Source organism: Nocardioides sp. YIM 152588, from assembly GCF_040191335.1.
GTDB lineage: Bacteria > Actinomycetota > Actinomycetes > Propionibacteriales > Nocardioidaceae > Nocardioides.
This window is the reverse complement of the sequence record NZ_JBEGDJ010000007.1, coordinates 55,644-113,314: the sequence shown is the minus strand read 5'-3', so window position 1 is coordinate 113,314 and position 57,671 is coordinate 55,644. Positions and strand designations below refer to the sequence as shown.

General features: G+C 72.5%; 47 protein-coding genes (2 of these 47 cut by a window edge). 11 read left to right on the top strand and 36 right to left on the bottom strand.

Annotated elements, in window-relative coordinates; all coding sequences use genetic code 11:
• The 4 genes in view from ABLM29_RS06045 to ABLM29_RS06030 are tightly spaced (each overlapping or abutting the next) and all read right to left on the bottom strand, a layout consistent with a single transcriptional unit that may run on beyond the window.
• Nucleotides 1-1,387, bottom strand: the 5' portion of a protein-coding gene (locus tag ABLM29_RS06045; protein WP_349713070.1) for a cytochrome P450. Its footprint begins 14 nt before the window's first position; 1,387 of the gene's 1,401 nt are visible here — the first part of the coding sequence; its start codon is at nt 1,385-1,387; the stop codon falls past the left edge of the window.
• The gene (locus tag ABLM29_RS06040; protein WP_349713069.1) at nt 1,387-2,184 is read right to left on the bottom strand and encodes an SDR family oxidoreductase; all 798 of its coding nucleotides are present in this window, start codon (nt 2,182-2,184) and stop codon (nt 1,387-1,389) included. The genes ABLM29_RS06045 and ABLM29_RS06040 overlap by 1 nt, the downstream gene beginning before the upstream one ends.
• On the bottom strand, nt 2,184-3,443 hold the full coding sequence (locus tag ABLM29_RS06035) for a cytochrome P450 (protein ID WP_349713068.1): 1,260 nt from the start codon (nt 3,441-3,443) through the stop codon (nt 2,184-2,186). Before ABLM29_RS06035 ends, ABLM29_RS06040 begins: the two co-directional genes overlap by 1 nt.
• Nucleotides 3,440-4,054, bottom strand: coding sequence for a TetR/AcrR family transcriptional regulator (locus ABLM29_RS06030; RefSeq protein WP_349713067.1), 615 nt, complete (start codon nt 4,052-4,054; stop codon nt 3,440-3,442). The genes ABLM29_RS06035 and ABLM29_RS06030 overlap by 4 nt, the downstream gene beginning before the upstream one ends.
• Nucleotides 4,055-4,109: 55 nt before the next feature.
• Here ABLM29_RS06030 and ABLM29_RS06025 point away from each other — a divergent pair, with 55 nt between their 5' ends.
• Entirely contained in the window at nt 4,110-5,414 is a 1,305-nt protein-coding gene (locus tag ABLM29_RS06025) for a hypothetical protein (protein WP_349713065.1), read from the top strand.
• A gap of 77 nt (nt 5,415-5,491) precedes the next feature.
• A complete protein-coding gene (locus ABLM29_RS06020) occupies nt 5,492-6,688 on the top strand; it encodes an alginate O-acetyltransferase AlgX-related protein (RefSeq protein WP_349713063.1) in 1,197 nt (398 codons plus the stop codon).
• 157 nt (nt 6,689-6,845) lie between these two features.
• Here ABLM29_RS06020 and ABLM29_RS06015 read toward each other — a convergent pair whose 3' ends face one another.
• Nucleotides 6,846-8,066, bottom strand: coding sequence for a saccharopine dehydrogenase family protein (locus ABLM29_RS06015; RefSeq protein WP_349713062.1), 1,221 nt, complete (start codon nt 8,064-8,066; stop codon nt 6,846-6,848).
• A 125-nt stretch (nt 8,067-8,191) separates the two neighbouring features.
• Here ABLM29_RS06015 and ABLM29_RS06010 point away from each other — a divergent pair, with 125 nt between their 5' ends.
• The 4 genes from ABLM29_RS06010 to ABLM29_RS05995 all read left to right on the top strand — a co-directional run bounded on the left by ABLM29_RS06010 (nt 8,192) and on the right by ABLM29_RS05995 (nt 11,887).
• On the top strand, nt 8,192-10,090 hold the full coding sequence (locus ABLM29_RS06010) for a beta-propeller domain-containing protein (protein ID WP_349713061.1): 1,899 nt from the start codon (nt 8,192-8,194) through the stop codon (nt 10,088-10,090).
• Nucleotides 10,091-10,152: 62 nt separating this feature from the next.
• Nucleotides 10,153-10,419: a DUF2277 domain-containing protein gene (locus ABLM29_RS06005; protein WP_349713060.1), complete on the top strand. Its 267-nt coding sequence runs from the start codon at nt 10,153-10,155 to the stop codon at nt 10,417-10,419.
• A 6-nt stretch (nt 10,420-10,425) separates the two neighbouring features.
• A complete protein-coding gene (locus ABLM29_RS06000) occupies nt 10,426-11,004 on the top strand; it encodes a protein-L-isoaspartate O-methyltransferase family protein (protein WP_349713059.1) in 579 nt (192 codons plus the stop codon).
• Between the two features lie 40 nt (nt 11,005-11,044).
• Entirely contained in the window at nt 11,045-11,887 is an 843-nt protein-coding gene (locus ABLM29_RS05995; RefSeq protein ID WP_349713058.1) for a Sir2 family NAD-dependent protein deacetylase, read from the top strand.
• Nucleotides 11,888-11,961: 74 nt separating this feature from the next.
• Here ABLM29_RS05995 and ABLM29_RS05990 read toward each other — a convergent pair whose 3' ends face one another.
• Complete coding sequence (locus ABLM29_RS05990) at nt 11,962-12,648, bottom strand: iron-dependent transcriptional repressor DtxR (RefSeq protein WP_349713056.1); 687 nt, start codon at nt 12,646-12,648, stop codon at nt 11,962-11,964.
• A 78-nt stretch (nt 12,649-12,726) separates the two neighbouring features.
• Between ABLM29_RS05990 and ABLM29_RS05985 the strand changes: the two genes are divergently transcribed.
• Nucleotides 12,727-13,443 carry a hypothetical protein gene (locus ABLM29_RS05985; protein ID WP_349713055.1) on the top strand — a complete coding sequence of 239 codons (717 nt, stop codon included), beginning with the start codon at nt 12,727-12,729 and terminating at the stop codon, nt 13,441-13,443.
• Nucleotides 13,440-15,125 (top strand): glycoside hydrolase family 13 protein, encoded by a 1,686-nt coding sequence (locus ABLM29_RS05980; RefSeq protein ID WP_349713054.1) that lies wholly within the window; start codon nt 13,440-13,442, stop codon nt 15,123-15,125. Before ABLM29_RS05985 ends, ABLM29_RS05980 begins: the two co-directional genes overlap by 4 nt.
• A gap of 58 nt (nt 15,126-15,183) precedes the next feature.
• On the opposite strand, the gene ABLM29_RS05975 is transcribed toward ABLM29_RS05980, so the two are convergent.
• The 6 genes from ABLM29_RS05975 to pdxH all read right to left on the bottom strand — a co-directional run bounded on the left by ABLM29_RS05975 (nt 15,184) and on the right by pdxH (nt 22,886).
• Complete coding sequence (locus ABLM29_RS05975; protein ID WP_349713053.1) at nt 15,184-15,642, bottom strand: MarR family winged helix-turn-helix transcriptional regulator; 459 nt, start codon at nt 15,640-15,642, stop codon at nt 15,184-15,186.
• Nucleotides 15,635-17,329, bottom strand: coding sequence for an MDR family MFS transporter (locus ABLM29_RS05970; RefSeq protein ID WP_349713052.1), 1,695 nt, complete (start codon nt 17,327-17,329; stop codon nt 15,635-15,637). The genes ABLM29_RS05975 and ABLM29_RS05970 overlap by 8 nt, the downstream gene beginning before the upstream one ends.
• A gap of 454 nt (nt 17,330-17,783) precedes the next feature.
• A complete protein-coding gene (locus ABLM29_RS05965; protein WP_349713051.1) occupies nt 17,784-19,769 on the bottom strand; it encodes an ABC transporter ATP-binding protein in 1,986 nt (661 codons plus the stop codon).
• Entirely contained in the window at nt 19,766-21,502 is a 1,737-nt protein-coding gene (locus ABLM29_RS05960) for an ABC transporter ATP-binding protein (RefSeq protein WP_349713050.1), read from the bottom strand. Before ABLM29_RS05960 ends, ABLM29_RS05965 begins: the two co-directional genes overlap by 4 nt.
• A complete protein-coding gene (locus ABLM29_RS05955) occupies nt 21,502-22,104 on the bottom strand; it encodes a TetR/AcrR family transcriptional regulator (protein ID WP_349713049.1) in 603 nt (200 codons plus the stop codon). Before ABLM29_RS05955 ends, ABLM29_RS05960 begins: the two co-directional genes overlap by 1 nt.
• 65 nt (nt 22,105-22,169) lie before the next feature.
• The gene (gene pdxH, locus ABLM29_RS05950; protein WP_349713048.1) at nt 22,170-22,886 is read right to left on the bottom strand and encodes a pyridoxamine 5'-phosphate oxidase; all 717 of its coding nucleotides are present in this window, start codon (nt 22,884-22,886) and stop codon (nt 22,170-22,172) included.
• Between the two features lie 155 nt (nt 22,887-23,041).
• Between pdxH and ABLM29_RS05945 the strand changes: the two genes are divergently transcribed.
• A complete protein-coding gene (locus ABLM29_RS05945; RefSeq protein WP_349713047.1) occupies nt 23,042-24,145 on the top strand; it encodes a citrate synthase 2 in 1,104 nt (367 codons plus the stop codon).
• A 61-nt stretch (nt 24,146-24,206) separates the two neighbouring features.
• Here the strand turns inward: ABLM29_RS05945 and ABLM29_RS05940 are convergent, their stop codons facing one another.
• The gene (locus tag ABLM29_RS05940; protein WP_349713046.1) at nt 24,207-24,692 is read right to left on the bottom strand and encodes a GNAT family N-acetyltransferase; all 486 of its coding nucleotides are present in this window, start codon (nt 24,690-24,692) and stop codon (nt 24,207-24,209) included.
• A 182-nt stretch (nt 24,693-24,874) separates the two neighbouring features.
• Between ABLM29_RS05940 and serC the strand changes: the two genes are divergently transcribed.
• Nucleotides 24,875-25,996, top strand: a complete 1,122-nt coding sequence (serC, locus tag ABLM29_RS05935; RefSeq protein ID WP_349713045.1) for a phosphoserine transaminase — start codon at nt 24,875-24,877, stop codon at nt 25,994-25,996.
• Nucleotides 25,997-26,075: 79 nt separating this feature from the next.
• Here serC and ABLM29_RS05930 read toward each other — a convergent pair whose 3' ends face one another.
• From ABLM29_RS05930 to rplJ, 23 genes are all read right to left on the bottom strand, one after another.
• A complete protein-coding gene (locus ABLM29_RS05930) occupies nt 26,076-26,597 on the bottom strand; it encodes an O-acetyl-ADP-ribose deacetylase (protein WP_349713044.1) in 522 nt (173 codons plus the stop codon).
• An 88-nt stretch (nt 26,598-26,685) separates the two neighbouring features.
• Nucleotides 26,686-27,717 carry a hypothetical protein gene (locus tag ABLM29_RS05925; protein WP_349713043.1) on the bottom strand — a complete coding sequence of 344 codons (1,032 nt, stop codon included), beginning with the start codon at nt 27,715-27,717 and terminating at the stop codon, nt 26,686-26,688.
• Nucleotides 27,718-27,724: 7 nt separating this feature from the next.
• Nucleotides 27,725-28,954, bottom strand: coding sequence for a class I SAM-dependent methyltransferase (locus ABLM29_RS05920; protein ID WP_349713041.1), 1,230 nt, complete (start codon nt 28,952-28,954; stop codon nt 27,725-27,727).
• Between the two features lie 147 nt (nt 28,955-29,101).
• Nucleotides 29,102-31,930, bottom strand: a complete 2,829-nt coding sequence (locus tag ABLM29_RS05915) for an FAD-binding and (Fe-S)-binding domain-containing protein (protein ID WP_349713040.1) — start codon at nt 31,928-31,930, stop codon at nt 29,102-29,104.
• A complete protein-coding gene (locus tag ABLM29_RS05910; RefSeq protein ID WP_349713038.1) occupies nt 31,923-32,453 on the bottom strand; it encodes a DUF1648 domain-containing protein in 531 nt (176 codons plus the stop codon). Before ABLM29_RS05910 ends, ABLM29_RS05915 begins: the two co-directional genes overlap by 8 nt.
• Complete coding sequence (locus ABLM29_RS05905) at nt 32,450-33,745, bottom strand: hydroxyacid-oxoacid transhydrogenase (RefSeq protein ID WP_349713037.1); 1,296 nt, start codon at nt 33,743-33,745, stop codon at nt 32,450-32,452. Before ABLM29_RS05905 ends, ABLM29_RS05910 begins: the two co-directional genes overlap by 4 nt.
• Complete coding sequence (locus tag ABLM29_RS05900; protein ID WP_349713036.1) at nt 33,742-34,626, bottom strand: NUDIX hydrolase; 885 nt, start codon at nt 34,624-34,626, stop codon at nt 33,742-33,744. Before ABLM29_RS05900 ends, ABLM29_RS05905 begins: the two co-directional genes overlap by 4 nt.
• Before the next feature lie 129 nt (nt 34,627-34,755).
• Nucleotides 34,756-36,018 carry a geranylgeranyl reductase family protein gene (locus ABLM29_RS05895; RefSeq protein WP_349713035.1) on the bottom strand — a complete coding sequence of 421 codons (1,263 nt, stop codon included), beginning with the start codon at nt 36,016-36,018 and terminating at the stop codon, nt 34,756-34,758.
• 141 nt (nt 36,019-36,159) lie between these two features.
• Nucleotides 36,160-40,020, bottom strand: coding sequence for a DNA-directed RNA polymerase subunit beta' (locus tag ABLM29_RS05890; protein WP_349713034.1), 3,861 nt, complete (start codon nt 40,018-40,020; stop codon nt 36,160-36,162).
• A gap of 124 nt (nt 40,021-40,144) precedes the next feature.
• A complete protein-coding gene (gene rpoB / locus ABLM29_RS05885) occupies nt 40,145-43,666 on the bottom strand; it encodes a DNA-directed RNA polymerase subunit beta (RefSeq protein WP_349713033.1) in 3,522 nt (1,173 codons plus the stop codon).
• Between the two features lie 264 nt (nt 43,667-43,930).
• Nucleotides 43,931-44,773 carry a J domain-containing protein gene (locus tag ABLM29_RS05880; RefSeq protein WP_349713031.1) on the bottom strand — a complete coding sequence of 281 codons (843 nt, stop codon included), beginning with the start codon at nt 44,771-44,773 and terminating at the stop codon, nt 43,931-43,933.
• Nucleotides 44,770-45,498: a hypothetical protein gene (locus ABLM29_RS05875; RefSeq protein ID WP_349713029.1), complete on the bottom strand. Its 729-nt coding sequence runs from the start codon at nt 45,496-45,498 to the stop codon at nt 44,770-44,772. The genes ABLM29_RS05880 and ABLM29_RS05875 overlap by 4 nt, the downstream gene beginning before the upstream one ends.
• 10 nt (nt 45,499-45,508) lie before the next feature.
• Complete coding sequence (locus tag ABLM29_RS05870) at nt 45,509-46,822, bottom strand: MlaD family protein (RefSeq protein ID WP_349713028.1); 1,314 nt, start codon at nt 46,820-46,822, stop codon at nt 45,509-45,511.
• The gene (locus ABLM29_RS05865; RefSeq protein ID WP_349713026.1) at nt 46,819-48,321 is read right to left on the bottom strand and encodes an MCE family protein; all 1,503 of its coding nucleotides are present in this window, start codon (nt 48,319-48,321) and stop codon (nt 46,819-46,821) included. The genes ABLM29_RS05870 and ABLM29_RS05865 overlap by 4 nt, the downstream gene beginning before the upstream one ends.
• A 1-nt stretch (nt 48,322) precedes the next feature.
• The gene (locus ABLM29_RS05860; RefSeq protein WP_349713025.1) at nt 48,323-49,468 is read right to left on the bottom strand and encodes an MCE family protein; all 1,146 of its coding nucleotides are present in this window, start codon (nt 49,466-49,468) and stop codon (nt 48,323-48,325) included.
• Nucleotides 49,465-50,439 carry an MCE family protein gene (locus ABLM29_RS05855; protein WP_349713024.1) on the bottom strand — a complete coding sequence of 325 codons (975 nt, stop codon included), beginning with the start codon at nt 50,437-50,439 and terminating at the stop codon, nt 49,465-49,467. Before ABLM29_RS05855 ends, ABLM29_RS05860 begins: the two co-directional genes overlap by 4 nt.
• Nucleotides 50,440-50,446: 7 nt before the next feature.
• Nucleotides 50,447-51,481 (bottom strand): MCE family protein, encoded by a 1,035-nt coding sequence (locus ABLM29_RS05850; protein WP_349713023.1) that lies wholly within the window; start codon nt 51,479-51,481, stop codon nt 50,447-50,449.
• Entirely contained in the window at nt 51,481-52,791 is a 1,311-nt protein-coding gene (locus ABLM29_RS05845; RefSeq protein WP_349713022.1) for an MCE family protein, read from the bottom strand. Before ABLM29_RS05845 ends, ABLM29_RS05850 begins: the two co-directional genes overlap by 1 nt.
• A gap of 4 nt (nt 52,792-52,795) precedes the next feature.
• Complete coding sequence (locus ABLM29_RS05840) at nt 52,796-53,623, bottom strand: MlaE family ABC transporter permease (RefSeq protein WP_349713021.1); 828 nt, start codon at nt 53,621-53,623, stop codon at nt 52,796-52,798.
• Nucleotides 53,624-53,627: 4 nt separating this feature from the next.
• Nucleotides 53,628-54,389, bottom strand: a complete 762-nt coding sequence (locus ABLM29_RS05835; RefSeq protein WP_502889176.1) for an MlaE family ABC transporter permease — start codon at nt 54,387-54,389, stop codon at nt 53,628-53,630.
• Between the two features lie 28 nt (nt 54,390-54,417).
• Entirely contained in the window at nt 54,418-55,362 is a 945-nt protein-coding gene (locus ABLM29_RS05830) for an ABC transporter ATP-binding protein (RefSeq protein WP_349713018.1), read from the bottom strand.
• Nucleotides 55,363-55,620: 258 nt separating this feature from the next.
• Nucleotides 55,621-56,010 carry a 50S ribosomal protein L7/L12 gene (rplL, locus tag ABLM29_RS05825; protein WP_349713017.1) on the bottom strand — a complete coding sequence of 130 codons (390 nt, stop codon included), beginning with the start codon at nt 56,008-56,010 and terminating at the stop codon, nt 55,621-55,623.
• Between the two features lie 84 nt (nt 56,011-56,094).
• Nucleotides 56,095-56,700, bottom strand: coding sequence for a 50S ribosomal protein L10 (gene rplJ, locus ABLM29_RS05820; protein ID WP_349713015.1), 606 nt, complete (start codon nt 56,698-56,700; stop codon nt 56,095-56,097).
• A 324-nt stretch (nt 56,701-57,024) separates the two neighbouring features.
• On the opposite strand from rplJ, the gene ABLM29_RS05815 reads away from it, so the two are divergent.
• On the top strand, nt 57,025-57,671 hold the 5' portion of the coding sequence (locus ABLM29_RS05815; protein ID WP_349713014.1) for an aspartate aminotransferase type Ic. The gene runs 643 nt beyond the window's last position; 647 of the gene's 1,290 nt are visible here — the first part of the coding sequence; it begins with the start codon at nt 57,025-57,027; its stop codon lies beyond the right edge, outside the window.

Below are 57,671 nucleotides of genomic sequence, written 5' to 3'. Positions count from 1 at the left end.
GGCGGTAGCGGACCTTGGCGGGGCGGGCGAGCTGGATGACCATCTTCGAGGTGTCGTCGTCGTACGACTCCAGCGGCTGGGAGGCCTCGAAGGTGAAGTCGCGCAGGACGACGGAGAAGATGGCCTTCATCTGCATCATGGCGAAGGCGTTGCCGACGCAGCGGTGCTTGCCCGCACCGAACGGGATCCAGGTCCACCGGTTCTGGAGGTCCTCCTGGCGCGGGTCGATGTAGCGGCCCGGGTCGAACTCCTCGGCCTTCGGGAAGTCCTCCTCGATCCGGTTCGAGACCTTCGGCGAGGCCGCGATCAGCGTGCCGGCGGGGATGGTGTGGCCGAGCAGCTCGAAGTCCTCCCGGACCAGGCGCATCAGGATGATCAGCGGCGGGTGCAGCCGCAGCGTCTCCTTCAGCGCCGCCTCCAGCACCGGGATCGAGCGCAGGGCCTGGAAGGAGACCTCCGGAGCGGTGCCGTCGGCGTCCGGGGCGTACAGCCCGTCGAGCTCGGCGACCACGTCGGCCATCACGTCGGGGTGGCGCAGCAGCTCGATCATCGCCCAGGAGGCCGTGCCGGAGGAGGTGTGGTGCCCGGCGAACATCATCGAGATGAAGATCCCGGTGATGTAGTCGGCCGACATGTCGATCGAGATCAGCACGTCGAGCAGGTCCCGCTCCTCCTTGGGGACGGTGCCGCGCGCCTTGCGCTTGTCCACGATCGCCTGGACCAGCGAGACGAGCTTCTCCCGGGCCTCGTCGCGATCGCGGAAGGAGTCGATGTCGGCGTACGCGTCGACGTAGGCGATGGCGTCGGTCCCGCGCTCGAGCTGGTGGTAGGTCTCGGCGAACCGGACGTCCAGCTCCTCGCGGAACGGCTTGCCGATCAGGCACGCCGAGGTGGTGTAGATGGTGAGCTCGGCGAAGAAGTCGAGCAGGTCGATCTCGCCCTCGTCGCCCCAGTCCGCCACCATCCGGCGGATCTCGGCCTCGATGGTCTGCGCGTGGCCGCGCATCATGTCCCCGCGCAGCGCCTGGTTCTTCAGCATCTGCTGGCGCTCCTCCGGGGTGGCGTCGAAGACGACGCCCTTGCCGAAGATCGGGGTCATGAACGGGTACGCCGCGGCCTGGTCCAGCACCTCGTCGGGCGAGCGGAAGAAGGCCTCGTTGGCCTCCGCGCCGGTGACCAGCACGACGTCCTTGTCGGCCAGCCGGAACCGGCCGATGTCGCCGCACTCGTCACGCACCCGCTGGAACAGCGCGATCGGGTCGACGCGCATCTCGGGCAGGTGGCCGGTGCCCTGGATGATGTCGGGGACCGAGGGGTCGTGGTCGTCCAGGACGGTGGAGACCTCGGGGATCGCGGCGAGCAGCTCGCCCGCGCTGGTGGCGGTCATCAGCGACCCTCCTCCTTCTTCTCTGACTTCTCGATGGGGGCTTCGGGGTTGACGTCGACGGGGCTCAGGTGGACCCCGCGGGGTGCGCTCACCACGGCGGTGATCGCGTTCGCGATGGCGCTGGCCTTGAGGAAGTGGGAGTGGCGCGCGTGGCCCCACTTGACCCACTCGGTGAGCACGAACGCGGCCGCGTCCGGGTCCCAGTCCATGCCCATCTCGCTCCAGGTCGGACCGGGCCGCACCACGGAGGCGCGGACGCCGGTGCCCTCCAGCTCCATCTGGAGGGAGGCGACCAGGCCCTCGAGGCCGGACTTGGTGGCGCTGTAGCCACCCATGAACGGGCGGGCCCGCACGGCCGTGTCGGAGGAGACGAAGACGATGTCGCCGCGGCCGCGCTCGACCATGCCGGGCACGAAGGCGCGGACCAGCCGGTGCGGGCCGAGCACATTGACCTCGAACTCGGCCGCGAGCCGGTCGGTGGCGACCTCGAGGAGCGCGCCGGGTCCGAGCAGGCCGGCGTTGGAGACCACGACCTCCACCTCGCCCAGGTCGGCGGCGACCTTGGCGGCGAAGTCGGCGACGCTGTCGGAATCGGCGACGTCGAGCGGGTGGGCCACGGCCTCGTGGCCGTCGGCGCGGATCGCCGCGGCGAGCTCCTCGAGCCGGTCCACCCGGCGGGCGCCGAGCGCGACCGGGTGGCCGGCGGCGGCGAGGGACCGGGCGGTCTCGGCGCCGATGCCGGAGGAGGCACCGGCGACGACCGCGGGGCGGCGCTCGGGGTGGTCGTAGCGACCCATCAGGCCGTCCTCTCCGTGAAGGTGACGGGCAGCGAGGCGAAGCCGCGCACGCTGGTGGAGTGCACCCGGACCGCTCGGTCGGCGTGCACCTCGAAGTGCCCGACCCGGCGCACCAGCTCCTCGAGCACGACGCGGGCCTCCAAGCGGGCCAGGTTGGCGCCCAGGCAGAAGTGGCGGCCGGTGCCGAAGCTGAGGATCTCGCTGAGCTCGGCCTTCGGCCGGTGGATGTCGAAGACAGTCGGGTCGGTGAAGACGCGCTCGTCGCGGTTCGCGCTGCCCAGCAGTACGAGGGCCTTCGCGCCGGCCGGGATCGCCACGCCGGCGACCTCGGTGTCGGTGACGACGTAGCGGGCCAGCATCTGGCTGGAGGTGTCGTGGCGCAGCGTCTCCTCGATCCACGGCACCACCAGGGTGGACGGGGCCTCCGGCGCCGCCAGCACCTGCGCCCGCTGCTCGGGGCTGGCCGAGAGGTGGAACAGCGCGTTGCCGAGCAGCTTGGTGGTGGTCTCGTTGCCCGCGACGATCATGAGCAGCAGGAAGGCGATCACCTCGTGGTCCTTGAGGTGGTCGCCGTCGACCTCGGCCCGCACGAGCGCGGAGGTCAGGTCGTCGCCGGCGGTCCTGCGGCGCCGGGAGACCATCTCGCTCAGGTACGTGAAGAGGGCGACCGCCGCCTCCATGCCGGCGGGCGGGACGTCGCGGACGCCGGCCTCGCGGTGCACCAGCAGGTCGGCCAGTCGGCGTACCTCGTCGCGGTCGGCCTCCGGCACGCCCATCATCTCGGAGATCACGTCCATCGGGAGCTTGCCGGCGAACTCGGCGATCCAGTCGGCCTCGCCGTCGCGGTCGTTCGCCGCGAGGGTGGCAGCCAGGTACGTGTCGGTGAGCGCCTGGATCTGCGGGGTCAGCTCGCGGACCCGGCGCGGGGTGAAGGCGGCGGAGACGAGCTTGCGGATCCGCGTCTGCTCGGCGCCGTCGAGGGCGAGGAACGACATCACCCGGTGGGCCTCCGGGCTCCACGCGCTGGCGTCCAGCGAGACGCCCATCCGGTTGGAGAAGGTCACGTCGTCGCGGAGCACCGCGAAGACGTCGGCGTGCCGGGCGATCACCCACAGGTCGTCGGCCGGCGCGTGGTGCACCGGCTCCTCCTCGCGCAGGCGCCGGTAGAGCGGGTACGGGTCCTCGTGGAAGTCGTAGTCGTACGGGTCGAAGCGCAGCGCGTCGGCGACACCGGTCGTCGTCGGGCTCATCGGGCTCATCGGGTCGTTCCTTCCAGGATCGCGGCGACCACCGAGTCCAGGCGGTCGCCGAGGTCGGCGTAGGTGATCAGGCCCATGCCGGCCTGGAGGAGGGCGCCGGAGAACGCCAGCACCAAGGCCTCGACGCGCCCCGGCGTGAGGTCGTCGCCGAGCGCCTCCTCGAAGAGCTCCACGAAGAGCGCCCCGATCCGCAGCCGGAGCCGGTCCACGTCCGGGTCGCCGCCCAGCAGCGCCACGGTGGCGCCGGCCGCCAGGGCCGGCGCGCCCTCGAGCATCTGGGTCAGGGACCGCGTCACCGCCTGCACGCGGGCCACCGCGTCGCCGTCGGCGTGCTGCTCGTCATCGACGTGCGCGACGAGGCGCTGCCAGAAGATCTCGGCGACCAGGTGGCCCTTGGAGGAGAAGTAGGTGTAGGCGGTCGCCGGGGAGACCCCCGCCCGCACGGCCACCTGCCGGACGGTCAGCGCCTCGGCCCCGACCTCGGCGAGCTGTGCCATCCCGGCCTCGAGCAGCCGCTGGACGGTCTCCGCCTGGCGCGGCTTGAGCTGCTGCCGGGGCGCGGTCTGCCGGGCCGAAGCGGCGGGATCGGGGCTGGTCACCTGACTGGACACGTGTCTAAACTAGAACTCGTTCCAGCGATCTGGCAAGCGTTGACGAGGAGATTCGATGACCGAGACGACATCGGCGACGGAGCCGGCGACGGCCTCACCGGGCGAGGCGCACACGCGGAGCCGGTACGCCGACCTCACCCGCGACGAGCTGGCCGCCGTCGTACCGGAGCTGCTGCTGATCGGGCAGCTGATCGACCGCTCCGGGATGGCCTGGTGCATCTCCGCCTTCGGCCGCGACGAGATGGCGCAGATCGCCATCGAGGAGTGGGCCGCGTCGTCCCCGATCTACACCCGGCGGATGCAGCGGGCGCTGGGCTACGAGCCCGCCGAGCCCGGCCGGGGCGACGTCGTCACGATCTTCAAGGGCCTCCAGCTCGACATCGGGGCGCCGCCGCAGTTCATGGACTTCCGCTACACCGTCCACGACCCGCACCACGGCGAGTTCCACCTCGACCACTGCGGCGCGCTGCTCGACGTGGAGCCGATGGGCGAGGACTACGTCCGCTCGATGTGCCACGACATCGAGGACCCGACGTTCGACGCCACGGCCGTGGCCTCCAACCCGCGCGCCCAGATCCGCCCGATCCACCGCCCGCCGCGGACCCCCGCCGACCGGCACCCCCACTGCGCGTGGACCGTGATCATCGACGACTCCTACCCGGCCGCCGAGGACCACCCCGCGCTCGCCACCATCGGGGCCAGCCGCGCCGCGACCCTCGACCTCGCGCCGATCGACCCGGCCGACGAGGGCGCCTCCGACTACGCCGGCCCGCTCGTCTCCGACCTCGACTTCGCCTCGTTCTCCGCGTCCGCGCTGACCCGGATGGCCGACGAGGTGTGCCTCCAGATGCACCTGCTCGACCAGTCCTACGCGCTGGCGGTGGGCAAGCGGGCGGCCGCCGAGGAGCAGACCCTCGGGATCCGCCGCAAGCAGCTGACCGGCCTCGCCGGGATCGCCGCGGAGCGCCTGGCCCGCGTCCTGCGCATCCCGCGCACCGAGGAGGGCGCCGTGCGCCTGCTGTCGCTGCACCCGCTGCTCAACCCCGCCGCGTACGTCGCCGCCGCCCCGGACGGCACCGGCGTGGAGGTGCGGCGCGGCCCCGCCGACGAGGACCGCGCCTGGATCTGGCTGGTCGACCCCGCGCACACCGGACCGCTGCAGGCGATCGTGCGCGGCCTCGACCCCCACCTCGACGTCGAGGTGGCGCCGCTGACCGACGGCACGGACGGGTGGCGGCTCGAGGTCGTACGACGCGAGGAGGCCGCCCCCGAGGACGGCTCGGTCGCGGTCACCCGGTTCAGCGCGGGCGCCGGGTTCGCGTTCGTGGAGCGCCGCTCGCTGCCGATCTTCCCGGTCTGAACGCACCCCGTCGGGGACCTTTCGGCCCTCCTCGTCCTGGGGTCGGGCCGAAGGTCCCGGGATTGTAGGATCGCGCCATGCAGTTGGAGCAGCCGGACCTGGAGCACACCGACGCCGCGTCGGACGGATCGCCGATCTGGCTCCACATCGGTGCGATGAAGACCGGCACCACCTTCATCCAGGGCATGCTCATCGCCAACAAGGACCGCCTCGCCGAGGCGGGCCTGCTGTTCCCGGGCGCGAAGTGGGTCGAGCAGGTCACCGGCCTGCGGCAGTTCGTGAGCCGGACCGAGGGCAAGGCCGCCAGGCCCCGCGACACCGCCGTCTGGGAGTCGCTGCGTGCGGAGATGCTGCAGCACCAGGGCGCCGGATCGCTGTACTCGATGGAGTTCATCAGCTTCCTCGACGCCGAGCAGGTCCGGGAGATGGCCAAGGACCTCGACGGCCGGGTGCGCGCCGTGATCACGCTCCGCGACACCTCCAGCACCCTGCCGGCCTTCTGGCAGACCCGGTGCCGCGCCGGCGGCACCGTGCCGTGGCCGCGGTTCGTGCGCCGGATCGCCGAGTCCCTCGAGACCGGCGAGGCCGACAGCAAGCCGGCGCGCAGCTTCCGGCGCACCCAGGACATCCCGCGGATGCTCGACGCGTGGTGCGGGGCGCTCGGCGCCGACCGCGTCACGGTCGTCACCGTCCCCCGCGAGCGCACCGACCCGCTGGCGCTGTGGCGCCGCTTCTCCGAGGCCGTGGGCATGGACCCCGCCCTCGGTGTCGACCGCGGCGACAAGAGCAACCCGTCGGTCGGCTACCCGTCGGCCGAGCTCACCCGCCGGGTCACCGCCCACGTCGGTCCGAAGCTCAGCGGCGGCCGGATCGGCGGCCGGCTGAACATGCCGCCGCGGATGATCGCCGCCCTCGCCGAGCTCGACGAGCGCCGCATCCCGCTGCTCCCCGCCGCCGCCCAGCTCGCGGCCGACTGGAACGGCGTCGTGCGCGACGCCGTCGAGCGGAGCGGCGTCCGGGTGATCGGCTCCCTCGAGGACCTGCCGACCACCCCCAAGGCCTCCTCGACCGACGAGCAGCCGACCGACGCCGAGCTGCTCAGCGCCGCCGAGACCGCCTACGACTCCCTGGCCGAGGAGCTGGCGGAGCGTGGGGTCACGGACGTCCCCGCACGCGACTCCGCCGCCTGGGCGCGCGCCGACGACCCGGTCGAGACGGCCGTGCTGGAGATCGCGCAGCTGGTCGACCGCCGCCAGGCCGTCCTGAAGTCCTGAGGTCCTGACCTTTCGACCTCCTGACCCGCGCCCGTGAGGGCGGGTAGTCCCTGACGAAAAGCACCCCACGACGCCGATCTCGGGTGCTTTTCGTCAGGGACTACCCCCGTCAGGGACTACCCCCCTCGGCCGCGGAAGAGGCCAGGAGGACCCGGGCTCAGCGCTCCTCGAACACCATTCCCGCCGCCTGCAGCCGGGCCAGCAGCGCGTCGCCCATGGCGGTCGCGGTGGTGACCTGGCCGGCGGTCTCCGGGAGCTCGTCCAGGGCCAGGCAGAGCGCCGACTCGGCGAGCATCTTCGCGGTCTCGGTGTAGCCGGGGTCGCCGCCGGAGACCCGGGTGTGCACCCGGACCGGCGTCCCGACCGACGGCACCGTCTCGGCCACGAAGTCGACGGTGAACCAGGACCGCTCCCGCCGCGACTCGCTCGGCCCCTCCCCCTGCGGGATCCGGTCCAGCAGGAACGCCCGCACCGGCGGGACCTGCGCACCGAGGGCGAGCAGCCCGACCCCGGCGGCCCCGCCGACGGCGTACCGGAGGGTCTTGGTGCCGGCGTAGTGGGAGTAGCGGAAGTCGGGGCCGTAGGCGTCCAGCGCCGCGCCGCTGCGGGCGACCACGAACGGGTCGATGGTCGGCATCGGCAGCAGCCAGTAGCCGAGGTCGGAGTCCCGGTGCGGCTTGCCGCCGACCGCCTTGCTCCGGCGGCCCTCGGGCCGCGGCTCGGCCCGGCGCCGGGCGGCGTGCGCCTCCTTCATCTGCCGCGCCCGGGAGAAGGCCCCGATCGCGGAGTGGAAGGTGCCGCCGGAGAACGCGGCACCGGCCCGGACCACGCCCTCCATCCGGACGGGTTCGGTGATCTTGCCGCCGCACGCGTCGGCCAGCGCCCGCACGGTGAAGTAGGCGCCGAGGTCGTGCGGGATCGAGTCGAAGCCGCAGGCGTGCACGATCCGCGCTCCGCTGGCCACGGCCGTCTCGTGGTGCTCCACGTACATCCGGTCGACGAACTCCGGCTCGCCGGTCAGGTCGACGTAGTCGGTGCCCGCCACCGCGCAGGCCTCGACCAGCGGCGCGCCGTGCTGCTGGTAGGGGCCGACCGTCGTCGCGACGACCCGCGTGGCGGCGGCCAGGTCCGCGAGCCCGGCCGGGTCCGCGGAGTCGACCAGGACCAGCGGCAGGTCGGCCAGGCCCCGGTCGGGGGCGTGCGCGTCCAGGCGCTCGCGGACCCGCTCGAGCTTGTCCCGGTTCCGCCCGGCCAGCGCCCAGCGCAGCCCGTCGGGGGCGTGGGCGGCCAGGTACTCGGCGACGAGGCCGCCGGTGAACCCGGTGGCGCCGAGGAGGACGACGTCGTACGTGCGGTCGGAGCGGGGCACGGAAGGCATGGCGTGCATCGTGGCAGGCCCGCGGCGGTGAGGGAACCTCGGTGTCCATCCCCGCGTCCCAGGGGCGGCCGGAACGACCGGCCCCGGGGCCACCGGCCGCGGAGGGGAACCGAGGAGCCACCACCATGGCCCGCCACGACGGACCCGTACGGCGCCTGCTGCTCACCCTGGCCGTGCCGGCCGTCGTGGGGACGACCTTCCTCGCCGGCTGGTGGGCGGGCGGCGGCGGGGGTGACGGCGCCGCGACCGGGCACGGGGACGTCCGCGCGGAGCCGTCGCCGTCGCCCGTGGCCTTCGCGGCCGACCTCGCGGCCGCCGGCTCCTGCGACGAGCTGCTCGCCGACTACGTCGCCCGCGGGCTGGAGCGGGTCACGGCGTGGGGCTGGCAGGGCTGGCCGCTGTACGCCGTGCCCCTCGAGCTCGGCGACGCCGGCTTCCGTGCTGCCGGCGTGGCCGGCGACGTGGCCACGAAGCGCCAGGTCAGCAGCGAGACCGGGACGAACGTGCAGGAGGCCGGCGTCGACGAGCCGGACACGGTGAAGACCGACGGGGAGGTGCTGGTCCGGGTGCGCGGCGGCGAGCTGGTCGTCCACGACGTCGGCGGGTCGGGCGACCCGAGCGGCGCCGCGCCGGAGATCGGTGCGCTGCGGCTGACCGGCTTCGCCGAGCCCGAGCTGCTGCTGGCCGGGGACACCGTGGTCGTGGTGGGCCGCGACCGGGTCGCCGCGCGGCCCGGGGTCGGCACCCGGGTGGCCACGGTCGACCTCGCCGACCCCGCCCACCCGGAGACCACCGCGGTGACCACCTACGACGCCGAGGTGCTCTCCGCGCGCCAGCACGGCGACGCGATCCGGCTGGTGCTCTCCGCCGGGCTCCCCGACCTGGCCTTCCGGCACCCGCGCCCCGGGTTCGGCCGGCGGGCGGCCCTGGCGGCCAACCGACGCCTGGTCGAGCGGAGCACGCTGGACGACTGGCTCCCGCAGGACACGACCACGGGCTCGGCGCTGCTGGACTGTGCCGACGTCGCGCTCGCCCCGGCCGAGGTCGGCCTCGGCACGGTCGCGGTGGTGGGCTTCGACGCGGCCGAGCCGACCGGCGTCGAGGCGATCGGCGTGGCCGGCGCGTTCGACACGGCGTACGAGTCGGCCGACCACCTCTACCTCGCCGCGACCCCCGGCTGGGGCGGGTGGGACCCCTGCCCCGTCTGCGGCCGGGCGTCGCGACCGGCCGTCACCGACGGCACCAGCCGGCTCCTCGCGTTCGACCTCGACGGCACCCGCGCGACCCACGTCGCCTCCGGGGAGGTCGAGGGCGAGATCCGCGACCGGTGGTCGTTGGACGAGGCCGGCGGCGTGCTGCGGGTGGCCGTCGGTGCCACCGCCGACACGGGCGACTTCAGCTCGATCGTCACCCTCCGCCCCTCGGGCGGGCGCCTGGTCGAGGTCGGCCGGCTGAAACGGCTCGGCGTCGGCGAGGAGATCACGGCGGTGCGCTGGTCCGACGACCTCGCCCTCCTGGTCACGTTCCGACGGATCGACCCCCTCTACGCCATCGACCTCTCCGACGTCGCCGCGCCGCGGCTGCTGGGGGCGCTGAAGATCCCCGGCTTCTCCTCCTACCTGCACCCGCTCGGACCCGACCGGATGATCGGCGTCGGCGAGGGTCCGGGGCCGGACCGCGGCTGGGGCGCGCAGGTCGGCCTGTTCGACGTCGACGACCTGACCCGGCCGCAGCGCGTGGACGTCGCCCACCTCGGTCGGTCCACCAACGCCCTCGCCGGGACGGACCCGCGGGCCTTCACGTGGGTCCCCGAGCACCGCACGGCGATCACCGTCGTCGAGCGCTACCGGCGCACGCGGGTCGGGCTGCTGGTGGTGATGCGGCTGGCCGAGGGCGGCCTGCACCCCGAGACCACGCTGGTCGAGCGCGGCGCCGACGTGCGCCTGGTGCGCGCCGTGCCGGTGGGCGGCGGCCGGGTCGTGCTGGTGACCGGCGAGGACGTCCGGTTCCTCGACCTCGCCTGACACGCGAGTCGGCAGAAAGTTTCTGCCGACTCGCGGGTGCGGTGCCGACGTAGGCTCGCACCATGTGCCGGAACATCAGGACGCTCCACAACTTCGAGCCGCCGGCCACCTCGACCGAGGTCCAGGCAGCGGCCCTGCAGTTCGTGCGCAAGGTCAGCGGGACCACGAAGCCGTCCCAGGCGAACCAGGAGGCCTTCGACCGGGCCGTGGCCGAGATCGCCCACGCCACCCAGCACCTGCTCGACGACCTGGTGACGACGGCTCCTCCGAAGGACCGCGAGGTCGAGGCGGCGAAGGCCCGCGAGCGGGCCCGCCTGCGCTACGGCTGAGGCGGCGTGCGGCGGCCGGGGCGCACCCAGCGGGTCGCGGAGGCGTTCCTCGCGGTCGCCCGCCGCGACTTCCTGCCCGCGCGCCAGCAGCCGTACGCCGACGACGACCGACCGCTGGAGATCGGCCACCACGTCACCAACTCCCAGCCCAGCACCGTGCGGGACATGCTGGAGCTCCTCGACGCACGGCCCGGCCACCGGGTGCTCGACGTCGGCTCCGGCTCCGGCTGGACCACCGGCCTGCTGGCGCACCTGGTCGGCCCGGACGGCGAGGTGCGGGGCGTGGAGCGGATCCCGGCCCTGGTCGTCGCGGCGCGGGCGAGCCTCGGCGACCGCTACCCGCAGGCGAGCGTGCACGAGGCGCGCCGCGGCGTGCTCGGGATCCCCGAGGGCGCACCGTACGACCGGGTCCTCGTCTCCGCCGCCGCGACCGAGCTGCCGACGGCGCTGGTCGACCAGCTGGCGGTCGGCGGCGTGCTGGTGGCGCCGGTGGCCGGCGAGATGCTGCGGGTCACCCGCACCGAGGACGAGCCGCGGATCGAGCGGTTCGGCCACTACGTCTTCGTCCCGCTGATCCGGGACTGAGCCCGCGGGCCGGCCGCCGGGGCCTGCGTACCCTGGGGGCGTGACCTCCGCGCCCACGCTCGACGGCGCGCTGGACCTGCTCGCCGGCCGGCCGCTGGTGGTGCTGACCGGCGCCGGGCTCTCGACCGACTCCGGCATCCCCGACTACCGCGGCCCCGGCGCCCCGGTGCGGATGCCGATGACCTACGGGGAGTTCGTCTCCGGCCCGGCCGCCCGGCAGCGGTACTGGGCCCGCAGCCACCTCGGCTGGTCCCGCATGCGGCGGGCCGACCCGAACCCCGGCCACCGCGCCGTCGCCGCGATCGGCGCCGACCTGGTGATCACCCAGAACGTCGACGGCCTGCACGAGGCCGCCGGCACCCCGCGGCTGGTCGCGCTGCACGGCCGGATCGCGGAGGTCGTCTGCCTCGACTGCCGCGGTACGACGTCGCGCCGGTCCCTGCAGGAGCGGCTGGAGGACGCGAACCCGGGCTGGGCCGAGCGGCACGCCGCGGTCGCGGTGCGACCCGACGGCGACGTGGACCTGGAGGAGACCGCGACCTTCGTGGTGCCGGACTGCACGGACTGCGCCGGCCCGCTGAAGCCGGACGTCGTCTTCTTCGGCGAGAACGTGCCCAAGGACCGGGTCGCCCGCTGCTACGCGGCGGTCGACGCGCTGGCCGGCTCCGGCGGCGCGCTGCTGGTCGCGGGGTCGAGCCTGACCGTGATGAGCGGGCTGCGGTTCGTGCGCCGCGCGGCCCGGCTCGGCGTGCCGGTGGTGATCGTCAACCGCGGCGTGACCCGGGGCGACGACCTGGCGACGTACAAGGTCGAGGCGGGGACCAGCGAGTGGCTCACGGCGCTCGCCGCCCGCCGTCGATCCGCGCGAGCCGGCACCAACTGACCGAAAATGCGCCGAGCCGGCAGAAAGTTTCTGCCGACTCGCGCGCCTGACCTGTCAGTTTGTGCCGACTCGGCCTACAAACGCTTGACGAAGATGTGGTCCGCGGCCTCGTGGAAGATCTCGGCGGTCTCGCCGCCCGCGCCGACCAGCACGCCGTCGGAGGTCGCCTGGATGGTGACGGTCTGGTCCGGCAGCGCGCCGACCCGCCGCATCGCGCTCATCAGGACCTCGTCCTTCTGCATCTCCTCGGAGATGCGGCGCACCAGTGCGCGGGCGGAGTCGGGGCCGGCGGCCTTGGAGAGCGGCTCGACGTCGCTCATGAAGTCCTCGGCGACCTTCTCCTGGCCGAGCTCGGCGAGGCCGGGGATCGGGTTGCCGTAGGGGGACTCGGTGGGCTGGCCGAGCAGCTCGATCAGCCGGCGCTCGACGGTCTCGGAGATGACGTGCTCCCAGCGGCACGCCTCCTCGTGGACCAGCTCCCAGTCGAGGCCGATCACGTCGGTGAGCAGGCGCTCGGCGAGGCGGTGCTTGCGCATCACGCGGGTCGCCAGGCGGTGGCCCTCCTCGGTCAGCTCGAGGTGACGGTCGCCCTCGACGGTGAGCAGGCCGTCGCGCTCCATCCGGGCCACCGTCTGGGAGACGGTGGGTCCGCTCTGGTGCAGGCGCTCGGCGATCCGGGCGCGCAGCGGGACGATGCCCTCCTCGATCAGCTCGTAGATCGTGCGGAGGTACATCTCAGTGGTGTCGATCAGGTCGCTCACGGGGGACATTCTGTCATTGGAATGGGTCAAAAAACGATCCGACGGCGCAGACTTTCCCGCGATGAGAGAGTGGTCCGCGTGACGAACCTGGTCATCCCCCGACGCTTCCACGGTCCCCCACGCTCCGGGAACGGCGGCTGGACCGCCGGATCGGTCGCGGAGGCCCTGCCCGGGGTCGCCGACGACCTCCCGGTGACGGTGCGCCTGAAGCTGCCGCCGCCCCTCGACCGTCCGCTCGCGCTGCAGTCCGGCGACGGCGCCGGCCCGCGGATGGTCCTCTCCGACCAGGGCCGCACGGTCGCCGAGGCCGTCGTCACCGAGCGCGACCTGACCCCGGTGGCGCCGGTCGACCTGCTGGCCGCCGCGGACGCCGAGGCCCGCTACCTGGGCTTCCGGTCGCACCCGTTCCCCACGTGCTTCGTGTGCGGGCCGCAGCGCCGCCCGGACGACGGGCTGCGGATCTTCCCGGGGGCGGCCACCAGCGCCGCGGGCACCCCGGTGGTGGCGGCCACCTGGACGCCGTACCAGTCCACGCTGCCGATCGCCTGGGCCGCGCTGGACTGCCCCGGCGGCTGGTCCACCGACCTCCTCGAGCGGCCGGCGGTGCTGGGCACGATGACGGCGGTCGTCCACCGGCTCCCCTCCACCCGCGAGCGGTACGTCGTGGTGGGCGAGCAGCGCGAGGTCGACGGCCGGAAGTTGCACACGGCTGCCACCCTGTACGGGCCGGGCGACGAGGTGGTCGCCACCGCGGAGCACGTGTGGATCACGATCGACCCCCAGGAGTTCAGATGACCACCTCCAGCCCCCGCGCGCCCTGGTGGCGCGACGCGGTCGTCTACCAGGTCTACGTCCGGAGCTTCGCCGACTGCCACCCCGCGCCGGCAGAGGCGGGCGGCGAGGGCGGCGACGGCGTCGGGGACCTGCCGGGCATCACCCACCGCCTGCCGCACCTGGCCGACCTCGGCGTGGACGCGCTGTGGATCACGCCGTTCTACACCTCACCCCAGGCCGACCACGGGTACGACGTCGCCGACTACACCGACGTCGACCCGCTCTTCGGCGACCTCGCCGACTTCGACGCGATGCTGGCCCGCGCCCACGAGCTCGGGCTGCGGGTGATCGTCGACCTGGTGCCCAACCACACCTCGTCGGCGCACGCGTGGTTCCAGGCGGCGCTGGCCGCTCCCCCGGGCTCGCCGGAGCGGGCGCGTTACCTGTTCCGCGACGGCAAGGGGCCGGACGGCGACGAGCCGCCGAACAACTGGGAGTCGATCTTCGGCGGCCCGGCGTGGACGCGCGTGGCGGAGGCCGACGGCTCCCCCGGCCAGTGGTACCTGCACCTGTTCGACTCCTCCCAGCCCGACCTCGACTGGCGCAACCCCGAGGTCGGCGACATGTTCGAGGACGTGCTGCGCTGCTGGCTGGACCGCGGCGTGGACGGGTTCCGCGTCGACGTCGCGCACGGCATGTACAAGGAGGAGTCGCTGCGCGACCAGGAGCGGCCCGAGCCGCCGCCGACCCCGACGCCGGTCGCCACCGTGGACGACGCTCCGGCCGCACCGCAGCCACCGGAGGACGAGGCGCCCGCGGAGAAGAAGTCGATGGTCGAGCGCACCCTGCGCGACGAGCCGATGTGGGACCAGCCCGAGGTGCACGAGGTCTACCGCCGCTGGCGGCGGGTGCTCGACTCCTACCCGGGCGAGCGGATGGCCGTGGCCGAGGCCTGGACGCAGACCGCGGAGTCGATGGCGCTCTTCATCCGCCCCGACGAGCTGCACCAGGCGTTCAACTTCGGCTGGCTCGGCACCCCGTGGTCGGCCGAGGAGTTCGCGCAGGTGGTGAACGGCTCGCTGGAGGCCGTCGCCGCGGCCGACGCCGCGCCCACCTGGGTGCTGTCCAACCACGACGTGGAGCGCCACCCGACCCGGTACGGCGGCGGCGAGGTCGGCCTCGCCCGCGGCCGCGCCGCGACGCTGACCATGCTCGCCCTGCCCGGCTCGGCGTACCTCTACCAGGGCGAGGAGCTCGGCCTGGAGCAGGTCGACGTGCCGCCCGAGGCGCGGCAGGACCCGTCCTGGTTCCGGACCGGCGAGCCCGGCCGGGACGGCTGCCGGGTGCCGATGCCCTGGTCCGGCGCCGCGCCGCCGTACGGCTTCGGGGGCAGCGGTCAGCCGTGGATCCCGCAGCCCGACGACTGGGCCGACCTCACCGTGACCGCCCAGTCGGCCGACCCGGACTCGACGCTGTCGTTCTACCGGCGGGCGCTGGCGGCGCGGCGCGAGCACCTGACCGGGGCGACCGACGACGCCGTCGCGACCACCCGCGGGAACGTGCTGGAGGTGCGCCGCGGCGACCTGCGGGTGCTGCTCAACGCCGGGAAGAGGTCGGTGCGGCTGCCGGCCGGCGAGGTGCTGATCAGCAGCGGACCGGTCGGGCCGTCCCTGCCGCCGAACACCGCGGTCTGGCTGCGCTGAGCCGCCGCCGGCCGGTCGAGCCGGCCCGGCCCGTCGGGCCCGCCGAGACGCCCGGCGCTCAGGCCTCGTCGTCGGGCGACAGCAGCGCGTTGTAGCGGCCGAGCCGGTCGACGAAGTCGGCCAGGTCGGCGTCGGACCACTCGTCCAGACGCTCGTCCAGGCGCTTGCGACGATCGTCGTTGACCGCGCGCAGCCGGCGGTCCGCCTCCGCGGTGATGGTGAGCAGCGTGGCCCGGCCGTCGTCGGGATCCGGGCGCCGGTCCACCAGCCCGAGCTCGACCAGCTGCTGAACCTGGCGGCTGATGGTCGCCTTGTCGAGGTGGAACGCGCAGCCGACGGCCGAGGCGCGGACCGGACCGTGCTCGCGGACGTAGCCGAGCATCAGGAAGGCGGGCCCGGGCAGGTCGGGGTGGATCTCGCGGGACCGCTCGGCGATCACCCGGCGGGCGCGCCGCAGCAGCACGCCGACCTCCGCCTCGAGGGCGGTCATCAGGCCCTCACGGCGGGAGTCAGTCACGGCGTACCTCCGGGGCGGTGCGGTCGGAGCCCTGGCCCGCCGCGGCGGCGGCCGGCTCCACGTCGTCGGCGAACGCCGGCCAGTCGGCGGGCTCGCCGGTGGCGACCATACCGGCCTCGATCTCGGACTCGGGCAGGGTCGGCCCCATCGTGGTGCGCAGCGGCACCTCCTTGATGAAGAGCACGCAGACGAAGGCGAGGATCGCGAACGGCATCGCCACGGTGAAGATGTGGCCGATGGCGTCGCCGAACGAGGCCTCGTAGACGGCGCGGATCGGCGCCGGCAGGTCGGCCAGGTCCGGGATGTCGCCCGTGGAGTGCTGCATCGCGGCCAGCTCGGCCGGGGCGATCTTCCCGGCCTCGGCCAGGGCGACCACGCCCTCGCGGACGCTGTCGGTGACCTGGTGCGCGAGCACGGCACCGAGGGCGGAGACGCCGACCGACCCGCCGATGGAGCGGAAGAACGCGACGACGGAGCTGGCCGCGCCGAGGTCGGCGGGGGCGGTGTTGTTCTGCACCGCGAGGACCAGGTTCTGCATCGAGGCGCCGATGCCGGCGCCGACGCAGGCCATGTAGAGGCCGACGACGACCAGCGGCGTCTCGGCGTCGATGGTGCCCAGCAGCGCGAGGCCGACCACGGCCGTGCCGGTGCCGCCGATCAGCCACCGCTTCCAGTAGCCGGTGCGGGTGATGATGCGGCCGCTGAGGATGCTCGAGACGAGCAGTCCGCCGACCATCGCCACCGACATCAGGCCGGCCTCGGTGGGGGTCATCCCCCGGGCGAGCTGGAAGTACTGGCTGAGGTAGACGGTCGAGGCGAACATCGCGACGCCGACCGTCGCCGACGCGGCGGTGGCCAGGGTCGTGGTGCGGTCCCGGAAGAGGCGCAGCGGGATCACCGGCTCGGCGGCGACGCGCGCCTCGACCCAGATCGCGGCGGCGATCAGCACGAGGCCGCCGCCGACCAGCAGGCCGGAGGTGGTCGACACCCAGTCGAAGTGGTTGCCGGCGAGGCTGACCCAGACCAGCAGGCAGCTGACGCCGGCCATGATCAGCGTGGCGCCGAGGTAGTCGATCTTCACCTCGCGCTTGATCACCGGCAGGTGCAGCGTCCGCTGCAGCACCACGAACGCGGCGGCCGCGAGCGGGATGGCCAGGAAGAAGCAACCCCGCCAGCCCATGAAGCTGTCCACGATCAGGCCGCCGAGCAGGGGGCCGCTGACGGTGGCGGCGGCGAAGACGGCGCCGATGTAGCCGGAGTACCGGCCGCGCTCGCGCGGCGGCACCATCGAGGCGATGACCACCTGGACCAGCGCGGTCATGCCGCCCACGCCGAGGCCCTGGACGGCCCGGGCGCCGATCAGGAACTCCATGTTGGGGGCGAGGCCGGCGGCCAGCGAGCCGATGGAGAAGATCACCAGCGCGGCCTGGACGAGCGCCTTCTTGCTGAACAGGTCGGCGAGCTTGCCCCAGATCGGGGTGGTCGCGGTCATCGTCAGCAGCGTGGCGACGACGACCCAGGTGTAGCCGGTCTGGCTGCCCTCGAGGTCGGTCACGATCCGCGGCAGCGCGTTGCTGACCACGGTGCTGGAGAGCATCGCGACGAACATCCCGAGGAGGAGCCCGGTCAGGGCCTCCAGGATCTCCCGGTGCGACATCGGGGTGGTTTCTTCGACCGCGGCGGTCATGCGCTCCTTCTTCTCTTCTGTGGTGCTGCGTTGCTGCGCTCCGAGGATCGCCCGGAGATGGTTGTGAACGGCAACCATAATGGGAATGGTTGCCAAACGCAACGGTCTTGGCGCGCCAAGCGCGAGCTGCGGCGCCGGGTCGGTGTCGTGTGCCTCAGACATCGGGCTGAAGGGTTCTCAGGCACACGACCCACGCCATCGCGGGAAAAGGACGACCCGCAGGCGTGGTCCGTGCGGACCGCACCGGGGGACGTCTCCCGGTTCGCCTGCGGGTCGGGTGGCTGCTGGAGATTCGCCAACAGCGCGAGGGGTGGCTCCACCCCTCCTCAGCACTGCTGGGGGCTGCTAGCGAGCAGCCACCTCACGCGTCCGATCAGAATTCATTCCTCGGATCACCTCCTTTCCCGTGTCCCCCCACGGTAGGTCGGAGGCACAAGTGACGACAACGGAATTCTCAGGCCACCGCCGCCGCGAACTGCGCGGCGTGCAGCCTCGAGAACGCCCCGTCGGCGGCCAGCAGCTCCGCGTGGCTCCCCTGCTCCACGATCCGGCCGTCCTCCATCACCAGGATCAGGTCGGCATCGCGGATGGTGGAGAGCCGGTGCGCGATCACGAACGAGGTCCGGTCCCGGCGCAGCGCCGCCATCGCGTGCTGCACCAGCACCTCGGTGCGGGTGTCGACCGAGGAGGTCGCCTCGTCCAGGATGAGCAGCGCCGGCTGGGCCAGGAAGGCCCGCGCGATGGTGATCAGCTGGCGCTCGCCGGCCGACAGGTTGGAGCCCTCGTCGTCGACGACCGTGTCGTAGCCGTCGGGCAGCGAGTGCACGAACCGGTCGACGTACGTCGCCCGCGCGGCCGCGAGCACCTCCTCCTCCGTCGCGTCGGGACGCCCGTAGCGGATGTTGTCGCCGATGGTGCCCTCGAACAGCCAGGTGTCCTGCAGCACCATCCCGATCCGGCCGCGCAGCTCGGCGCGGCTCATCGCGGTGACGTCGACGCCGTCGAGCGTGATCCGGCCCGCGTCGAGCTCGTAGAAGCGCATGATCAGGTTGACCAGGGTGGTCTTGCCGGCACCGGTCGGGCCGACGATGGCGACCGTCTGCCCGGGCCGCGCGACCAGGGAGAGGTCGGTGATCAGGGGCTCGTCGTCGCGGTAGGAGAACGAGACGCCCTCGAACGCCACCTCACCGCGGGTCTCCCCGATCGGCTCGACGGCCTGCCGGTCCGGCACCTGCTCCTCGGCGTCGAGCAGCTCGAAGACGCGCTCGGCCGAGGCCACGCCCGACTGGAGCAGGTTGATCATCGACGCGAGCTGCGTCAGCGGCTGGGTGAACTGGCGGGAGTACTGGATGAACGCCTGGACCTCGCCGATGCTCAGCGCGCCCGAGGTGACCCGCAGACCGCCGACGACGGCGATCAGCACGTAGTTGATGTTCCCGACCAGCATCATCAGCGGCATGATCAGGCCGCTGACGAACTGGGCGCGCCACGACGACTCGTAGAGGCCCTCGTTCTGCTCGGCGAACTCGCGCTCGACCTCCGCGCGGCGGCCGAAGACCGAGACCAGCGCGTGCCCGGAGATGGACTCCTCGACGTGGGCGTTGATCCTGCCGGTCTGGCGCCACTGCTGGATGAACTGCGTCTGCGAGCGCTTCATGATCCGCCCGGTCAGCACGGCCGCGAGCGGGATGGTGACGAGCGCGATCATCGCCAGCAGCGGGCTGATCCAGAACATCATCGCCAGCACGGCGAAGACCGTCATCAGCGAGGTGAGCAGCTGGCTCATCGTCTGCTGGAGCGTCTGGGCGACGTTGTCGATGTCGTTGGTGACGCGGCTGAGCAGCTCGCCGCGCGGCTGCCGGTCGAAGTAGGACAGCGGCAGGCTGTTCACCTTGTCCTCGACGTCCGAGCGCATCCGGCGCACGCTGCGCTGCACGATGCTGTTGACCAGCAGGCCCTGGAGCCAGGCCAGCAGCGACCCGGCGACGTAGACCGCCAGCACGATCAGCAGCGCGTGGCCGACCGCGGAGAAGTCGATGCCGGTCGCGGCGCCGAGGTCGAGCCCGCCGAGCATGTCGGCGAGGCCGTCGTTGCCCGATGCCCGGGCGCCCTCGATCGCCTGCTCCTGGGTGACCCCCCGGTCGGCCAGCTGACCGGCGACGAACCCGTTGAAGACCAGGTCGGTGGCGTGGCCGAGCAGCCGCGGGCCGAGCGCCATCAGCGTCACCGACCCGACCGCGAACAGCAGCACCGCGGCCAGCATCGGCCGCTCGGGCGCCATCCCGCGCAGCAGCCGCTTCGTCGAGGCCCTGAAGTCGTTCGCCTTCTGGCCGACCATGCCGCCGCCCATCGGGCCGCGCCCGGGGCCGTGGCCGGGGCCGGCGACGACGCGCTCGGTCTCCTTCATCGTGCCGGCCGGCTTCGCCGTCTCGGAGCTCATGCCACGGCCTCCTCGTCCACGCCCTGGCTGGCGGCGATCTCGCGGTACGTCGGGTTGCCGGCCATCAGCTCGGCGTGGGTGCCGCGGCCGACGACGGCGCCGTCCTCGAGGACGAGGATCTGGTCGGCGTCGCGGATCGTGGCGATCCGCTGCGCCACGATCACCACGGTCGACTCCCGCGTCTCCGGCGCCAGCGCCGCCCGCAGCCGGGCGTCGGTGGCGAGGTCGAGCGCGGAGAAGGCGTCGTCGAAGAGGTAGATCTCGGGCCGGCGTACGAGCGCACGGGCGATGGCGAGGCGCTGGCGCTGGCCGCCCGAGACGTTGGTGCCGCCCTGCGCGATGGGGGCCTCCAGGCCGCCGGGCATCTCGTTGACGAAGCCGTCGGCCTGCGCGATCCGCAACGCCGCCCACAGCTCCTGGTCGGTCGCGTCGGGCTTGCCGTGGCGCAGGTTGGAGGCGACGGTGCCGGAGAAGAGGAAGGCCCGCTGCGGCACCAGGCCGAGCCGGGACCAGAGCACCTCGGGGTCGATCTCGCGGACGTCGACGCCGTCCACCGCCACCCGGCCGCCGGTCACGTCGAGCAGCCGCGGCACGAGGTTGACCAGCGTGGTCTTGCCGGCGCCGGTCGAGCCGATCACGGCGACCGTCTGGCCGGGGCGCGCGGCGAAGGTGACGTCGCGCAGCACCGGCTGCTCGGCGCCGGGGTAGGTGAGCCCGACGCCCTCGAAGTCCAGGTGGCCGACGCGCTCGAGCGTGGTCACGGGGGCCACGGGCGCGGCAACGCTGGAGTCGGTGTCGAGGACCTCGGCGATGCGGTCGGCGCACACCGCCGACCTCGGGATCATCATCAGCAAAAAAGTGCCCATCATGACGGACATGAGGATCTGCATCAGGTAGGAGAGGAACGCGGTCAGCGCGCCGACCTCCATCTGGCCGGCGTCGATCCGCTGGGCGCCGAACCAGATCACGCCGATGCTGGCCACGTTGGCGACCAGCATCACGAGCGGGAACATCGTCGCCATCCAGCGGCCGGCGCGCAACGAGACCTCTGTGAGGCCGTCGTTCGCCTCGGCGAAGCGGCGCGACTCCAGGGGCTCGCGGACGAACGCGCGGACCACGCGGATGCCGGTGATCTGCTCGCGCAGGATCCGGTTCACCCCGTCCAGGCGCTCCTGGACCAGCCGGAAGCTGGGCACCATCTGGGTGACCACGAGCCCGATCGCGACGAAGAGGACGGGCACGACCGCGACCACCAGCCAGGAGAGGCCGAAGTCCTCGCGCATCGCCATGATGATGCCGCCGACCATCATGATCGGGATGGTCACCGCCATGGTGCAGGTCATCAGGGTGACCATCTGGACCTGCTGCACGTCGTTGGTGGCGCGGGTGATCAGCGACGGGGCGCCGTACGACATCACCTCGCGCCCGGAGAACCCGCCGACCCGGGCGAAGACCGAGGCGCGCAGGTCGCGGCCGAAGGCCATCGCGGTGCGCGCGGCGAACCAGGCGGCGGTGATCGAGCAGGCCGCCTGGACCAGCGAGACGAGCAGCATGATCCCGCCGTGGCGGATCACGTAGCCCGTGTCGCCGACGACGACGCCGTTGTCGATGATGTCGGCGTTGATGCTGGGCAGGAAGAGCATCGCGACGGTGGCGGTGAACTGGAGCACCACGATGGCGGCCAGCCACCTGCGGTAGGGGCGCAGGTGGGTGCGCATCAGGCGTAGCAGCATCAGTGATCCTTCTCGGTTCGTGCGTCGGTGCACAGGACGCCGTCCAGGACGGTGTCGACGATCTGTTCGGGGCTCAGCAGCCGGCCGTCGGCGATCTCGGCGTGGGAGCCCGCGAAGGTGAGCATGCGGAGCACGTGGAGCACGTCGGCGGGCGGGCGCCGCAGGTGGTCGGCGTCGGGCTCGATGAGGGCGAGCAGCCGCTCGGAGACCTCGGCCTGCCCCTGCACCAGCGTCGGGTCGTCGTGCAGGTGACGCGGCGGGGCGACGGCGCCGAGCGCGCGCATCAGGTGGAAGATCGCGAGGTAGCGCTGCTGGAGGACGGCGACCATCCGGTGCAGCCGCTCGCGGAGCGGCAGGGTGGGGTCGATCTCGTCGAGCCGGCGCAGCAGCTCGGTCGGCTCGAAGCAGGCCACGATCGCCGCGTCGACCAGCTCGTCCTTGGAGTCGAAGACGCGGAAGATGGTGCCCTCCGCGACCCCGGCCGCCTCGGCGATCTGGCGCGTGGTCACCTGGCGGCCGTGCTCGTGGAGCAGCGGGCGCGTGGCCCGGACCAACGCCTCACGGCGCTGCTCGGGGGACATCGGGGAGGCACGGCGGGACACCCGGCCAACTCTAAATGAGTGAGCACTCACTCACAAATGGATAACCGGGCCGACCGGTCACGTCCTCAGGGGGCGAGGCGCTCCCGCAGCCACGTCGCCCCCGCGGCGCCGACCGCCGCGTCGGTACGCCGGAAGCGCAGCCGGTCGTGCATCCGCCCCGGCCGCCCCTGCCAGAACTCGAACGCGGTCGGCCGCACCAGGTAGCCGCCCCACGTCGGCGGCACCGGCAGCTGCTCCTCGCCGGCGAACCGCTCCTGAGCCGCCGCGTACGAGACGTCCAGCGCGCCGCGGTCGGCGACCACCTGCGACTGCGCCGAGGCCCAGGCGCCGACCTGCGCGGCGCGCGGCCGCGTCGCGAAGTAGGCGGCGACCTCCTCGGCGGGCAGCGGCTCGGCGACCCCCTCGACCCGCACCTGCCGCTCGACGTCGTACCAGCCGAAGAGGAGGGCGCAGCGGGGGTTGTCGGCGAGCTCGGTGCCCTTGCGGGAGGCGGCGTTGGTGAAGAAGACGAAGCCGTCCCCGCCGAACCTCTTGAGCAGCACCGTCCGCGCGGACGGCTGGCCGTCGGCGGCGACGGTGGCCACCACCATCGCGTTGGGCTCGTGCACGCCGGCGGCGACCATGTCGTCGAACCAGCGTCGGAAGAGGTCGACCGGGTCGGCGCCGGCCTCGTCCTCGTGCAGGCCGGCGGCGCCGTACTCCCTGCGGAGCGCGGCCAGGTCGACACCCTGGTCCGCGCCCGGCTCCACCTCCGGCGGGATCGGCTGCATGTCGTTCGTCACCTCGTGGTCACCGCCATGTGCCGAACCTAGTGGGTGCGGCAGAATGCCGGTGGCTTCCGCTCCCGACCGGGCTCCCCGGGGGCCACCCGAGTACGGCCCTGGCCGCGGCGACCTGTCCCGCAGGCCGGGTCGACCACGAGACGAAGGAGTCACCGATGACCGAGGTACACCACGGTCTGGAAGGCGTCGTCGCCTTCGAGACCCAGATCGCCGAGCCGGACAAGGAAGGCTCCGCGCTGCGCTACCGCGGTGTCGACATCGAGGACCTGGCCGGCCGGGTCCCGTTCGAGAACGTCTGGGGCCTACTCATCGACGGCGCGTTCACCCCGGGGCTGCCGCCGGCCGAGGCCTACAACCTCCCCGTGCACACCGGCGACGTCCGGGTCGACGTCCAGGCCGCGATCGCGATGCTGGCCCCCGCCTTCGGGTTCGGCCAGACCTACGACATCTCCGACGAGCAGGCCCGCGAGGACCTCGCCCGCGTCGCCGTCATGGTGCTCTCGTACGCCGGCCAGTCGGCGCGCGACATCCACCTCCCCGTCGTCCCCCAGAAGGTCGTCGACGAGGGCAGCACGCTGGCCGAGAAGTTCCTGATCCGCTGGCGCGGCGAGGCCGACCCCAAGCACGCGCACGCGATCGACGCGTACTGGTCCTCGGCGGCCGAGCACGGCATGAACGCCTCCACCTTCACCGCCCGCGTGATCACCTCGACCGGCGCCGACGTGGCGGCCGCGTTCTCCGGCGCCATCGGCGCGATGAGCGGCCCGCTGCACGGCGGCGCCCCGTCGCGGGTGCTGGGCATGATCGAGGAGGTCGAGAAGTCCGGCGACGCCCGCGCCTACGTGAAGAACCTGCTCGACTCCGGCGAGCGGCTGATGGGCTTCGGCCACCGCGTCTACCGCGCCGAGGACCCCCGCGCCCGCGTGCTGCGCCGCACCGCCCGCGAGCTCGGCGCCGAGCGCTACCAGGTCGCCGAGGCGCTGGAGCAGGCCGCGCTGGCCGAGCTCCGCGAGCGCCGCCCCGACCGCGTCCTGGAGACCAACGTCGAGTTCTGGGCCGCGATCGTCCTGGACTTCGCCCAGGTGCCCGCGCACATGTTCACCTCGATGTTCACCTGCGCCCGGACCGGCGGCTGGTCCGCGCACATCCTGGAGCAGAAGAGGACCGGTCGCCTGATCCGGCCGTCCGCGGTCTACACCGGCCCGTCGACGCGGCCGGCCAGCGAGATCGAGGGCTGGGACGCCGCCTGGGGCGCCTGAGACCCACCCCGCTCACGCGACCGCGAGTCGGCAGAAAGTTTCTGCCGGCTCGCGGTGCTTTTCACAGGCGCTTGGCGAAGCAGCGCGAGAGCGGGCTGTCGCGGTAGTGGCCGAACCCCGGCACCGGCAGGTAGCCGGCGGACTCGTAGAGGCCGATCGCCTCGGGCTGCTTGAGCCCGGTCTCCAGGACGAGCAGGTCGAAGCCGGCCACCGCGGCGGTGCGCTCCAGCTCGGCCAGCACCACCCGCGCCAGGCCGCTCCCGCGGCGCTCGGGGACGACGTACATCCGCTTGATCTCGGCCGCCCGGGTGCCGCCGAGCGCCGTCACCCGGCTGCTGCGCCACGCGCCGGTCGCGACCGCGGTGCCGTCGAGGTAGCCGACGAGGAACAGCCCGCCGGCGCCCCGGAACTCCGCCAGGTCGACCGGGCTGTCGTCGGGCGAGCCGTAGCGGACGACGTACTCCTGCTGGACGCGTGCCACCAGCGCGATCGCGTCGGGGTGGTCGTAGCCGACGGGTCGCAGGTCGAGGGTGGGCAGGTCGGACATCGGTCCTCCGTGGATCGCGCCGGCGGCGCCGGCGCCGACAGCATAGGTGCCTGGCCGCGCGGCGCCCCGTCCACCCATCGGGGCCTGTTTTCACCGCCGTGACCTGCCTGTCACACTTGTCCCATCTCTGACAGCGCCGTCAGCACCTGTGCCGCCCGCTCTCCCGATGAGAAGGTTGAACCGTGACCGACGCACTGCAGATCCCCGCCGACCTCAAGCCCGCCGACGGCCGCTTCGGCGCGGGCCCGTCGAAGATCCAGACCAGCCACCTGGACGCCCTGGCCGCCACCGGCGCCGACCTGATGGGCACCTCCCACCGCCAGGCCCCGGTGAAGAACACCGTCGGCCGCGTGCGCGAGGGCCTGGCCGACCTGTTCGAGCTGCCCGAGGGCTACGAGGTGGTGCTCGGCAACGGCGGCGCCACCGCCTTCTGGGACATCGCCACCTTCGGCCTGATCGAGAAGAAGTCCCAGCACCTCTCCTTCGGCGAGTTCTCCTCGAAGTTCGCCAAGGCCGCCGAGCAGGCGCCGTGGCTCGAGGCGCCGTCGGTGATCAAGTCCGACCCGGGCGCGCGCCCCGACGCGGTCGCCGAGGCGGGCGTCGACGCCTACGCCTGGGCCCACAACGAGACCTCGACCGCCGTGATGGCGCCCGTGGTCCGCCCGGCGGGCACCGACGAGGGCTCACTGGTGCTCGTCGACGCCACCTCCGGCGCCGGCGGCCTGCCGGTCGACCTGACCCAGGTCGACGCCTACTACTTCGCCCCGCAGAAGTGCTTCGCCTCCGACGGCGGCCTCTGGATCGCGCTGATGTCGCCGGCCGCCCTCGACCGTGCCGCGCGGATCGCCGCCACCGACCGTCACATCCCGGCGTTCTTCGACCTGCCGACCGCCATCGACAACTCCGCGAAGAACCAGACCTACAACACCCCGTCGGTCGCCACGCTCTTCCTGATGGCCGAGCAGCTGGACTGGATGAACAGCCAGGGCGGCCTCAAGGGCATGGTGGAGCGCACCACCGCGTCCTCCGACGCCCTGTACGGCTGGGCCGAGCGGACGTCGTACACGACGCCGTACGTCGCGAACCCGGCCGACCGGTCCCTGGTGATCGGCACCATCGACTTCGACGACGCCATCGACGCCGCCGCGGTCGCGAAGGTGCTGCGCGCCAACGGGATCGTGGACACCGAGCCCTACCGCAAGCTCGGCCGCAACCAGCTGCGGATCGCGATGTACCCCGCGATCGACCCGAGCGACGTCGAGGCGCTGACGCGGTGCATCGACTACGTCGTCGAGAACATCTGACCCATCAGGCGCATGAATCACCGGTTGACCGGTGATTCATGCGCTTGACAGGCATTGCAACGCCTGTCAAGCGTCGGGATCACCGGTCGACCGGTGATTCCTGCAGCCGCCGCAGCCGCGCCGCGACCAGCTCGTACGTCGGCCGCCCGAACGCGACGATGCGGGCCACCTCCACCTCGGTGGGGGTGTCCCGGATCGTCTCCACGGCGGCGTCGATGGCGTCGTCCATCGGCCACCCGAAGATGCCCGCGCTGATCAGCGGGAAGGCGATGGTGCGCGCCCCGACCTCGTCCGCGACCTCCAGCGCGCGGCGGTAGCAGGACGTCAGCAGGCCCCGGTCGGTCTCGCCGACGTTGTAGTTCGGGCCGACGACGTGGATGACCCACTGCGCGTGCAGCCGTCCGCCCGTCGTCCAGCCGGCCTCGCCGGTGGGCAGCCCGTCGGGGAACCTCTCCACGCAGTCGGCCAGGATGTCCGGACCGCCGGCGGAGTGGATGGCGCCGTCGACGCCCCCACCCCCGCGCATCCCACGATTCGCGGCGTTGACCACCGCGTCCACACGCTGCCGGGTGATGTCACCCACGACGGCCTCGATCCGCATGTACCGAGTGTGCCCCGCCCGCGCGGAACACGCGGCGCGACGGAGAGAAACGCGCGGGTCGGTGGCGAGAATTCCGCGGGTCGACTAGTCACCGGGGTCGCAGGGAGCGCAGCAGGACCACCAGCCCCACGAGGAAGAAGACGCCCCCGATCACCCACGGGCTGAGCACGATCCCGGCCCACGGGTCGGTGTCGGGGTTGTCGCCGGCGAGGTTGCCCCGCCCCTCGGCCCCCTCGGCCCCCTCGGCCCCCTCGGCCCCCTCGGCGCCGTCGTCGCCCGTGGCGACCTCCTCCGACGGGCCCGCGAGCGCCTCGCGCACCGAGCGTGGCAGCGCGATCCGGAGCACCTCGCTGCCCTCGCCCTCGGACGACACGTAGACCCGGTCCCGCATGTCCACGGCGAGCCCCTCCCCCTGCTGCTGGTCCGGCAGGGGGAACGCCGCGACCCGCTCCAGCGCGGGCCAGGTGTAGACGGCGGCCTGCCCGTAGTTGCGCAGCACCAGGTGGCGTCCGTCGGGGAAGAACGAGCCGTCGGTGGCGATCCCCATCGCCGTGCCGATCGGCTCCAGCTCGTTGGGCGCCTCGGGGTCGAGCACCCGCGGCGCCCGGTAGACCCGGCCGATGAACTCCTTGGCGACCACCAGCAGCCGACCGGTGGCCGGGTCCACCAGCAGCGTCTCGGCGTCGTGCGCGCCGTCCGGGTAGACCAGCGTGTACGTCGCGCCCGCCACGTGCGTCTCGCCCCGCCCGAACGGGACGCGGGTGACGCTGATCGAGCCCCGCACCCGGAGGTTGTCGCCGATGTCGCCGACCCACACCTCGCCGTCCCCGGCCGGCGCGAGCGCCTCGACGTCGGTCGGCGCGCCGTCCCAGGTGGTCACCCCGACGGTGTCGCCGGTGGCGGGGTCGACGGTGAAGATCCGCGCGCTGTCGCCGGAGTCGTTGACGGTGACGACGAGCCCGTCGCGGGCCACCAGGCCGCTGGACTCGACGATCTCGGGGTCGGTGAAGGCGAAGACCGGGGTGCCGTCGCCCGGCTCCGCGGCCGCGCTGGGCGCCGCGAGGCCGACGGCGAAGAGGCCGGCCGCGATCGCCGCCAGCGCCCGCTCCAGGCGGATCACCGGCGGGTCACCGGTCGGCGTCCGGCGCGCCCAGCAGCGCGCCCAGCCGCGGGTGCAGGCCCCAGGTGGCGGTCAGGTCGTCGTACTCGCCCCGGGCGTCCTCGCCCACGACGCCGGTGCGGGTGGCGCGCAGCAGCGTGTTGCGCGGCGTGTGCCGGGACTCGACGAACTGGACGACCTCGACCCGGTAGCCGGCGTCGCGCAGCAGCAGCCCGCGCAGGGCGTCGGTGAGGGTGTCGGCGAACCGCTCGCGCAGGATGCCGTCGCGCAGCAGGGAGGCGTACGGCGCCGGCGGGGTGGTCCGCCGCAACTGGGCGGCGATGTCGTGGTGGCAGCAGGGCGCGGCGAGCACCAGCGGCGCCCGCCACTCCACGGCGCGGGCCAGCGCCTCGTCGGTGGCGGTGTCGCAGGCGTGCAGCGCCAGCACCACGTCCGGAGGCTCGGGCAGCGAGGCGTCGGCGATCGTGCCGACCACGAAGTCGGCCTCGATGCCCAGGTCGGCGGCGACGGCGGCGTTGTGGGCGCGGGACTGCTCCTTCACGTCCACGCCGGTCATCCGCACCGGCAGCCCCTTGCGGTCCGAGAGGTAGCGGTGCGCGGCGAAGGTGAGGTAGCCGTTGCCGCAGCCCAGGTCGACGATCCGCAGCGGGTCCTCCGGCGTCGGCGTGCGCAGGTGGCCGGCGCCCATCGCGTCGCTGATCGCGACGTCGAGCAGGCCGACGAACTCCTCGATCTGGCGGTACTTGGCCTGCCGGCTCGGCCGGATCCGGCCGTCCTTGCCGGCCAGCCCGAGGGCCGCGAACAGGGCGTCGTCCTCGGGCAGCAGCCGCTGCTTGGCGCGGTCGTGGCTGCGGCTCGCCGGGGCGGCGGCCGCGCCCTCGCCCGCGCCGACGTGCACGAAGGCCTGGCCCTTCTTGGTGATCCGCAGCTGCACGACCGCGGCCGCGGTGGTCACGTGCCAGTTGCCGTACGGCGCCGCCAGCAGCGCGTCCACCGCCGCGGCCGCGGGCTCGCCGGCCGCGTGGTTGGCCGTGTGGGCCTGGGTGGCGTCGTAGGAGACGGTCTGCAGGTGGGTGCCGGCCTTGAGGTCGACCCAGCGCGCCTCGACCCGGCGCCACGGCGGCGCGTCCTCGCCGCGCCGGCGGCCCGAGGCCACGGCCCGGACCAGGCCGGGGTCGAGCAGGTGCTCGCGGACCACGGCCAGGCCGTCGTCCAGCGGGAGGGTGCGGCTGCTCATCGGCTGGTCGCCCGGGTCACTTCACCAACGCGGCGACGACCACGATGATCAGGAGCGCCGCCAGGGCGACCGGGATGACGAGTCGACGGTGCCGCGGATTCACTCCCCGATCGTAACCGCGGGCGCCGCGCGGCCGCTTCCGCGGCGTCATTCGCGGGCGCCCTCCAGGAGCTCGGCCAGGTGCAGCGCCCGCACGCCGGCCAGGTCGTCGAGCTGCAGCGCGCACGACATGCCGTCGGCCAGCACCACCGTCGCCGGGTCCTCCGCGCGGGCGGCCCGCACCGCCGGCAGCAGGTGGGTCTCCGCGACCGCGACCGAGGTCTCGTAGTGGCCCCGCTCGACGCCGAAGTTGCCCGCCAGGCCGCAGCAGCCGGGCACCGCGGCCACGGTCGCCCCGGCCCGGCGCAGCAGCGCGGCGTCCGCCTCCCAGCCGAGCACGGCGTGCTGGTGGCAGTGCGGCTGGGCGAGCACGCGGACCCCCGCCAGGTCGGGCAGCGGCAGGTCGAGCCGGGTGACCAGCTCGGCCAGCGTCAGCACGCCGGCGGCGACCCGCTCGGCGGCCGGCAGGTCCGCGTCCCCGACCACCTCGGCGGCGTCCGAGCGCAGCGCGGCCAGGCAGGAGGGCTCCAGCCCGACCACCGGCACGCCGGAGTCCACGTAGCCGGCCAGCACCCCGACCGCGCCGGAGACGATCCGCCGCGCCTGGTCGAGCTGGCCCGTGGTGATCCAGGTGAGGCCGCAGCAGGCCCGCTCCTCGATCACGCCGACCCGCAGCCCGCACGACTCCAGGTAGGCCACGGCCGATCGGCCCGGGCCGGCCCGGAAGTGGTCGGTGAAGGAGTCGGCCCACACCCACACGTCCGGCCGCCCCGGGGACGCGGCGCCCGGACGGTCCCGCGCCCAGTGGCGCAGCGTGGTCGCCGCGAACGCCGGGACGGTACGACGCCGGTCCACCCCCGCCGCCGCCTTGGCCAGCGCGGCGGTCGGCGCCCAGCGCAGCGTCGCGTTCGCGAGCCGCGCCGAGCCGGTGGCGGCCGCCAGCGCCGCCCACCGCGGCAGCCGGCCCAGCGCGTAGTGGCTGCGTGGCCGCAACCGGCGCCGGTAGGTCCGGTGCAGCGCCTCGGACTTGTAGGTCGCCAGGTCCACCCCGGTCGGGCAGTCCGAGGCGCAGCCCTTGCAGGAGAGGCACAGGTCGAGCGCGTCGTGCAGCGCCGGGTCGGCCAGTCCGCCCGGCAGCCCCCCGGTGAGCGCCTCCTGCAGCACGCGGGCGCGGCCGCGCGTGGAGTCCTTCTCCTCCCCCGTCGCCAGGAACGACGGGCACATCACCCCGCCGCTGCCGGCCGGGGCGACGCACTTCCCGACGCCCGTGCAGCGGTGCGCCGCGGCGGACAGCGAGCCGCCGTCGTCGGCCAGGCGCAACGTCGCCCGCGGGCCGGCACCGGCCGCCGCCGCCCGGACGGGCCGGAGGTCGCCGTCGAGCGGCGCCGGGTCGACGAGGACGCCCGGGTTGAGCAGGCCGCTCGGGTCGCACGCGGCCTTGACCTGGCCGAACAGGCGCAGCGAGCCCGCGTCGTACATGATCGGGAGGAGCTCGGAGCGGGCCCGGCCGTCACCGTGCTCCCCGGAGAGCGAGCCGCCGTAGTCGGCCAGCCGCCGCGCGCACGCCTCCAGGAACTCGCGGAACCTCAGCGCCCCGTCGGCGAAGTCGAAGTCGATCCGGGCGTGCACGCAGCCGTCGCCGAAGTGGCCGTAGGGCACCGTCTCCAGCCCGTGCGCGGACAGCAGCTCCTCGAAGTCGCGCAGCCACGCGCCGAGGGCGGCCGGCGGCACCGCGGCGTCCTCCCAGCCGGCGTGCGCCGGGCGGGAGAGGCTGCGGGCGGCGAGGCCGGCGCCGTCCTCGCGGATCCGCCACAGCGCGGCCGCCTCGCCCGCGTCGATCACCTCGCGGTGGCCGAGGGCACCGGCGGCGGCCACCAGGGCCGGTCCCAGCCGGTCGAGCCCGTCGGGACCCGCCCCCGCGGCGTACTCGACCAGCAGCCAGCCGCTCCCCCGCGGCAGCTCCGGCACGGCGCGCCGGGCGCGGACCAGGTCGGCCAGCCGAGCGTCGAGCCCCTCGCACGCGACCAGCGCGCCGCCGCCCGCCGCGAGCAGCGCCGGTACGGCGTCGGCGGCCTCGGCCATCGACGGGTAGCCGAGCACGAGCAGCCGCCGCGGCGCCTCCGGCACCAGCGCCACGGTCGCCTCGCGGACCAGCCCGAGGGTGCCCTCGGTGCCCGCCAGGAACCGGGCGACGCCGCCGGCCGCCGCCTCGGGCAGCAGGTGCTCCAGCGAGTAGCCGCTGACCTGCCGGCCGAACCGGCCGAAGGTCGTACGGACGTGCGCCAGGTCCGCGGCGACGATGCCGCGCAGCCGCTCCTCGACCTCGCCCGGCCCCGCCGCCCGGTCGCCCCAGAGCACGTCGACCTCGCGCAGCGTGTCCGCGGTGCGGCCGTAGCCGAGCGCGCGGGAGCCGCAGGCGTTGTTGCCGATCATCCCGCCGATCGTGCAGCGCGGGTGGGTCGACGGGTCGGGCCCGTAGCGCAACCCGTGCGGCGCCGCCGCGGCCTGCAGCGCCGCGTGCACGACGCCGGGCTCGACGCGGGCGGTGCGCGCCTCGGGGTCGATCGCGAGCACGCGGTCCAGGCGCCGGGTGTCGACCACCAGGCCGGGGCCGATCGCGTTGCCGGCGATGGAGGTGCCGGCGCCGCGCATCGTCAGCGGCGTCGCCGTCAGCGCGGCGACCTCCAGCACCGCCTCGAGGTCGTCGCGGTGGGCCGGGCGGGCCACCGCCCGGGGCAGCACCCGGTAGAGCGAGGCGTCGGAGGAGTAGAGGGCCCGGGTCAGCGGCGAGGCGTCCGCGTCGACCCCGCGGCGGCGCAGCTCGGCGACGACGTCCTCCGCCGCCGCGCCGCCCCCCTGCGGCGCGGGCTCACTCATCCGGCCGGTACCTGACCAGGTAGCCGTAGGCCGTGTAGCCCGCGATCAGGAGCAGGTAGACGCCGAGGGCCGCGAAGAACCAGGTGTCGAGGTGCGGGTCCTCGAGGTCGGCGGTGCGCACCATGGCGAACAGCAGCACGGCGAGGAGGGTCAGCGTCATCGCCCCGATCCACAGCGCGTCGACGCGGACGAGGGCCCGCAGGCGCTCGACCCGCTCCTCCGTCGCGGTCCACCACGCCTTGTGGGGCGCGTTCACCCAGGTGATCGGGATCCGGGTGAAGGCGAGGACCGCGATCAGCGCCGCGACCCCGACGCCGACCACCCCGGTGATCGCCAGCAGCGTGGCGCGGTCGCCCCAGCGGTCGACGTCACCCCTCAGGTCGTAGTGGAGCGGCACCCGCTCGGGCAGCTCGGTGGTCGCGACGAGCCACGCCACGGCGTAGAGCCCGCAGGCGGTGGCGAAGGCCCACAGCGCCGGGCCACCGGTGCGGGGAGATCGGGCCGCGGCAGCCAGCACGCTCACCACAGCTCCATCGAGTCACCGACGACGGCCGCCAGGTCGTCCGCGGTGACGTCGCGCGGCGCCGTGGCCAGCAGGCGCTGCTGCTGCAGCGCGCCGGCGACGAGGTCGTCGACGTCGCGGCCGTCGTACCCGACCGCGGCCAGGCCGTTGGGGCTCCCGATGTCGCGCATCAGCGCGGCGATGGCGGCCGGCAGCACGTCGGCGCCGTCCCCGGCGGCGGCCGGGTCGAGCAGCCGCGCCGCCCTCAGGTGGCGGTCGGGGGCGGCGGGGAACGTGAACCGGAACGCCGCCGGCGCGGTCAGCGACACCGCCATCCCGTGCGGCACCATCGGCTCGGCGTCGGGGTAGTCGGCGGGCCGGAAGTCGCGGACCCGGCCGGCGACGGGGTAGGCGCAGGCGTGCGGGATGTGCACGCCCGCGTTGCCGAAGCCGAGGCCGGCGAAGGTGGCCGCCAGCGCCATGTCGTCGGCGGCGGCCTGCGCGCCGTCCCCGGGGTCCTCGCCCCGGGCGGCGCGCACGGCGGGCCGGAACGCGGTGGCGAGCAGCCCCAGGGCACGCTCCGACCAGAGGTCCGAGATCGGGTTCGCGCCGCAGTACGGCACCCGCTGCTCGGGCGCCTTGGCGTCGTAGGAGCCGAACCAGCGCGCCGTGTAGCTCTCCAGCGCGTGGCAGAGGATGTCCATCCCGGAGGCGGCGAGCACGCCGGCGGGCTGGGTGGCCGACAGCGCGGGGTCGACGACGGCGAGCCGCGGCCGCAGCGCCGGGTGGCTGATCCCGGTCTTCACCTTGAGCGCCAGCACGTCCATCACGCAGATGGTCGTCGACTCGCTGCCGGTGCCGGTCGTGGTCGGCACGGCGGCCAGCGGCAGCACCGGACGCTCCGGCGCGCGGGCCTTGCCGACGGGCGCGTTGACGTAGTCCATCAGCTCGCCGGGGTTGGTGGTCAGCAGCGCGACGGCCTTCGCGGTGTCGATGGAGGAGCCGCCCCCGACGGCGACGACCGCGTCGAACGTGCCGGCGCCGCGGGCGAAGTCGACCGCCTCGATCAGGGAGGCGTCGGTGGGCTCGACGTGCGCCGCGTCGTACGTCACCACCTCGATCCCGTACGTCGCCAGCGACTCGGCGACGCCGGCCGCGTGCCCCGCGGCGGCGACGCCGGGGTCGGTCACCAGGAGGGCGCGCCGCGCGCCCCAGCCGCGCACGTCGTACCCGATCTCGCGGGACGCGCCGCGGCCGAACTTCAACGCCGGAGCGGCGTAGGTGAAGACCTGCTCCGGCTGGTCGGGAGTCACCCGGTCACCGTAGCGCCGGCGGCAGCCAGCGCCGCCCGAACGAGGCCGTAGACGCGGACCGCGCCGGACTCGATGTCGGCGATCGGCACCCACCCCGCGGCGTCCGTCGTCCCGCCCACCTCGACCACGCGCGGCTCGCCGGGGTCCACGCTGGCCCGGTAGATGATCCCGATCGCGTGGAAGTCCTCCTCGCGGCCGTCGGGGGCGGTGCCGGCGAAGTGGTGGTCGACGACGGTCAGCAGGCCCTCGGTCCGGCCGGTCAGCCCGCACTCCTCCCACAGCTCCCGGACCACGGTCTGCTCCGGGTTCTCGCCGTGGTCGATGCCGCCGCCGGGGAGGTGCCAGGTGCCGGGGTCCGGGGCGAGCGCCGAGGTCCGGGTGAGCAGGATCTGGTCGCCGCGGATCACGCAGCCGTAGGCGGCGGCGCGCTGCCGCCGGCGGATCTGGTAGACCTCGAGGGCGTCGCCGACCAGGGAGACGGTCGGCACGGCCCCGGTGAGCACGTCGGCGATCGGCTTCCACGCGGCCTCGGCGGTGGAGCCGTCGACCTCGACGACGTGGGGCGCCGGGGCGTCCGCGGGCACCCAGCCCTCGTAGACGATCCGGACGGCGTGGTTGTCGACCCGGCGGCCGCGGCGCCACGCGTCGCGGAGGTGGTGGGAGAAGACGCGGGTGGTGTCGCCGACCTCGGCCCGCAGCCCGGTCTCCTCGTAAACCTCGCGGACCACGGCGTCGCGCGGGTTCTCACCGTGCTCGACGCCGCCACCCGGCAGGGTCCACATCTCGTCCTTGGTGACCCGGGGCGCGAGCCGCGACAGCAGGATCTCGTCGCCGCGCACGATCACCGCGTACGCCGCCAGACGCTGCACCCGCTGCGGCACCGCCACCTCCTGACCTGCCTGGATCGGCCCACCCGGGGCCGACCCGCCTGTAACGCCCTGTCAGCCCCACCCTACGGACCCCCACATCCGCGACTCGGCGTTTGTGCACGCCGAGTCGGGGTTGGTGACTCAGGAGAACGGCGGACGCGCGTCCCGGGCGATCGACCTCGCCCCCGCCCAGCGCCACACCCGCGCCGCCCGGTCCCGGTCCTCGTCGGTGACCAGGTTGCCCATCCAACGCAGGGCGAGCGTCATCAGCAGGTCCGAGCGCATGCCGAGCGGCCCCGCGGCCGGCAGCAGCCGCGGCACGGTGACCAGCCCGGCCAGCCGGCGTGCGATGGAGAACGCCTCGCCGTAGTGCTGCCGCAGGATCTCGGGCCAGACCGCGGAGAGGTCGACGTTGGGCGCCTCGGTGAACACCTCGGCGACCAGCCGGCCGGTCTCCAGGCCGTAGTCGATGCCCTCGCCGTTGAGCGGGTTGACGCAGCCGGCGGCGTCGCCGATCAGCGCCCAGTTGGGCCCGGCCACGTTCGAGACGGCGCCGCCCATCGGCAGCAGCGCCGAGGTCGGCCGGCGCAGCTCCTCGCCGAGGCCGAAGGTCTCGCGGTGCTGGTCGGCGTAGATGCCCATCAGCGGCTTGATCGCCACCTCGGCGGGGCGCTTGGCGGTGGCCAGGGTGCCGACGCCGAGGTTCATCTCCCCCGCGTCCGCGCCGAGCGGGAAGAGCCAGCCGTACCCGGACAGCACCTCGCCCGCCGGACCGCGCAGCTCCAGGTGCGAGCTGATCCACGGGTCGTCGGCCATCGCCGAGGTCACGTACGAGCGGCCGGCGACGCCGTACACGGTGTCGCGGTGCCACTCGCGGCCGAGCACCTTCCCCAGCGGCGACCGTACGCCGTCGGCGACGACCAGCCGGGTGCACTCGATCTCGAACCGCTCGCCGTCGCGGCCGCCGCGCTCGAAGACCACGGCCGCCACGCGGCCGCCCTCCATCCGGGCGTCCACGGCCCGTGCGCCGTCGATCCCGAGGGCGCCGGACTTGAGCGCGGTGGTCCGCAGGTGGTCGTCGAGCTCGGTCCGCGCGACGGCGCTGCCCCAGTCGGGCAGGCTGCCGCCGGGCCACGGCAGGTGCAGCGTCTGACCGAAGCCGTGGGCGCGCAGGCCCTGGTTGACGGTGTGGCTGCGGAGCCAGTCACCGAGCCCGAGGCGCTCGAGCTCGCCGATGGCGCGCGGGGTCAGCCCGTCGCCGCAGGTCTTGTCCCGCGGGAAGACCGCGGCGTCGGCCAGGACCACGTCCATCCCGAGCCGGGCCGCCCAGGCGGCGGCCGCGGATCCCGCCGGTCCGGCCCCGACCACCAGGACGTCGGTGCGGGTCGGTGCGTCGGTGGTCATGGCGACATCTTGTCAGCACGTCGTTGCGGCTCCGGGACGTGGCCGCGATCTGGGGCGCGCGCAACTCACGACTCGCGCCGAAAAGACGGCCGAGGGCCGCCCAGGGAGTGGATCCCCGGACGGCCCTCGCCGTGACTGGACTCAGTTCGAGTAGGAACCGAAGTCGAAGTCGTCCAGCGCGACGGCCTGGCCGGCGGCACCGAACTCGTAGTCGTAGGCCTCGTAGCCGGTGACGGCGTAGGCGGCCTGACGGGCCTCCTCGGTCGGCTCGACCCGGATGTTGCGGTACCGCTCGAGGCCGGTACCCGCCGGGATCAGCTTTCCGATGATCACGTTCTCCTTCAGGCCACGGAGGCTGTCGGAGCGGCCGTTGATCGCGGCGTCGGTGAGCACCCGGGTGGTCTCCTGGAAGGAGGCCGCCGAGAGCCACGACTCGGTCGCGAGCGAGGCCTTGGTGATGCCCATGAGCTCCGGACGACCCGAGGCCGGGCGACCGCCCTCGGAGACGACGCGCCGGTTCTCCTGCTCGAACCGCGAGCGGTCGACGAGGTCGGAGGGCAGCAGGTTGGTGTCGCCCGACTCGAGCACGGTGATCCGGCGCAGCATCTGCCGCACGATGATCTCGATGTGCTTGTCGTGGATCGACACGCCCTGGCTGCGGTACACCTCCTGGACCTGGTCCACCAGGTGCTGCTGCGTGGTGCGGACACCCAGGATGCGCAGCACCTCCTTCGGGTCCTCGGTACCGGCGGTCAGCTTCTGGCCGACCTCGATGTGGTCACCGTCGTGCACCAGCAGGCGCGAGCGGCGGGAGACGACGTACTCCTTGACCTCGCTGCCGTCGTCCGGGGTGACCAGGACCTTGCGGGCCTTGTCGGTCTCCTCGATCTCCACGCGGCCGGCGGCCTCGGAGATCTGCGCGTAGCCCTTGGGGGTACGCGCCTCGAAGAGCTCGACGACTCGCGGCAGACCCTGCGTGATGTCGTCCGCGGAGGCGACACCACCGGTGTGGAAGGTACGCATCGTCAGCTGCGTGCCGGGCTCACCGATGGACTGCGCGGCGATGATGCCGACGGCCTCGCCGATGTCCACGAGCTTGCCGGTGGCCAGCGAGCGGCCGTAGCACTTCGCGCAGGTACCGGTGTGGGCCTCGCAGGTCAGCACGGAGCGGACCTTGACCTCGGCGATGCCGGCGGCGATGAGCTCGTCGATCTTGACGTCGCCCAGGTCCTCACCGGCACCGGCGAGCACCTCGCCGGTCTCCGGGTGCGGGATCTCGACGGCGGCGCTGCGGGCGTAGGCCGCGGTCTCGGCGTTCTCGTGCTTGACGACCGTGCCGTCCTCGAGCACCTCGCCGATCACCTTGGGCAGGCCGCGCTCGGTGCCGCAGTCCTCCTCGCGGATGATGACGTCCTGCGACACGTCCACCAGGCGACGGGTCAGGTAGCCCGAGTCGGCGGTCCGCAGCGCGGTGTCGGCCAGACCCTTGCGAGCACCGTGCGTGGAGATGAAGTACTCCAGGACCGAGAGGCCCTCACGGAAGTTCGCCTTGATCGGGCGCGGGATGATCTCGCCCTTCGGGTTGGCCACCAGACCACGCATGGCGCCGACCTGGCGGATCTGGTTGAAGTTACCCGAGGCGCCCGAGTAGACCTGCATGTAGATCGGGTTCGCGGGCTGAGCCTTGAAGGCGTCCTCCATCGCGTCACCGACCTTCTTGCCGGCCTCGGTCCAGATCTCGATGAGCTCCTGGCGGCGCTCGTCGTCGGTCACCAGACCGCGCTCGAACTGCTTCTGGATCTTGGCGGCCTTGGCCTCGAAGTCGGCGAGGATCTCGGACTTGTTGTCCGGGGTCGTCACGTCGGCGATCGAGACGGTCACGCCGGAGCGGGTCGCCCAGTGGAAGCCGGTGTCCTTCAGCGCGTCCAGCGACGCCGCGACGACGACCTTGCCGTAGCGCTCGGCGAGGTCGTTGACGATCGCGCCCAGCTGCTTCTTGCCCACCTCGTAGTTCACGAAGGGGTAGTCGGCCGGCAGGGTGTCGTTGAAGATCGCGCGACCCAGCGTGGTCTCGAGGATCGCGACGTCGGGGACGTCCGAGCCCTCGACGACCGCGTCGTCGAAGCGGATCTTGATCTTGCTCTGCAGCGTGATCTCGTTGCGGTCGTACGCCATGATCGCCTCGGCCTGCGAGGAGAAGACCCGGCCCTCACCGACGGCGCCGGGGCGCTCGGTGGTGAGGAAGAACAGGCCGATGATCATGTCCTGGGTGGGCATGGTCACCGGACGGCCGTCCGACGGCTTCAGGATGTTGTTGGTCGAGAGCATCAGGACCCGCGCCTCGGCCTGGGCCTCGGCGGACAGCGGGAGGTGCACGGCCATCTGGTCACCGTCGAAGTCCGCGTTGAACGCGGTGCAGACGAGCGGGTGGATCTGGATGGCCTTGCCCTCGATCAGCTGCGGCTCGAAGGCCTGGATGCCGAGGCGGTGCAGGGTGGGCGCACGGTTGAGCAGCACCGGGTGCTCGGTGATGACCTCTTCGAGGACGTCCCACACGACCGGGCGGGCGCGCTCCACCATCCGCTTGGCGGACTTGATGTTCTGCGCGTGCGACAGGTCGACCAGGCGCTTCATCACGAACGGCTTGAAGAGCTCCAGCGCCATCTGCTTGGGCAGACCGCACTGGTGCAGCTTCAGCTGCGGACCGGACACGATGACCGAACGGCCCGAGTAGTCCACGCGCTTGCCGAGCAGGTTCTGACGGAAGCGACCCTGCTTGCCCTTGAGCATGTCGGAGAGCGACTTCAGCGGCCGGTTGCCCGGGCCGGTGACGGGACGACCGCGGCGGCCGTTGTCGAACAGCGAGTCGACGGCCTCCTGGAGCATCCGCTTCTCGTTGTTGACGATGATCTCCGGCGCGCCCAGGTCGAGGAGTCGCTTGAGCCGGTTGTTCCGGTTGATCACGCGGCGGTACAGGTCGTTGAGGTCGGAGGTCGCGAAGCGGCCACCGTCCAGCTGCACCATCGGACGCAGGTCCGGCGGGATGACCGGGACGGCGTCGAGGACCATGCCCTGCGGCTTGTTGCCGGTCTTGCGGAACGCGTCGACGACCTTGAGCCGCTTGAGGGCGCGGACCTTGCGCTGGCCCTTGCCGGTGGCGATGGTCTCGCGCAGGTTGTCGACCTCGGCCTCGATGTCGAAGCTCTCGAGGCGCTTCTGGATCGCCGTGGCGCCCATGTGGCCCTCGAAGTACTTGCCGAACCAGGTCTTCATCTCGCGGTAGAGGACCTCGTCGCCCATCAGGTCCTGGACCTTGAGGTTCTTGAAGGTCTCCCAGACCTCCTCGAGGCGCGAGAGCTCGTTCTCGGTGCGCTTGCGCAGCTGCGCCATCTCGCGCTCCGCGCCGTCCTTGACCTTGCGCTTCTGGTCGGACTTGGCGCCCTCGGCCTCCAGGGTCTCGAGGTCGCCCTCGAGCTTCTGGGTGCGGTCGGCGATCGCGACGTCGAGGCGGCCCTCGATCATCTTGCGCTGCTGGCCGATCTTGGCCTCGAGCGAGGAGAGGTCGCGGTGGCGGGCCTCGTCGTCGACGGCGGTGATCATGTAGGCCGCGAAGTAGATGACCTTCTCGAGGTCCTTCGGGGCCAGGTCCAGCAGGTAGCCGAGGCGGCTCGGGACACCCTTGAAGTACCAGATGTGGGTGACCGGGGCGGCCAGCTCGATGTGGCCCATCCGCTCGCGGCGGACCTTGGAGCGGGTCACCTCGACGCCGCAGCGCTCGCAGATGATGCCCTTGAAGCGCACGCGCTTGTACTTGCCGCAGTAGCACTCCCAGTCCCGGGTGGGACCGAAGATCTTCTCGCAGAAGAGGCCGTCACGCTCGGGCTTGAGCGTGCGGTAGTTGATGGTTTCCGGCTTCTTGACCTCGCCGTGGCTCCAGGTGCGGATGTCGTCCGCGGTGGCCAGGCCGATCTGAAGCTGGTCGAAGAAGTTAACGTCAAGCACGGGGCTGTGAGTCCTTCGTTAGTTCTTTGAAAGTGAGGCTGGGGGACTGACGGGGGAGGTCGCGCTGCGCGCGGCTGCCTTTCGATTCCGGAAGGTCAGGCTCGCTGCGCTCGCGACCTCCCGGTCAGACTTCTTCGACGCTCGAGGGCTCGCGACGCGACAGGTCGATGCCGAGCTCCTCGGCGGCACGGAAGACGTCGTCCTCCGCGTCGCGCATCTCGATGGCCGTGCCGTCCTGGGACAGCACCTCCACGTTGAGGCAGAGCGACTGCATCTCCTTGACGAGAACCTTGAACGACTCGGGGATGCCGGAGTCGGGGATGTTCTCGCCCTTCACGATCGCCTCGTAGACCTTGACGCGGCCGGGCACGTCGTCGGACTTGATGGTGAGCAGCTCCTGGAGGGCGTAGGCGGCGCCGTACGCCTCCATCGCCCAGACCTCCATCTCGCCGAACCGCTGGCCACCGAACTGGGCCTTACCGCCCAGCGGCTGCTGCGTGATCATCGAGTACGGGCCGGTCGACCGGGCGTGGATCTTGTCGTCGACCAGGTGGTGCAGCTTCAGGATGTACATGTAGCCGACCGAGACCGGGTCCTTGAACGGCTCGCCGGAGCGGCCGTCGAACAGGTTGGCCTTGCCGCTCTCGCCGATCATCCGGACGCCGTCGCGGTTCGGCAGGGTCGAGCCGAGCAGGCCGGTGATCTCGTCCTCGCGGGCGCCGTCGAAGACCGGCGTCGCCAGCTTGGTGTCCGGCTCGGCCGAGTCCGCGCCGATGGCGGTCAGGCGCTGGGCCCAGTCCTCGTCCTGCAGGTCGGCGTCGATGTGCCAGCCCTGCTTGCCCAGCCAGCCGAGGTGCAGCTCGAGGATCTGGCCGATGTTCATCCGTCGCGGCACACCCAGCGGGTTCAGCACCACGTCGACCGGGGTGCCGTCCTCCATGAACGGCATGTCCTCGATCGGCAGGATCTTGGCGATGACGCCCTTGTTGCCGTGGCGGCCGGCGAGCTTGTCACCGACGGAGATCTTCCGCTTCTGCGCGACGTAGACGCGCACCAGCTGGTTGACGCCCGGCGGCAGCTCGTCGCCCTCCTCGCGGTCGAAGACCCGGACGCCGATGACGGTGCCGGACTCGCCGTGCGGGACCTTCATCGAGGTGTCGCGGACCTCGCGCGCCTTCTCACCGAAGATCGCGCGGAGCAGCCGCTCCTCGGGGGTCAGCTCGGTCTCGCCCTTGGGGGTCACCTTGCCGACGAGGATGTCACCGGTGGTGACCTCCGCGCCGATCCGGATGATGCCGCGCTCGTCGAGGTCGGCCAGCATCTCCTCGGAGACGTTCGGGATGTCCCGGGTGATCTCCTCGGGGCCCAGCTTGGTGTCGCGGGCGTCGACCTCGTGCTCCTCGATGTGGATCGAGGTGAGGACGTCCTCCTGCACCAGGCGCTGGCTGAGGATGATCGCGTCCTCGTAGTTGTGGCCCTCCCACGGCATGAACGCCACGAGCAGGTTGGTGCCCAGCGCCATCTCGGCCATGTCGGTGCACGGGCCGTCGGCGACGGGCGAGCCGACCTCGAGCCGGTCACCCACCGCGACCAGCGGGCGCTGGTTGATGCAGGTGCCCTGGTTCGAGCGCTTGAACTTGGCCAGCTTGTACGTCGAGTACGTGCCGTCGTCGTTCATGGTCTCGACGAGGTCAGCGGAGACCTCCTTGACCACACCGGCGGCGGTCGCGGTGACCACGTCGCCGGCGTCGACCGCAGCGCGGTACTCGATGCCGGTGCCGACGATCGGGCTGTCCGACTTGATCAGCGGGACGGCCTGACGCTGCATGTTGGCGCCCATGAGCGCGCGGTTGGCGTCGTCGTGCTCGAGGAACGGGATCAGCGCGGTCGCGACCGACACCATCTGCCGCGGCGAGACGTCCATGTAGTCGACCTCGCCGGCCGGGACCTCGGAGACCTCGCCGTCGCGCTGGCGGACCAGCACACGCTCGTCGACGAAGCGGAAGTTGTCGTCGAGCACGGCGTTCGCCTGCGCGATGACGTAGCGGTCCTCGTCGTCGGCGGTCAGGTAGTCGATCTGGTCGGTGACGACACCCTCGACGACCTTCCGGTACGGCGTCTCCACGAAGCCGAACGGGTTGATCCGGCCGTAGGAGGCGAGTGAGCCGATCAGGCCGATGTTCGGGCCTTCCGGCGTCTCGATCGGGCACATGCGGCCGTAGTGCGACGGGTGGACGTCTCGGACCTCCATGCCGGCGCGGTCACGGGAGAGACCACCGGGGCCCAGCGCCGAGAGGCGGCGCTTGTGGGTCAGGCCCGCGATCGGGTTGGTCTGGTCCATGAACTGCGACAGCTGCGAGGTGCCGAAGAACTCCTTCAGCGCCGCGACCACCGGGCGGATGTTGATCAGGGACTGCGGCGTGATGGCCTCGACGTCCTGGGTGGTCATCCGCTCGCGGACCACGCGCTCCATCCGGGCGAGGCCGGTGCGGAGCTGGTTCTGGATCAGCTCGCCGACGGTCCGCATCCGGCGGTTGCCGAAGTGGTCGATGTCGTCGGCCTGGACCTTGATCGGCTTCTCGTCGGGGCCGAGCACGACCTCGCCGCCGTCGATCAGGTCGGGGGCCTCCGCAGGGGCGCCGGCCGCGTGGAGCTGGACCAGGTAGCGGATGGTCGCGACCATGTCCGCGATGGTCATCGTCTGCTGGTCGAACGCCTCGTCCGTGCCCAGCTTCTTGTTGATCTTGTAGCGACCGACCTTGGCCAGGTCGTAGCGCTTGGGGTTGAAGTAGTAGTTCTTCAGCAGGGTGAGCGCGGCCTCGCGCGTCGGCGGCTCGCCCGGGCGCAGCTTCCGGTAGATGTCCAGCAGCGCGTCGTCGGGACCCTGGGTGTTGTCCTTCTCCTCGGTCAGCTGGATCGACTCGAACTGACGCAGGTCGGCCATGACGGCCTCGTAGTCGTACAGCTCACCGGTGTCCTCGGCGATCGCCTGGAGGGCCTTGAGCAGGACGGTGACGTTCTGCTTGCGCTTGCGGTCGAGGCGGACGCCGACCAGGTCGCGCTTGTCGACCTCGAACTCCAGCCACGCGCCACGGCTCGGGATGAGCTTGGCGGTGTAGATGTCCTTGTCGGAGGTCTTGTCGGCGCTGCGCTCGAAGTAGACGCCGGGGGAACGGACGAGCTGGGACACGACGACCCGCTCGGTGCCGTTGATCACGAAGGTGCCCTTGGGGGTCATGAGCGGGAAGTCGCCCATGAACACGGTCTGGCCCTTGATCTCGCCGGTCTCGTTGTTGGTGAACTCGGCCGAGACGTAGAGCGGCGCGGAGTAGGTGAGGTCCTTCTCCTTGCACTCGTCGACCGTGTACTTCGGGTCGTAGAAGACCGGGTTCTCGAACGAGAGCGACATGGTCTCGGAGAAGTCCTCGATCGGCGAGATCTCCTCGAAGATCTCGGTCAGACCGGACTTGTCCGAGACGTCCTCACCCGCGGCACGCCGGGCGTCGACCCGGGCCTGGTGGGCGTCGTTGCCGATCAGCCAGTCGAAGCTGTCGGTCTGGAGGGCGAGGAGCTGGGGGAGCTCCAGAGGTTCACTGATCTTCGCGAAAGAGATGCGGGGCTTACCGGGAGTGGTGCGCGCGGCCAAGAGTTGTCCTTCGACGGGTTTCGCCTTCGAGAGCGCCGACCGACCACTTCCCCGGCCACCGGACAGGCCAGAGAGCATATGAGGGCAGGCGCAAAGCGCCACATTACCCGACTCGAGCGCGCGACACAATATCGGCATGCGCCCGGTCAAGGGTACCCCGGAGAACCCTGCGGAGGATCATGCGCCGGAGTCGTTGCCAGGTCAAGCACTTGCGCGAAATCGGGCGCGTTGCGCGGGGGTCTCCGCGCGTGCCCGCCGCCCGCCTCAGCTACAGTCGCCCTCGGTGCAGATGTCGTCCAGCAGCCACTCCCCGCCGTCCCGGACCAGGGTCAGCGTGGCCCACATCTGCAGCGTGAACGGCTCCGCGCCCTTCTTCTCCACGTGCTGGTCGATGAACGCCACGACGGTCGCCCGGTCGCCGTCCGCGGCGACCCGGGTGAGCGCCACCGACGGTGCGTCGGCGGTGACCACGACCTTCTGCCGGCGGGCCTCCTCCGTCAGCGCCGACCACGAGCTGGCCTGGCGGCCCGCCATGGCATCGGTCATGTGCGCCTGGATCCGGGTCAGGTCCTCGTCCATGGTCCGGTAGTCGTAGCCGAGCAGCGGGACGATCGTGTCGGCCGCGGCGACCTGGGCGGAGGCCCCCGCGTCCTGGGCCGCCTCCGCGGCCTCGGCCGCCCCGGCCGGCGTGGTCTCCGCGCGGACCCCGGGCAGCGTCAGCACCCAGGCCGCGACCAGGACCGCGAGCGCCGCGGCGGCGCCGGCGGCCCAGAGTCCCCAGCGCGACGCGGCGGCCGCCGTCGCGGGCTCCTCGACCGGCTCCCCGACGGGCTCGTCGGCCGGCGCCTCGGCCGGCTCGTCGACCGGCGCCTCGGCCGGCGCCTCGGCCGGCTGGTCGGCCGGCTGGTCGGCCCGCTGCGTCGCCAGCTCGGCGTCGTACGACGCCCGCCGGGCGTCGTCGAGCAGCACGGCCGCCGCGTCGCTGTAGGCGCGGAAGCGCCGGTCGGTGGGATCGAGGTCGGCCACGGCGCGCCTCCACGCCGCCCGCACCTCGCCCTCGGTCGCGGACTCGTCGACGTCGAGCACGTCGTAGAGGTTGAGGCTCACCGGTCCCCCTCCTGCGTCGCACCCTTGCCCGGGGACGGCTCCGAGGAGGGCTCCGGCGTCGGCTCGCCCGTCGGCAGCCCGCCGGGCAGCCCGGCACCGGACTGCGGCGAGGACTGCGCCAGCGGGGGCAGGTCGTCGTCGACGTCGTCGAGGTCATCGACCAGCCACTCGCCGTGCTGGCGCACCAGCGAGACCTGGTAGCGGAACCGCTCGGGGTCGAACTCGATCCAGGCCTTCTTCTTGTCCGGGTCGGGGTAGGAGAACGTCGCGACCCCGGCGACCAGCAGCTCCGCGGAGTCGTCGTCCTGGGCGGCGATGCCGACGGCGTACACGTCGGCGCGGCGCCGGATCGAGAGCTGGGCGACGGTCTGCTCGGCGTAGCCGACGTTGCTCTCGAAGACGCCGCCGAACCTGGCCGTCATCGTCGAGGTGAGCCCGGCGTACTCGGGCATCGTCCCGTCGTCGGCGAGCAGGTCGGGCCCGTAGGTGTTGAAGCGGCGCACGAAGTCGCCGGCGACGCCGAGCAGCTCCTCGCGCTCGACGCCCGGGTCGGCGGCCGGCTCCCGCAGGGCCTGGACCCGCTCGATCGGCCCGCCCTCGGCGGTCGCGGTCCACACGGTCGCCACGGCGACGCCGGCGGCGACCACCGCGACGGCGACCAGCAGGACCAGCACCGGCCGGCGCCAGGCGGGAGGGGGCGGGGTCGGTGATGCGGAACGACTCACGCGCACCGCCCTAGCGGTCCAGCAGCGGTTGCAGGTACAGCCACGTCCACGAATCCCCTCCCAGCGACGGCGGCGCCACGCTACCCGCGCGGGCCTCGTTCCCGGCCGAGGCGCCGCCCGGCGCGCCCCAGGTCAGCTCCCCGGTCTCGATGTCGTACGCCGCGACCGGGGTGCCGGCGCCACCGGTCAGGTCCGGGACGACCCGCGGCAGGTTCTGCGGGCCGCGGGCGTTGCTCTCGGTGATCGGCTCCGTGCACCCGGCGTCCATGTTGAGCGGCACGTCGGCGCCCTCGTTCGGCCCACGGCGGTCGGTCGACTCGTACCCCTCGCGGCACAGGTGGTGGCCGCCCTCGGTGGGCAGCTCCATCGCCAGCGACAGGCCGAAGTGGGCGTCGTAGTAGCCGCTGCCGGGCGACTTGGCGACGACGGTGAAGGCGCCGGCGACGGCGTAGGGGTAGAGGATCAGCAGCTGCTGCACGCCGGGCAGGTTGGCGACCACGATCTCCCCGGTGGTCACCAGGTTGCGCAGCAGCGAGGAGAGCTTGACCCGGTTCTGCTCCAGCAGCGTGCGCAGCTGGTCGGCGGCCAGGGAGCCGGAGTCGATCACCGTGCGCAGGTCCTGGTCGGCCCCGGCCAGCGCGGAGCTGAAGAGCGACAGGTCGCGGGCGAACGTGCGCAGCGAGGACTCGCTGGCCACCTGGCCCTTCAGCACGGTGTTGCCGTCACGGATCAGCGCCGTGGTGAGCTCGAAGTTCTCGTCGGCCATCCGGATGAAGTCCTCGCCGGTGTCGAGGATCCGCTGCAGGTCCTCGCCGGTCCCGGCGAAGGCCTCACCCAGCGCCTTGACGGTGGTGCGCAGCGACTTCTCGTCGACGCTGGAGAGGGTGGCGGCGACGTCGCCGAGCAGCTTCTCGGTGGCGACCGGGGTGGCCACGTCGTCCAGCTCCGAGCCGTCCTGGAGGTAGGGGGCGGCGTCGGTGCGGGGCTGCAGCTCCAGGTACTGCTCGCCGACCGCGGAGCGGTTGCCGACGAGGGCGGCGGCGTCGCTGGGGATCTCGTCCCAGGCGTTCTCGATCTCCAGCACGATGTCGACGCCGTCCTCGGTGAGCCGCAGCTCGGAGACCTCGCCGACGCCGACGCCGCGGTAGGTCACCTCGGCACCGGCGAAGATGCCGCCGGACTCCGCCGAGTGCGCGACGACGGTGTAGGTGCGGTCGACGACCAGCCGGTCCAGCCGCGCGTAGCGGGCGCCGACGTAGGCGACCCCGACCGCCGTGATGATCGCGAAGACCAGCAGCTGGACGCGGGTACGACGGGAGATCACCGGCCCTCACCCCCGACCGTCAGCGGGCCGCCCATCAGGCGCAGCAGCCCGACGTCGTACTTGTCGTCGAAGTCGTCCCAGGCCTGCTCCTCGGCCTGCTCCTCGGCCTGCGCCCGGGCGTCCGCGGCGGGGGCGACCCGGTTCAGCCCGAACAGGCCGGAGAGCCCGGAGGAGAGCCGCTCGGCGAGCCCGCCGGTGGTCTCCTCGACCCGGTCCCGAAGCGACCCGGCGGTCTCGCCGGCGCCGCCGGTGTCTGCCTGGCGGGCGTCGGCGCCGAGCAGGTCGCAGACGAGGCGCAGCCCCAGCCCGTCGCAGATCGAGCGGAGGATCCGCTGCGGCAGGCTCGCGCAGGCGGTCAGGTCCACCGGCGTCGAGGAGCACCCCTCGAGCTTCGTGCGGGCGCCGCCGCACAGGTTCTCCAGGCCGAGCAGGCTGGCGATGGGGAGGTCGGGCAGCGCCGTGACCGGGAGGCACGCCAGGTCGGTGAGGCCGAGGGCGTCGAGGTCCACGTCGACGTCGAGGGAGAGGTTCACGTAGTCGCCCATGTGCAGGTTGCGCGCCACCTGGGGGTCGCGGCCGACCGACTCGTCGACGAACGGGAAGGTCACGAACGTGCTGAAGGCGCGGACGAAGGAGTCCCCGGCGGCGTCGATCTGGGTCAGCACCGGCTCGAGGTCGCGGAGGATGTCGACGGTGTCGGACCGGACCTCGCGGATCACCCGGGTGCCGACGTCGCCGAGCCGGTCGAGGCCCCGCAGCATCGCGACCAGGTCGTCGCGCTGCCGGTCCAGCGAGTCCAGCGCATCGGGCAGCTCCTCGAGCGCGAGGTCGATGCTGTCGGTGTGCTGGCGGGCGGTGGCCGCGAGCCGGTCGACCGACTCGATCGCGTCGACGATGTCGGCCTTGCGGCCGTCCAGCTGCGAGACCAGGGTGTCGACCTGGGTGAGCACCGAGCGGGCCGTGTCCTCCCGGCCGTCCAGGACCAGGTTCACCTCGCGGGTGATCGACTTGAGCTGCGCGACGCCGCCGCCGTTGAGGATCAGGCTGAGGGCGCCCAGCACCTCCTCGACCTCCGGGTTGCGGCCGGTGGCGGAGAGCGGGATGTCGTCGCCGTCGCCCAGGGAGCCGCGCCCACCCTTGGCCGGCGCCTCGAGGGAGACGAACTTCTCGCCGAGCAGGCTGGTCTGGCGGATCGCGGCGAACGGGTTGTCGGGGAGGCCGGTGTCGTTGCGCAGCCGCATGCTGACCACGGCGTGGGTGCCGTCGAGCTCGATGTCGGTGACCTCGCCGACCGTCACGTCGTTGACCTTCACCGACGACTGCGGCACCAGGTCGAGCACGTCGCGGAACTGGGCGGTGACCTCGATCGGGTCCTCGCCGACGTCGGGCCCTCCGGGCAGCGGCAGCGCGTAGACGTCGAAGCCGCACCCGGTGAGCAGCACCGCGCCCGCGACCATGGCGACGCCGGCCCGCAGCCTCGCTCCCATCCGCCCGCGCACGTCAGTCCACCTCCACGAGGCCGTTGAGGGTCGGGTCGTAGGTCGCGCCGCTCCAGCTGCCCGACCCGAACGGGGAGACCCGGCCCAGCGGCAGCCCCTTGATCAGGTCGCACAGCTCGCCGTCGGTGTCGGCGCCCGACACGATCGCGCAGAGCACCGTCTTCGGGTTCTTGATCGCCTCGGCGACCAGGTTGGTGAGGTTCGCGTTGGTGTCGAGCGTGCCGGCCTGCGGGTTGTAGGTCAGCGCCAGGTTGTTGATCGCCAGCGGGCCGTTGCGCAGCACCTGGTCGACCTCGTCGCGGCGCTTGACCAGCACCTTCGCGATCCGGTCCAGGCCCGCGATGTTGCGGCTCAGCGCGCCGCGGTTCTCCTGCACGAAGCCGCTGACCTGGTCGAGGGCCACCCCCAGGTTGCCGAGGGCCGCGGTCAGCTCCTGGCGCTCGTCGGCCAGCAGGGTGGAGACGTCGCCCAGCGAGCGGCTGAACTCGCGGACCGTGGTGTCGTTCTCGGCGAGCGTCCTCACGAACGACTCCAGCCGTTCGGCGGAGCCGAACAGCTCCTCCTTGTTGTCGTCGAAGGTGGCGCTGAGGTCGCCGAAGTCCTTGATGGTCCGGTGGAACGCGGCGCCCTGACCGCCGAAGTTCCGGGCGGTCTGGTCGAGCAGGTCGCTGACGGCACCGTTCTTGTTGGCGCCGTCGGGGCCGAGCGCGACGCTGAACCGGTCGAGGCTGTCGTAGATGTCGTCGAGCTCCAGCGGCACCGCCGTGCGGTTGGCGTCGATCACCGCCGCGTCGGCCATCACCGGCCCCGAGGTGTAGGCGGGCGTCAGCTGGATGAACCGGTCGCCGACGACCGAGGGCGAGACGATCACGGCCTCGGCGTCCGCCGGGACCCGGACCTGGTCGTCGTAGCGCAGCACCACCTTGACCCGGGTGCCCTCGGGGACGACCGACTCGACCGTGCCGACCGAGACCCCGAGCACCCGCACGTCGCTGCCCTCGTAGACCGAGACGGTGCGCGGGAAGTAGGCGGTGGCGGTCTTGGTCCCGGCCGCGGAGCCGACCATCCAGACGGCGCCGACGACCACCAGCGCGACGACGATCAGCACCGGGAGGTTGCGGCGGGCGAAGGCGAGGAGGGCGCTCATTCGATCCCCGCATCCGGGCCGGGGATCGGCGGCAGGTTGTAGATGTAGGTGTCGAACCAGGGGCCGTTGCCCAGGGTGCTGGCGAAGACCCGGTAGAAGGGCGCCGCGAGCCTCAGCGAGTTGTCCAGGTTGTCCTCGTTCTTCACCAGCACGTCCACCACCGACTCCAGGTGGTCCAGCGCCGGCTTCAGGTCGCCGCGGGTCTCCTTCACCAGGCTGGTCAGCTCGGTGCTCAGGTCCGAGGTGGCGACCAGCAGGTCGTGGATCGCCTGGCGCCGCTCCAGCAGCGCACGGAAGAGCACGTCGGCGTCGTCCATCAGCGCCACGATCTCGTCGTCGCGGGCGTCCAGCACCGCGGAGACCCGCTCCAGGTTGGTCAGCAGCGAGTTGATCTCCTCGCTGCGCGAGGCGACCACCGTGGAGAGCTCGGAGACGCCCTTGAGCGCCGCCCGGAACTCCTCCGGGGTCTCGCGGGTCAGGTCGGCCAGTGTGGTCAGCGCGTCGGCCAGCTGGTCGGTGTCGATCTTCGCCGAAGTCTCGGCCAGCCCGGTGAACGCGTCCACAACGTCGTACGGCGCCGAGGTCCGCGCCACGGGGATCGTGGCGTCCTCGGCCAGCTCGCCGGAGCCCGACGGCTCCACGGAGACGTACATCGAGCCGAGGATCGTGCCGACCTTGATCGCGGCGCGGGTGCGCCCACCCAGCTCGGCGTCGGTCCTCACCCGGAACCCGACCCGCACCACGTCGCCGGCCAGCTCGATCGAGTCGACCTGGCCGACCCGCACGCCGGAGATCCGGACCTCGTCGTTGACGGCGAGGCCGCCGGCCTCGGAGAACTCGGCGTAGTAGGTGTCTCCCCCGCCGATCAGCGGCAGGTCCTGGGCGCGCAGCGCGGCCAGCACCACGAACAGCAGGACCGCGATGCTGACGGCCCCGACCACGACGGGATTGCGCTCCCGGAACGGCTTCATCGTCGCCTCACCCCAACGAGCACCGCTCGGCCCCCACGTCGATGACCGGTCGGGCCAGGACCGAGTCGTCGCTGCGGAGGGTGATGACCAGGTGGCAGAGGTAGAAGTTGAACCAGGAGCCGTAGGTGGCGGTGCGGCCGATCTTGTTCAGCTTGATCGGCAGCACCTGGAGCGTCCGGTCGATCTCCGCGCGGCCGCGGTCGAGGTTGCCGGCGACCTTGCGCAGCTGCGCGACGTCGGCGACCAGCGGCTCGTGGATGTCGTCGGCCAGCGACGCCGTCTGCACCGCCAGCGCGGAGATGCTGTCGAGGGAGGAGAGGATCGCCCGGCGATCGTCCTTGAGTCCGCCGACGAGGGTCCGGAAGCTGCCGATCAGGCGGGTCAGCTCGCGGTCGCGGTCGGCGACGTGGTCGAGCACGTAGTCGAGGTTGTCGAGCAGGTCGCCGATCACCTGGTCCCGGTCGGCGAGCGTCTGGGTCAGCGACGCGGTGCTGGCCAGCAGGCTCTCCACCGTGCCGCCCTCGCCCTGGAAGACCTGGATGATCTCGGCGGAGAGCTGGTTGATGTCGTCGGGCGAGAGCGCCTGGAACAGCGGCTTGAAACCGTTGAACAGCACGGTCAGGTCGACCGACGGCTGGGTCCGCTGGATCGGGATCGCCTGGCCCTCGGCCAGCGCGCGGTCCGAGGTGCCGTCCTGGGTGAGCGCGATGTAGCGCTGCCCGAGCAGGTTGCGGTAGCGGATGGTGGCGTGGGTGGCGTCGTCGAGGCGCAGGTCCTGGTCCACCGAGAAGGTGACGACCGCACGGTTCTCCTCGCCGAGGGCGACGCCCTCGACCGTGCCGACCCGCACCCCGGCCATCCGCAGGTCGTCGCCCTTCACCACGCCGGTGGCGTCGGTGAAGACGGCGCGGTACTCGGTGGTGCTGCCGAAGGAGAGGTTGCCGATCGTGGCCACCAGGACGCTGGTGGCCAGCCCGGTGACGACCACGAAGACCAGCAGCCGGACCAGGTCGCCGGAGGTGCGCTTGTCCAGGCGCGCCATCACCGCTCACCCCCCGTGCCCGCCGGGCCGCCGGTGGAGCCGCCCGCGGCCAGCGTGGGGGCGGCGAGCAGCAGGTCGAGGTCGCCCGCGCCGTCGTAGGAGGTGTCGAGGAAGTCGCGCAGCAGGCCCAGGTCGGTCGGGTCGCCGCTGAAGCCGGTCGTGCCGCCGGCGTCGGCGAAGCCGGGCGCGACGCGGATCGTGCCCTTGCCGGTCGGCCGGTCCACGCCGTCGTCGAAGTTCGGGAAGTCGTCGAACGGGTTCGCCTGGGAGCCGACCGGGGACGGCAGGCCGAGGCAGTCGGGCGGGTTGTCGGCGCCGAAGTGCGGGCGGTCGCCCTCGTCGTACTCGCGCGGCTGGTTCGGCAGCAGCTCGAGGATGATGTGCAGCTCGAAGCCGCGGAACGCCTCGCCCAGCCGGCTCTGCACCACGTCGATGCCCTGGGGCAGGCAGCGCAGCAGCGGCGAGTAGCGGGCCAGCACCCGGGTCTGCTGCGACGTCAGGTCCGTCAGGTCGACCAGGGTCTGCTCGTTCTCGGCCAGGAAGACCCGCGCGGTGTCGGCGAAGGAGCGGACGTCGCGGAGCACCTGGTTGAGGGCGGTCTCCTTGGCCTCCAGGGTGCCGGTGGTCCGCACCGTGTCCTCGAGGATCTGCGCGACGTCGGGGAGGATGTCGGCGTAGGTGTCGGAGACCCGGGCGGTCAGCCGGACGTCCTCGAGCAGCGCCGGGATCTCCGGGTTGATCTTCTTCAGGTAGGCGTCGAGCGTCTCCATGCTCTCGCCGAGCTGCTCCCCGCGGCCCTCGAGCGCGGTGGAGATCGCGGAGAGGGTGGCGTTGAGGTCGGCCGGACGGACGGCCCGCAGCAGCGGGTAGAAGTCGGCGAGGACCTCCTCGACCTCGGTGCTGACCTCGGTGCGGTCGATCACCGCGCCGGCCGCGATGGTGCCCGAGGGGCCGGAGTCCGGGATGATCAGCGCGACGTACTTCTCGCCGAAGAGGGTCTTGGGGACGATCGCGCCGGTGACGTTGGCGGGCACCACGTCGGCCTGGTCCGGGTAGAGGCCGAGCGTCACCTCGGCGCCGTCGGGGCCGCCCGCGCTGGTGCCGAGCACCTCGCCGACGATCACGCCGCGGATCTTCACGTCGGCCCGGTCGCCGAGCTGCAGCCCGATCGTGGAGGTGCGCAGGGTGACCTCCTCGTAGTCGGCGAACTTCTTCGTGAACGCCGCGTAGGTCAGGTAGACCGCCGCGAGCATCAGCGCGATGAAGACGACGCCGAGCACCCTCGGCATCGCGAGCAACCTGTCCGTCATCGGCTCACCCGGCCAGCCGGACGGTCGTGGAGGCCCCCCAGATGGCCATCGAGAGCAGCAGGTCGACGACGTTGATGGCGACGATGCTGGTGCGGACCGCGCGACCCACCGCGACGCCCACGCCCGCCGGCCCGCCCGAGGCGGTGAAGCCGTGGTAGCAGTGGATCAGGATCACGATCACCGAGAAGACGAGCACCTTGGCGAACGACCAGAGCACGTCCTCCGGTGACAGGAACGCGTAGAAGTAGTGGCCGTAGGTGCCCGACGACTGGCCGTAGACCTGCGTCACCACCAGCCAGCTGGCCAGGTACGACGCCAGCAGGCCGACCACGTAGAGCGGGATGATCGCGATCAGGCCGCCGACCACGCGCGTGCCGACCAGGTACTGCATCGAGGGGATCGCCATCACCTCGAGCGCGTCGACCTCCTCCGAGATCCGCATCGCGCCGAGCTGGGCGGTGAAGCCGCAGCCGACCGTCGCGGCCAGCGCGATGCCGGCGACCAGCGGCGCGATCTCGCGGGTGTTGAAGTAGGCGGAGACGAAGCCGGCGAACGCGGAGGTGCCGAGCTGGTCCAGCGCGGCGTACCCCGACAGCCCGACCTGGGCACCGGTGAAGAAGGTCATCCCGACGATGACGCCGACGGTGCCGCCGATGACCGCGAGGGCGCCGGTGCCCAGGGTCGACTCGGCCAGCAGCCGCATCACCTCGTGCGGGAACCGCATCGCCGACCGGGGCAGGCTGATCAGCACCCGCAGGTAGAACGCCAGCTCGTTGCCGAGCGTGTCGAGCCCCCGGAGCGGCCGCTGGTAGATCGCCTTCACGTTCGCCATCGGGTCACCCGCCCTTCGGTGGCACGACCTGGAGGTAGATCGCGCTCAGGACGAAGTTGACGAGGAAGAGCAGCAGGAAGGTGATCACGACGGACTCGTTGACCGCGTCGCCGACGCCCTTCGGCCCGCCGGCGGCGTTCATGCCCTTGTAGGCGGCGACGATCGCGGCGATGAGCCCGAAGATCAGCGCCTTGATCATCCCGATCCACACATCGGGCAGCTGGGCCAGCGCGGCGAAGCTGGCCAGGTAGGAGCCCGGCGTGCCGTCCTGCAGCATCACGTTGAAGACGTAGCCGCCGGCCACGCCGACCACGCTGACCATGCCGTTGAGGAAAACCGCGACCAGCATGCAGGCGAGCACGCGCGGCACCACCAAGCGCTGGATCGGGTCGATGCCGAGCACCATCAGGGCGTCCAGCTCCTCGCGGATCTTCCGGGCGCCGAGGTCGGCGGCGATCGCGGACCCGCCGGCGCCCGCGATCAGCAGCGCGGTCGCGATCGGACCGGCCTGCTGGATCACCGCGAGCACCGACGCGGAGCCGGTGAACGACTGCGCGCTGAACTGCTTGATCAGGCCGCCGACCTGAAGCGAGATCACCGCACCGAACGGGATCGCCACCAGCGCCGTGGGGACGATCGTCACCGAGGCGATGAACCAGGCCTGCTGGATGAACTCGCGGAGCTGGAACGGACGCCTGAAGAGGCCGCGCACCACGTCGAGGCCGAAGGCGAAGAGATTGCCAGCGATCCCGACCGGAGCGAGCACCTTTGCCGTGGTCGAGGACAAGGGCCGCTCAGCTCAGTGCGGCTTCGGGGGTGAAGGACCCCGGCGGCGGGGAGATGCCGTTGTCACGGCACCACTCGCCCGGCGGGCGCTGGCCGCGGCGCGGGATGCCGTTGGACGGCTCCAGCTGCAGCGCGATCGGCGGCAACGGCGGGAGGTCCATGTCCTTCTCCGCCAGCAGCTCGTCGGCGTCCTTCTCCTCGGACATGCCGATCGGGCCGACCCGCTGGGCGTTGAGGAACTGCCGGACCACCGGCTCCTCCGAGCTCAGCAGCATCTCGCGGTGGCCGAACATCGCCAGATGCTTGTGGTAGAGCAGGCCCAGGTTGTCCGGCACGGTGCGCGCGGTGTTGATGTCGTGGGTGACGATCAGGAACGTCGCGTCGATCTGCGCGTTCAGGTCGACGATCAGCTGGTTGAGGAACGCGGTGCGGACCGGGTCCAGGCCGGAGTCGGGCTCGTCGAAGAGCACGATCTCGGGGTCCAGCACCAGCGCGCGCGCCAGGCCGGCGCGCTTGCGCATGCCGCCGGAGATCTCGCCCGGCAGCTTGTCCTCGGCGCCGAGCAGGCCGACCAGGTCCATCTTCTCCATGACGATGTCGCGGATCTCGGACTCGGACTTCTTGGTGTGCTCGCGCAGCGGGAAGGCGACGTTGTCGTAGAGGTTCATCGAGCCGAACATCGCGCCGTCCTGGAACAGCACGCCGAACAGCTTGCGGATCTCGTAGAGGTCATTCTCCGAGCAGGAGGCGATGTCGGTGCCCTCGATGACGATCGAGCCGCGGTCGGGCTTGATCAGCCCGATCAGCGCCTTGAGGAAGACGGACTTGCCGGTGCCGGAGGGGCCGAGCATCACGCAGATCTCGCCGGCGGGGACGGTGAGGCTCACGTCGGCCCAGATCAGCTGCTTGCCGAACGACTTGGTCAGGCCGTCGACCGCGATCTCCACACCCATCTCGTGTCCCTCTCCTCGCTACTCCCCTACGACCGGGCGCCCCCCAGCGCAGCAAGCGAGCCCGGCGACACCCTTACTGAGGAGTACAACGCGGGCCCGGCGGGCAGGTTACGGCGAATCCGTGGCGCGCGTCACGTAGTTGCAGACGGGGCGCCACGGCCGGTCGGCCCCCGCCGTACAAAAACGCATCGGGCCGCCAGGAGAGAACTCCTGGCGGCCCGATGGGCGTTCACGCTGCCCGGCAGACCGGGCGCGAGGTCACTTGAGGGTGACGGAGGCGCCGGCGGCCTCGAGGGCCTCCTTCGCCTTGTCCGCGGCGTCCTTGCTGACCTTCTCGAGGATCGGCTTCGGGGCGCCCTCGACGAGGTCCTTCGCCTCCTTCAGGCCGAGGGAGGTCAGCGCGCGGACCTCCTTGATGACGTTGATCTTCTTGTCACCAGCGGCCTCGAGGATGACGTCGAACTCGTCCTGAGCGGCCTCCTCGGCGGCCTCGCCGGCACCGCCGGCGGCCGGGGCGGCGGCCACGGCGACCGGGGCGGCCGCGGTGACGCCGAAGGTCTCCTCGAACTGCTTCACGAACTCGGAGAGCTCGATGAGGGTCATCTCCTTGAACGCGTCGAGGAGCTCGTCGGTGGTGAGCTTCGCCATGGTGGCGTCTCCTTCTTGCTTGTGGCCCGGGCGGTCAGTCCGCCCGGACCGGGGTTTCAGGTGGTGTGGTACGTCGGCCTGGGATCAGGCGTCAGTGGACTCGGCGGCCTCGTCGGCAGCCGGGGTGTCCTCTGCGGCGGCCGGAGCACCGGCACCACCTGCGAGGATCGAGGGGTCCTCCTGGGCCTTCGCCTCCAGGGCGCCGGCGAGCCGGGCAGCCTGGGCGAGCGGGGCGTTGAGGAGGTAGACGGCCTGGCTGAGCGAGGCGAGCATCGCGCCCGCCATCTTGCCCAGCAGGACCTCGCGCGACTCGAGATCGGCCAGCTTGGCGATCTCCTTCGCGTCGAGGATGTTGCCGTCCAGAACGCCACCCTTGATCACGAGGGTGGGGTTCGCCTTGGCAAAGTCACGCAGACCCTTCGCCGCCTCGACGACGTCGCCCGTGATGAAGGCGATCGCGGTCGGGCCGGTGAGCAGGTCGTCGAAGCCGTCGATGCCCGCCTCCTTGGCGGCGATCTTGGCCAGCGTGTTCTTGACCACGGCGTAGTTGGCGTTCTCGCCGAGGGACCGGCGGAGATCCCGCAGGTCCTTCACGGTGAGACCGCGGTACTCGGTCAGCACAGCGCCAGCGGCGTCACTGAAAGCCTCAGTGATCTCCGCGACGGCGGCCTGCTTGTCTGCCCGCGCCATGGGTCTCCTTCCGGATTCGGATGAGATCGCCGGCCTCGCCGGCCCCGGGAAAGACGAACGCCCCGGGCGCAGGCCCAGGGCGTGGAATCCGGCACCTCACGGCACCGAAGCATGCTCTGCATCCTGCGCGGGTCGCCCACCTCGTGGGACCTTCAGTCGGAGGTTCGGGGAACTACCGACGACCAGCGGTCTCTGGTTACGGACATCAGACTACGTGTCCGTAGCAGCACCACCAAATCCGCGACGCCCCACCCCGGTCGACGCCGCGGTCCGCGGGGCAGACCCGGGGACGCGCGATGCCCGGGAACTTGGCACGATGGCCCTGTGACCTCCTCCGCGCCGACGACGCCGTTGACCGAACTGTCCACCGAGCAGCTGGCGGCCCGCCTGGAGACCGCCCGCGCCGACTACGCAGCGCTCGTCGAGCGCGGCCTGAAGCTGGACCTGACCCGGGGCAAGCCCGGCAGCGACCAGCTCGACCTCTCCGACGGCCTGCTGCGCCTGCCCACCGGCACCACCGACCGCGCCGGCGGCGACGTGCGCAACTACGGCGGCCTCGACGGGCTCCCGGAGATGCGCGAGCTCTTCGCCGACCTGCTCGGGGTCGACGCCGACCAGGTGGTCGTGGGCGGGAACTCGAGCCTCACGATGATGTACCAGGTCGTCACCTGGATGCTGCTGGCCGGCGGCCCCGACTCCCCGCGCCCCTGGTCGCAGGAGCCGGTCGTGAAGTTCGTCTGCCCGGTGCCCGGCTACGACCGGCACTTCACGATGCTCGCCGAGCTCGGCATCGAGATGGTCACCGTGCCGATGCGCGAGGACGGCCCCGACGTCGCCGCGGTCAAGGCCCTGGTCGCCGACGACCCGAGCATCAAGGGCATGTGGCTGGTGCCGACCTACGCGAACCCGACCGGCTCCGTCTGCTCCGCCGAGGTCGCCGCCGAGCTGATGGCGATGCCGACCGCCGCCCC

Bases quoted from the DNA above. Each gene is read 5' to 3' on its own strand.
- ABLM29_RS06040 (WP_349713069.1), bottom strand. From the start codon at position 2,184: ATGGGTCGCTACGACCACCCCGAGCGCCGCCCCGCGGTCGTCGCCGGT.
- ABLM29_RS06035 (WP_349713068.1), bottom strand. From the start codon at position 3,443: ATGAGCCCGATGAGCCCGACGACGACCGGTGTCGCCGACGCGCTGCGC.
- ABLM29_RS06025 (WP_349713065.1), top strand. From the start codon at position 4,110: ATGACCGAGACGACATCGGCGACGGAGCCGGCGACGGCCTCACCGGGC.
- ABLM29_RS06020 (WP_349713063.1), top strand. From the start codon at position 5,492: ATGCAGTTGGAGCAGCCGGACCTGGAGCACACCGACGCCGCGTCGGAC.
- ABLM29_RS06015 (WP_349713062.1), bottom strand. From the start codon at position 8,066: ATGCCTTCCGTGCCCCGCTCCGACCGCACGTACGACGTCGTCCTCCTC.
- ABLM29_RS06010 (WP_349713061.1), top strand. From the start codon at position 8,192: ATGGCCCGCCACGACGGACCCGTACGGCGCCTGCTGCTCACCCTGGCC.
- ABLM29_RS06005 (WP_349713060.1), top strand. From the start codon at position 10,153: ATGTGCCGGAACATCAGGACGCTCCACAACTTCGAGCCGCCGGCCACC.
- ABLM29_RS05980 (WP_349713054.1), top strand. From the start codon at position 13,440: ATGACCACCTCCAGCCCCCGCGCGCCCTGGTGGCGCGACGCGGTCGTC.
- ABLM29_RS05970 (WP_349713052.1), bottom strand. From the start codon at position 17,329: ATGACCGCCGCGGTCGAAGAAACCACCCCGATGTCGCACCGGGAGATC.
- ABLM29_RS05965 (WP_349713051.1), bottom strand. From the start codon at position 19,769: ATGAGCTCCGAGACGGCGAAGCCGGCCGGCACGATGAAGGAGACCGAG.
- ABLM29_RS05960 (WP_349713050.1), bottom strand. From the start codon at position 21,502: ATGCTGCTACGCCTGATGCGCACCCACCTGCGCCCCTACCGCAGGTGG.
- ABLM29_RS05945 (WP_349713047.1), top strand. From the start codon at position 23,042: ATGACCGAGGTACACCACGGTCTGGAAGGCGTCGTCGCCTTCGAGACC.
- ABLM29_RS05940 (WP_349713046.1), bottom strand. From the start codon at position 24,692: ATGTCCGACCTGCCCACCCTCGACCTGCGACCCGTCGGCTACGACCAC.
- ABLM29_RS05930 (WP_349713044.1), bottom strand. From the start codon at position 26,597: ATGCGGATCGAGGCCGTCGTGGGTGACATCACCCGGCAGCGTGTGGAC.
- ABLM29_RS05920 (WP_349713041.1), bottom strand. From the start codon at position 28,954: ATGAGCAGCCGCACCCTCCCGCTGGACGACGGCCTGGCCGTGGTCCGC.
- ABLM29_RS05915 (WP_349713040.1), bottom strand. From the start codon at position 31,930: ATGAGTGAGCCCGCGCCGCAGGGGGGCGGCGCGGCGGCGGAGGACGTC.
- ABLM29_RS05895 (WP_349713035.1), bottom strand. From the start codon at position 36,018: ATGACCACCGACGCACCGACCCGCACCGACGTCCTGGTGGTCGGGGCC.
- ABLM29_RS05860 (WP_349713025.1), bottom strand. From the start codon at position 49,468: ATGAGCGCCCTCCTCGCCTTCGCCCGCCGCAACCTCCCGGTGCTGATC.
- ABLM29_RS05855 (WP_349713024.1), bottom strand. From the start codon at position 50,439: ATGAAGCCGTTCCGGGAGCGCAATCCCGTCGTGGTCGGGGCCGTCAGC.
- ABLM29_RS05850 (WP_349713023.1), bottom strand. From the start codon at position 51,481: ATGGCGCGCCTGGACAAGCGCACCTCCGGCGACCTGGTCCGGCTGCTG.
- ABLM29_RS05845 (WP_349713022.1), bottom strand. From the start codon at position 52,791: ATGACGGACAGGTTGCTCGCGATGCCGAGGGTGCTCGGCGTCGTCTTC.
- ABLM29_RS05840 (WP_349713021.1), bottom strand. From the start codon at position 53,623: ATGGCGAACGTGAAGGCGATCTACCAGCGGCCGCTCCGGGGGCTCGAC.
- ABLM29_RS05830 (WP_349713018.1), bottom strand. From the start codon at position 55,362: ATGGGTGTGGAGATCGCGGTCGACGGCCTGACCAAGTCGTTCGGCAAG.
- rplL (WP_349713017.1), bottom strand. From the start codon at position 56,010: ATGGCGAAGCTCACCACCGACGAGCTCCTCGACGCGTTCAAGGAGATG.
- rplJ (WP_349713015.1), bottom strand. From the start codon at position 56,700: ATGGCGCGGGCAGACAAGCAGGCCGCCGTCGCGGAGATCACTGAGGCT.